This window comes from Micromonospora sp. NPDC093244 (genome assembly GCF_040683695.1).
Lineage (GTDB): Bacteria > Actinomycetota > Actinomycetes > Mycobacteriales > Micromonosporaceae > Micromonospora.
Genome location: NZ_JBFBEO010000002.1, coordinates 225,752 through 282,407, shown reverse-complemented (window position 1 = coordinate 282,407; position 56,656 = coordinate 225,752). Strand labels below are relative to the sequence as shown.

Genomic DNA, 56,656 nt, shown 5'->3' with positions numbered 1-56,656 from the left:
TGGCAACGCCGCCGGTCTCAACGAGGCCACGAGCGGTGACCAGGCGATCGGCGAGGCGGGACGTGCCAGCCTCATCGTGGACGCCGGCGACTTCGACGACCCGGCCGTGGAGAACGTCCTCATCACCTCGCGGGGCGGAGCGCTGGACGCGGCGGCGGCGAAGGCCGCGGCCGACGACGCCGCCGCCCGCCTGCGGACGGTCACCGGCGTCGCCGAGGTCGGCCAGCCCGTCCCGGCCCGGGACGGGTCGGCGCTGCTGCTGCCGATCACCATGTCCGGTGACCCGGAGACGGCGTCGGACCGGGTGCAGCCGCTGCGCGACGCCACAGCCACCGTGCAGACCGCGCATCCGCAGGTACGCGTCGAGCAGGTGGGCGGGCCGTCGATCGGTCAGGCCCTCGACGACACCCTGGGCAAGGACTTCAAGCGTGCCGAGCTGCTCAGCCTGCCGGTCACCCTCGCCATCCTGATCATCGCGTTCGGCGCGCTGATCGCGGCGAGCGTCCCGGTGCTGCTGGCGCTCTCCTCGGTAGCCGCCGCGATGGGTCTGTCCACCCTCGCCTCGCACCTGGTGCCGGCCACCGACACCACGTCGCCGGTGATCCTGCTGATCGGCATGGCCGTCGGGGTGGACTACTCGCTGTTCTACATCCGCCGCGAGCGTGAGGAACGCGCCAAAGGCCGGTCCGGTCTGGACGCCGTGGAGATCGCCGCGGAGACCTCCGGGCACGCGGTAGTGGTCTCCGGCTTCGCCGTGATCATCGCGATGGCCGGGCTGCTGCTCGCCGGCGACGTGGTCTTCTCGTCCCTCGCCGTCGGCTCGATCCTGGTGGTCGCCGTCGCGGTCACCGGTTCGCTGACCGTGCTGCCCGCCCTGCTGGCCAGGCTCGGCCGCTGGGTGGACCGGCCGCGGGTGCCGCTGCTCTGGCGGTTGACCGCGCCGCGTACCGGCCGGCACGGCACGCCCCGACCGCCGCGGCTCTGGCCGGCGCTGCTCCGGCCCGCGCTGCGCGCCCCGGTGGTGACCCTGGTGATCTCGGTCGGGCTGCTGCTCGTCCTGGCCGCGCCGGCGCTGGGCATGAAGCTGAAGTTCCCGGGCATGGAGGACCTGCCCCGCACCACCCCGGCCATGCAGGCGTACGACAGGCTCACCGTCGCCTTCCCGAGCACCGGCACCAACCACGTGGTGGCCGTGCGGGCGCCGGCCGAGCAGGCCGACCGGGTCCGCGCCGCTCTCACCGACCTGGCCACCCGTGCCGCAGGTGATCCGCTGTTCGCGCCGACCGAGGCGGACGGCCCGAAGATCCAGGTGTCGGACGACCGGCGGGTTTCGGTGCTGGACGTCGCCACCCCGTACGCCAGCCGGGACGACCGGTCGGTGCGGTCACTGGAGACGTTGCGCGAGGACCTGGTCCCGGCCGAGCTGCGGGGCATCCCCGGCATCGAGTACGCGGTGGGCGGCAGCGTGGCCGACAGCGAGGACTACGCGCAGCACGTCCGCGACAAGCTGCCGCTGGTGATGGGCTTCGTGCTGGTGCTCACCTTCCTGGTCATGGTGCTCACGTTCCGGTCGGTGGTGGTCGCGGCCAGCTCGATAGTGCTGAATTTGCTCTCCGCCGGCGCGGCGTACGGGCTGCTGGTGCTGGTCTTCCAGGGCGACTGGGCCGAGGGGCTGCTCGGGTTCACCTCGATGGGCGCGATCGTCTCCTGGCTGCCGTTGTTCCTCTTCGTGGTGCTCTTCGGGCTGTCGATGGACTACCACGTGTTCGTGGTCAGCCGGATCCGCGAGGGGATCCGGGCGGGCATGCCCAACCGCGAGGCCGTCTCGTACGGGATCACCTCCTCGGCCGGGGTGGTGACCAGCGCGGCGATCGTGATGGTGGGCGTGTTCTCGATCTTCGCCACGTTGAGCACGATCGACATGAAGCAGCTCGGCATCGGTCTCGCGGCGGCGATCCTGCTGGACGCCACGATCATCAGGGGAGTGGTGTTGCCGTCGCTGATGACCATGCTGGGCGACGCGAACTGGTGGGCTCCCCGCTTCCTGCGTCGGCGTCCGGCGCCCACCCCCGCCGACCCGCCGGCCCCCGCGCCGGAGCTGGTGCCGGTGCCCTGACCGGACGGTGGGTGGCCGGGTCGCGACAGCGGCCCGGCCAGCCCGTTTCAGGGCAGCGGGCAGGGGTCCCGCGAGGCGTCAAGCGTGCGGTCCTTGCGGATCGAGGCGAAGCCGTAGCCGACGGTCGTGACGCAGAAGTCGCCTGTCGAGCCGGTGTACTCGACGTGGAAGACGGGCTTGCCGGCGTCGGCGAACGGCAGCAGTTTGGCGCACTGGCCCAGGCGGACGCACTCCTCGTTCACCGCGAAGTCGAAGTCCGGTGCGAGCGCGGCGACCTGCGGCACGTCGTTGACCAGGCCGGGGGAGAGGCTCAGCGAGCGCGCCAGCTCGGCCAGCCGGCGGTTGAACAGCAACTGGTCGTCGAAGTCGAGCGGGAACCCGGTGCGGGACGCGTACCCGTCGGCGTCGGCGAGGGCCACCGCGCCGAAGCCCTTGCCCCGGCATAGCCGGAACCGGTCGGCCAGCACCTGTCGCAGCGCGTCCCAACTCCGGACGTCCAGCCACCGGCTGCCGGGTCGACGCCCGACCGCGCCCCGTACGACCTCCGGGAAGCGGCTGGCGTCCGGGTCGTTCGGCCGGACCGATCCGACGTGCACCTGGCAGACCAGTCGACGGTCGTGCGAGCGCAGTTCGGCGGTCTGCGCGGCGGTGGTGTCCACCGGGTCCAGCAGGAAGACGTCCGCGTCCACCGTCGTGTCCAGCGGCCCGGTGAGCTGCCACTGCCACTGCCAGTGGCGGGACTGGCCGGACGGCCAGGCGGTGGGTGCTCCGGGCGGGGTCAGCTCGGCGCGACACCCGTACGCCGGCACGACCACCACCGCCACGAGGCCGGCGGCCAGGAGTCGGCGCAGTGAACGCGTCGCGGCAGGTCGCCGCGGCCGGATCCGCATCGGCAGCTCCCGGGTCCCGGGCGGCCCGTCGCCGCCCTCGGCCGGTACGCCGGCCCCGCGCTCGGCCCGACGTACCTCACCGGGTCAAACGAGCGCGGGGGTGCGGACGACGCGCGGTCAGCGCGGCGCCGCGAAGACCTGCGTCCAGTACGGGCCGTTGCTGCTGGCGATGCCGACGCCGATCTCGGTGAACGCGCAGTTCAGGATGTTGGCCCGGTGCCCGGAGCTGTTCATCCAGGCGTCCATCACCGACGCCGGGGTCTTCTGGTTCCAGGCCACGTTCTCGCCGTAGGTGCGCCACGCGTAGCCGACGCGGTCCAGCCGTACGCCGGCGTTGCTGCCGTCGCTGCCGGTGTGCGACATGTTCTGGTGGTCGGCCTGGTCCTGGCTGTGCTTCTGCGCGGCGGTCATGAGCTTGTCGTCGATGCTCAGCGCCTTGCACCCGGCCTTGGCCCGTTCGGCGTTGACCAGGTTCACCACCTCGCGCGCCTGGCTGCTCACCGTGCCGCTGGAGCTGCCGGAACCGTTTGTGGTGATCCCTCCGGTGCTGCGCGGTGCGACGCGTCGGGAGGCGGCGGTGGTACGCGACGGCGTCGGGCTGGGCTTGACGACCTTGCTCGGTGACGGGCTCGGCGGGGCGGCGGCCGTGGGTGTGCCGCTCGGGGAGGGCGCGACGAGGGTGTCCAGGGCCGGCTGTTCGGCGGGCGCCGCCGACGCGGCGTACGTGTCGTCGACGGCCGTCGGCTCGCTGGCCGTGTCGTCGCCACCGGGGAGCGCGAGCGCCCCGACGCCGAAGCTCACCACGAGGGTGGCCGCGGCGGCGGCACCTCCGATCATGAGCGGTCGCCGCCAGCGGCGCGGGGAGCGGTGCCGCCCCTCGCCGGGCCGTGCCGAGGGGTCGGCCTCGGCGGCGCTCCAGTCGTCGGCGGACTCCGGGCCGGCGTCGGCGCGCCAACCGCCTGTGGTGTCCGCGCGACCGCGCCAGTCCGTCGGGCCGTCGTCGGCCGGCCGGTGGGTCGGCCAGGCGGCGGTGTACGCGTCGGCGGGCGCGGCGGGCTCCGGCTGCCAGCGGGCGGTGGGCTGCTCGCGCTGCCACTCGTCGCCGGGGCGGTCCGGGTCGTCGCCGAACAGGTAGGCCGAGCGGGGCTCCGGGTGGTCGCGCAGCCAGTCCGGCTCGTCTGTCTGCCGCTCGGCGCTCCGGGGTGCGCCGTTCGGGTCCATCGGGTCGGTCCAGCCGTACACGCCTTTGCCTCCACGGGGTCGGTTGTTGGCCCGGGTGACGCTACGACCCGCCTGCGAGCTGCGGCAACGTGGCTAAGGAAGAGTTAAGGGGAAGTAGGACGCCAGGGGGCGGACTTCCGGGAATCGGGGCGTACAGTAAAGGTGTCCGGACAGAGCGTGTCCGTGCCGTGAAGGCAGCCCCCCGACAAGTGGACAGGTCGACGTGGAGATGATCTACGGCCTGCGAGAACTTGACGAAGGAGGGGTTTGCGGCTCAATATATAGGTGTCGCCAGTCGCGCCCGGTCATGCCCAGATACAGCCTGGAATGACAGCCGCGTACAAATGGGCGCGCGTTGGCCGGCCTTTCCGGCAGCGCATATCAAGGAGTCAGCATGGCGAAGGCCCTCTACGGCCACGTAGGTGCAGCGCCCGACCGGCGTCTGCTCGACGAGGTCACCCGACTGCGTGCCAGGGTTCAGGCACTGGAGTTCGAGATCACGCGTCTGCGTGCCGACAATGATCGGCTCGCGGCGGCTGCGGCGGAGGCGGACGATCTGCTCCGTCTGGCCGAGCCGGCGCTGACCTGACCTTCGGGTCGAAAAACTGAATCGCACCACCGCAGAAAAGCGCGCCGACACGTCACGTGCCGGCGCGCAACGCTGTCCGGCTCCCTTTCGCGTTCGACGATTCCTGATCTTGCACTGAGCCATACCGGAAACGGGCCGACACCGCGGAAATCCTCGACGGATAAGCCGATCATGAAACGCGCTTGTCTTTACCGCGCGACCCTTGCGGACGTGCCGCGCGCGCGTCGGCGACACCGTCCGGGGCGGGTCGCGTGCCGGCCCGCTCGCGTCACCGGGTTAGTCTGCGGGTTCACCCAGGTCCGCGCAGCCGGCGACGGTACGGCGGCCACCGGACGAGGATCGAGAAGGTGTATCTCAAGAGCCTGACGGTGAAGGGCTTCAAATCCTTCGCCTCCGCCACGACGTTGAAGCTGGAGCCCGGGATCACCTGCGTGGTGGGACCGAACGGCTCCGGCAAGTCCAACGTCGTCGACGCCATCGCCTGGGTGCTCGGCGAGCAGGGCGCCAAGGCGCTGCGCGGCGGCAAGATGGAGGACGTCATCTTCGCCGGCACCGCCGGCCGCGCGCCGCTGGGCCGCGCCGAGGTCACCCTCACCATCGACAACACCGACGGCGCGCTGCCGATCGAGTACACCGAGGTCTCCATCACCCGCCGGATGTTCCGCTCCGGCGAGAGCGAGTACGAGATCAACGGCAACTCCTGCCGGCTGCTCGACATCCAGGAGCTGCTGTCGGACTCCGGCATCGGTCGGGAGATGCACATCATCGTCGGCCAAGGCCGGCTCGACGGCATGCTGCACGCCAAGCCGGAGGACCGCCGCGCGTTCATCGAGGAGGCCGCCGGCGTCCTCAAGCATCGCAAGCGCAAGGAAAAGGCGCTGCGCAAGCTCGACGCCATGCAGGTGAACCTGAACCGCCTGACCGACCTCACCGCCGAGCTGCGCCGCCAGCTCAAGCCGCTGGGCCGGCAGGCGGAGGTGGCCCGCCGCGCCGCCGCAATCCAGGCGAACCTGCGCGACGCCCGCCTGCGGCTGCTCGCGGACGACCTGGCCACCCTGCGGACCACCCTGGACCGGGAGATCGCCGACGAGACCGCGTTGCGGGAGCGCCGCGAGCAGATCGAGGGTGAGCACGCCGAGGTGCAGGGCCGGCTCGGCGAACTGGAGGCTGCCCTCGCGGAGGACGCTCCGCTGCTCGCCGCCGCCCAGGACACCTGGTACAAGCTGTCCGCCCTGCAGGAACGCTTCCGCTCGATCGAGCAACTCGCCCGGGAACGCCTGCGGCACCTCAGCGCCACCGGCGACGACGAGCGGCCCGGCCGCGACCCGGACCAGCTGGAGGCCGAGGCCGAACGCGTCCGCGAGCAGGAGGAGGAGCTGCGCGCGGCCCTCACCGACGACCAGATCCGGCTGGCCGAGGCGGTGGAGCACCGCCAGGAGCTGGAACGGCAGCTCGCCGCCGCCGAACGGGAGCTGGTCGCCGCCGCCAAGGCCATCGCCGACCGGCGCGAGGGAATGGCCCGGCTCACCGGCCAGGTCAACTCGGCCCGCGCCCGGACCACAAGCGCCGGCGAGGAGATCGAACGGCTCGCCGTCGCGCACGCCGACGCGCTTGCCCGTGCCGAACAGGCACAGGCCGACCTGGACGCGGTGGCCGCGCAGTCCACCGAGGCGGACCGGGACAACGCCGACCTGGACGCCCGGCACGCCGAGGCGGTCGCCGAGCAGGAGCGTGCGCAGGCCACCGTCCGGTCGCTCGCCGACGCGGAGCGGGCCGCCGAGAAGGACGCCGCCACCTGGAAGGCCCGCGAGGAGGCGCTCGCCCTGGGTCTGCGGCGCAAGGACGGGGCCGGCGCGCTGCTCGCCCGCGCCGACGACGTACCCGGCCTGCTCGGCAGCCTCGCCGGGCTGCTCACCGTCGCCCCCGGCAACGAGGCCGCGCTGGCCGCCGCGCTCGGTGGGCTCGCCGACGCGGTCGCCGTGAGCGGGGTCGACGAGGCAGTCGAGGCGATGCGGCTGTTGAAGATCTCCGACGCCGGCCGGGCCGGCCTGCTTATCGGCAGCCCGGCCGGACCTGGCATGACCGGCTCCGCCGACGCGCTGCGCCCGAAGCTGCCCGACGGCGCCCGCTGGGCACCCGACCTGGTGGAGTGCGGCGCCGAGCTGCGTCCGGCTGTGCACCGGGCGCTGCGGGACGTGGCGCTCGTCGACGACCTGGCCGCCGCGGCGGAGCTTGTCGCCGGCAACCCGGAGTTGCGCGCCGTCACCCCGGACGGGGACGTGGTCGGCGCGTACGCGGCGGCCGGCGGGTCGGCGAAGGCACCCAGCTACATCGAGGTGCAGGCCGCCGTCGAGGAAGCCCGTACCAACCGGCTCACCGCCGAGCAGGCCGGCGCGGAACTGCGCGACCAACTCGTCGAGGCGCGCGCCGAGGTGACCGCCGCCAAGGAGCGGGTGCAGCACGCCGCCGCCGAAAAGCGCGAGGCGGAGAGCCACCGCAACGCCGCCGCCCGCCGGCTCGCCGAGCTGGGCGCGGCTGCCCGCTCGGCGAAGGCGGAGACCGACCGGCTCGGCGACTCCCGCTCCCGCGCCGAGGCCGCCCGGCAGAGGGACCTCACCGCGCTCGCCGAGCTGGAGGAGCGGCTGCGCCTGGCCGAGGAGACCCCTGTCGACGCCGAGCCCTCCACCGAGGAACGGGACCAGCTCGCCGCCATGGTGCCGCAGGCCCGGCAGAACGAGATGGAGGTCCGGCTCGCGGTGCGTACCGCCGAGGAGCGGGTCTCCTCGATCGCCGGCCGGGCCGACTCCCTCGCGCGGCAGGCCACCGCGGAGCGCGCCGCGCGGGAACGCGCCGCTGCCCGGCGGGCCGCGCGTACCCGGGGCGCGGGCATCGCCCGGGCCGTCGCGGGCGGCGCCCGCGAGGCGCTGACCCGGCTCACCACCTCGATCGCGACAGCCGAGGAGCACCGCGACGCGGTCGCCCGGGAACGGGCCGCCCGCGAGGCGGAGCTCCAGGAGGTACGCGGGGCCGCCAAGCGGCTCGGCGCCGAGCTGGAGCGGCTGACCAGCCAGGTGCACCGGGACGAGGTGGCCCGCGCCGAGCAGCGGCTGCGCATCGAGCAGTTGGAGGCGAAGGCCGCCGAGGACTTCGGGCTGGACGTGGAGAGCCTGGTCGCCGAGTACGGCCCCAACCAGCCGGTCCCGCCCACCCAGGCCGACGTGGCGATCGCCGAACGGGACGGGCTGCCGGTGCCCGAGCCGGTCCGCTACGAGCGGCCGGTGCAGGAGAAGCGTGCCGCCAAGGCGGAACGCGAACTGGCCCTGCTCGGCAAGGTCAACCCGCTCGCGCTCGAGGAGTTCGCCGCGCTGGAGGAGCGCTTCAAGTTTCTCTCCGAGCAGTTGGAGGACCTCAAGGCCACCCGGCGGGACCTGCTCACCGTGGTCAAGGACGTCGACGAGCGGATCCTGGAGGTCTTCGCCAGCGCGTTCGAGGACACCGCCCGGGAGTTCGAGCAGGTGTTCACAGTGCTCTTCCCCGGCGGCGAGGGCCGGTTGATCCTCACCGACCCCGAGGATCTGCTCACCACGGGCGTCGAGGTGGAGGCCCGCCCGCCGGGCAAGAAGATCAAGCGGCTGTCGCTGCTCTCCGGTGGCGAGCGGTCGCTGACCGCGGTGGCCATGCTGGTGGCGATCTTCCGCGCCCGGCCCAGCCCGTTCTACATCATGGACGAGGTGGAGGCGGCCCTGGACGACGTGAACCTGGGCCGGCTGATCACGTTGCTGGCACAGTTGCGGGAGAAGAGTCAGCTGATCGTCATCACCCACCAGAAGCGGACGATGGAGATCGCCGACGCGCTCTACGGCGTGACCATGCGCAGCGGGGTCACGCAGGTGATCAGCCAACGGCTCAACCGGGCCGACGAGGACGACAAGCGGCACAGCCGCGGCGAGGAGAACGGGTAGTGGCTCGGGAACGCGCGACGGCGCTCCTGCTGGACTTCGACGGGGTACTGCGCCGGTGGGACCCGGCGGTCGCCGCCGGGGTCGAGAAGGAATACGGCCTCTCCGAGGGGGTGCTCGGCGAGATCGCCATGCAGTGGGGGCGGCTCCAGCCGGTGCTCACCGGTCAGGTCAGCCACGCCGAGTGGATGAGCAGCGTGGCGGACGCCCTCACCGAGTCGGTGGGCAACCCGGAGCGGGCGCGCGCCGCCGTCGAGCAGTGGCAGAGCTACCGGGGTGAGGTCGACCCGGAGGTGCTGGAGTTCGTCCGGGAGGTCCGCGCGGCGGGCGTCCGTGTTGGGCTGGGCACCAACGCCACCGACCTGCTCGACACCGACCTGGCCGCGCTCGGCCTGGTCGGCGAGCTGGACGTGGTGGTCAACTCCTCGGCGGTCGGCGTGCACAAGCCGACGCCGGAGTACTTCCAGGCCGCCTGCCAGGCGCTTGCCACCCCGCCGGCCCGGGTGCTCTTCGTGGACGACGAGGACTGGGCGATCCGGGGCGCCCGCGCCGCCGGGCTGTCGGCGCACCGCTGGGGCGGACACGCCGACCTGCGCTACCTGCGGGCGGCCCTGGACTACTGAGGGCGCTCAGTCGCCGGTGACGCCGTCGATGCGTTCCCGGATCAGGTCGGCGTGGCCGTTGTGCCGGGCGTACTCCTCGATCATGTGCACGTACACCCAGCGCAGGCTGAAGGTGCGGGTCCCGTCGCTGCGGATCAGCGTGAACGTCTCGTCCAGGGACCGTCCCTCGGCCGCGGTCCGTGCCGCTTCGACCTCGGCTTTGAAGGCGGCGAAGGCGGCCTCCGCGTCGGCGCCGGCCGCAGCGTGGAAGTCGGCGTCGTTGTCGGTGCTGTAGTCGAAGAGGTCGGGCAGGTCCTGGCCGGCGGAGCGCTGGCGGAACCAGGAGCGCTCGACATCGGTCATGTGCAGGACCAACCCGAGAAGGCTCAAGCCGGACGGCTCGACGCTTGCCGTGAGCAACTGCTCGGCGGTGAGGCCGGCGCACTTGTGCAGCAGGGTGTCGCGGTGGTAATCGAGCCAGCCGTCCAGCATGGTGCGCTCATCAGCGACCAGGGGCTCGTGCCTGCGGTCGATCTCCGGTGCTCTCCATGTCGTCATCGGGTCATCCTGCGGCTCGGGTACGACAGCCGCGAGCGGGTTTTCACGGCACCACGACGACGGGCCAGCGCCCGGTGCGGACCAGGCGGGTCGCGACCGAGCCGACCAGCCGGTGACCGGCCTGTTCGGAGGCGCCCACCACGACCATGTCGGCCTGGCACTCGTCGGCTGCCGCGCACAGCTCGGTGTACGCGTCGCCGCGCCGGCACAGGAACGTCACCGGGAGCCGCCACTCCTCGGCTCCGCGCCGGCACTCGCGACGCAGCTCGTCGGCCAGCTCGTCGTGGGTGCGCTGGATGGCGGCGGCGTCCACCCCGGGCACGAGTGCGCTCAGCCCGCTCGACGAGCTGACGAAGACCACCACGAGGGCGGCACCCTGGCGGCGGGCCAGGCCTGCGGCGTACGCGCCGGCCCGCTCGGAGGTGCGGGTGCCGTCCACGCCGACCAGGACGACCCGGGGACCGTCGGTGCCCCGCTCGAACGGCACCGGACGGGTCCGGGGGCCGTACTCCTCGCGGTCGGGTGCTCCCACGCTCATGCCGCTGCCTCCACTGTCGGCTTCCGCTCGATGTCGCCTGTCGTCGGTGAGCTGTTGTGCTGGCGCAGCGGCACTTCCTTGATGAAGATCACCGCGATCAGCGCGACAAGCGCGAAGGGCGCGGCGGCCAGGAAGATGTCACCGGCGCCGTGGCCGTACGCGCTCTCCACCACCGTCCGGATCGGGCCGGGCAGGGTGTGCACGTCGGGCAGGACTCCGCCGCTGCCCGAGCCGGCTGCGGAGATGCCGAGCCGTCCCAGGCCGTCCGCCGTGTAGCCGGTGACCCGGTGGGCGAGCACCGCACCGAGCACGGAGACGCCTATCGCGCCGCCCAGGCTGCGGAAGAACGCCACGGTCGAGCTGGCCACGCCGAGCTCGTGCGTGCCGACGGTGTTCTGCACGGCGAGGACCAGGTTCTGCATGGTCATGCCCAGGCCGACGCCGACCAGCGCCATGTAGACGCTGAGCAGGGTGAAGCTGGTGTCGGCCCGCAGCGTGCCCATCAGCGCGAAGCCGGCGGTGAGAAGTGCCGTACCGATCACCAGGAACCGCTTCCAGCGGCCGGTCCGGGTGATGATCCGGCCGCTCAGCGTCGAGGACACCAGCAGGCCGAGGATCATCGGGAGGGTCATCAGGCCGGACATGGTCGGGCTTTGGCCACGGCTGATCTGGAAGTACTGGCCGAGGAAGACCGAGGCGCCGAACATGCCCACGCCGACCGCGATGCTGGCGACGACAGCCAGGGCGATGGTGCGGTTGCGGAACAGCCGGGGCGGGATCATCGGCTCGGCGGCCCGGGTCTCCACCCGGATCGCCAGCGCGGCGAGCGCCAGGGCGCCGACCACCATGACGACGCTCTGCCAGGAGGCCCAGGCGAACTGGCCACCGGCGAGCGAGACCCAGATCAGCAGCACCGATACGGCCGCGGTGATCAGGGTGGCGCCCCACCAGTCGATCTGCGCCTTCCGCTTCACGACAGGCAGGTGCAGGGTCTTCTGGAGCACGACGAGCGCGGCGATGGCGAACGGCACGCCTACGTAGAAGCACCAGCGCCAGCCGAGCCACGAGGTGTCGACGATCACACCGCCGATCAGCGGGCCGCCGATGGTGCCGACGGCCATCACGGCGCCGAGGTAGCCGCTGTAGCGGCCCCGCTCGCGCGGCGCGATCATGGTCGCCATGATCACCTGGGCCAGCGCGGTGAGGCCACCGGCACCGATGCCCTGGAGCACCCGGCAGGCGATCAACTCGGTGGTGCCCTGTGCGGCGCCGGCCAGCACCGAACCCAGCACGTAGATCCCCAGGGAGATCTGGACCAGGAGCTTCTTGCTGGTCAGGTCTGCGAGTTTGCCCCAGATGGGGGTGGTCGCGGTGGTCGCGAGCAGGGCCGAGGTGACCACCCAGGTGTACGCGGACTGACCGCCGCGCAGCTCGGTGATGATCCGCGGCAGCGCGTTCGAGACGACCGTGGAGGAGAGGATCGCGACGAACATGCCGAGCAGCAGGCCGGAGAGGGCCTGCAGGATCTGCCGGTGGGTCATGTCGACGCCGGTCGCCCGGGTGGGCGCTGTCGCCTGGCTCATCGTTGCTGCCTCCGGGTGGAGTCGAGGGGTGGAAGCGGGGGGCCGCGCGGGAGCGTTGCCTGAGGCAACCATTCAGAACTAGTTGCCTGAAGCAACAACCTATGAGACCCGAGGTTCATTCCCCGCACCGCGCTGTCACTGCCAGGCGTCGTTGAACCGGCCGAGCAGACGCGCGAACTCCTCGACGTCCCGGGCCGGCCAGTCGTTCATGGTGCGCAGCAGCTCCCCCACCCGCGCGGAACGGGCGGCGTCGAACCGGCGCTGGCCCTCCTCGGTGAACGTGATCTGCGCGGCCCGCCTGTCGCTCGGGTCGGGGTCGCGGCGGACCAGGCCGAGGACCTCCAGCGCGTTGATCTGCCGGCTCAGCGTCCCCTTGCCCACACCGAGCCGCGCCGCCAACTCGGTCAACCGGATCGACCCGCTACGCCGCAGCCAGAGCAGCAGCCCGTAGGTGTTCGGTTCGAGGTTCGGGTGCACCTCCCGGGCGATCTCCCACGAAACCGCCCGGCCACGACGCAACAGAGCGGTCAACTCGTGCTCGACCGCCCGGATCGGCTCCGGCAGGTGCTCATCCACGGGCTAGAGACTACGACGCGGCCCGCTCGCCGGCTGCCGACAGTCGGCGCCGCATCACCGGCCGCAGGCGTCCGTCCTTCGTGGTGCCCTCGATCGTCACGTCCGCCCCACGCCCCTCATGGGTCAGGGTGGCCACCGCGTTGCCGAAGTAGGGCCCGGCCAGCTTGCGCCAGCGCACCCCCGGCCGGCGGACACCCGCCGAACGGGCCAGCGCCCGGGTGGCCCCCGCCGGACCCGCCGACCAGCCCAGCCGCATCAACGGGCGGATCCCGGCCGGCACCTGGTTGTGGATCGGCGAGCAGGTGAGCTGGTGTACGGGGGTGACAACTGCCGGGTCGGCGAACCGGGCCCGGGCCACGTACGAATGGTGCACATCCCCGGAGAGCACGCTTATCGACGCCGGTGGGGCGTACGCCGGGCCGGCACCCACCCGGGCACCCGACTCCCTAGGGGTGCCGGTGCCGATCCGGGCAAACGTCTCCCCGAGCGCCTCGAAGGACCGCCGGAACGCCGCCCAGTGCTCCAGGTCGAGCGCCCGGCGCAGCTTCTCGGCGCCGCGCGCCACCCACGGCCGGCGCGAGTCCGCCAGCTTCTCGTTCCACGCCTCGATGTGGTGGATGCCCTGCGGCAGCAGCCAGGGCAGCGAGGCGCCGACCACGAGATGGTCGTAGACGCCGTGCGCCTGGTCGAGGAACCAGGACCACTCGCCCGGCGGCAGCATCGCCCGGCTGCCCGGTTCCAGCACCCGGCTGCACCTGTTGTCCAGCATGACCAGCCGAGTCCGGCCCAGGTCCAGGGCGAAACTCCACTGGTACTGCACGGCCCGCCAGCGCTCCGTGTCATGCGCCAGGTCGGACTCCTGGTCGACGCGGTGCCCGAACTCGCGCAGCACGCCCGTGGCGTCCTCGGCGGCGGCGACCTTCGCGAAGACCGGGTCGGCGGCGATCTCGTCCGGGGAGAGGTTGCCGAGGTGCTGGTAGACCCAGTACGAGGCGAGCCCGCTGCCGATCCGCTCCTGCCACCACGGCTGCTCGCGCATCTCGGCACGCCACGACTTCGAGGTGTTCCAGTCGTCGATGATCTCGTGATCGTCGAAGATCATCACGCTCGGCACGGTGGACAGCAGCCAGCGGATCTCCGGATCGCGCCACGACTCCAGGTACAGCTTCGTGTACTCGTCGAAGCTCACCACCTGGTCGGCCGGCGCGCCCTTCGGCCGCCGCCGGCGCCGACGCAGCAGCCGCCGCACCGTCGGCGAGGTCACATCGGCGTACACCTGGTCGCCGAGCAGCACCAGCAGGTCCGGCAGCGCGTCGGACTCCGGGTCGGCCATCAACCGCCTGGCGTACGCGTCGAGCGCGTCCGGCGGCAGCCTGCGGGTCGTGGAGTGCTGGGTGGTCTCCCGGCACGATCCGAAGATCAGGTTGACCGGCTGGTCCCGGTCGTCGGCCGCCCGGGTGCGGATCACGCTCGGCGGGAAGCCGCTGCTGGCCACCGGCCAGACCAGCTCGTCGTCGACGAGCACCTCGTAGGTGGTCGTGCTGTCCGGAGTGAGCCCCTCCACCACGACGAGGGCGTAGTGGTGGTCGTACGCCGAGAAGGTGGGCGCGGTGCCTGTGGCGCCGCCGGCGGTGCGGACCGTGACCACGGCGGGCGCCGCCGTCTCCACCCAGATGGTCGCCCTGGTGTCGACGACTCGCCGCAGGAGTGGGCCGATGAGGAGGTGTGCGGCGGGCATGTCGCCGAGCCTACCGCCGGTTCCTGGCACCAGCCGGGTGCGGTGGCTGGGACGCCGTCGCCGCCATCTGACAGGATTCCGGCATGGCCGAATATCTCGTCCTCGCTCTGGTCCTGCTCGGTGTGCTGATCGCCGGCACAGTCGGGCTGGTCGTGCCGCGGTTGCGGCGGCGGCCCGAGCCCCCGCTGCCCCGCACCGAGGTCGACACCAGGGCCGAAGAGGATCTCGCCGGCCCGCCGGTCGAGGCACCCGAGTCCGATCTGTCCACTGGTGTCCTCGTCGAGCCGCCACCGGTCATCGAGGCGCCCCCCGTCGAGGTGCCCGAGCCGACCGCCGGGCGGCTGGTCCGGCTCCGCTCGCGGCTGTCCCGCTCGCAGAACGTCTTCGGCAAGGGTCTGCTCGGCCTGCTCGCCCGCGACCACCTCGACGAGGACGTCTGGGAGGAGATCGAGGACAGCCTGATCAGCGCCGACGTGGGCGTCGACGCCACCCGGGACATCGTCGACCGGCTCCGCGAACGGACCCGGGTGCTCGGCACCCGCTCGGCCTCCGAGCTGCGCGCGCTGCTCGCCGCCGAGCTGGTCAACGCCCTCGACCCGGGCATGGACCGCTCGCTGCGGACCGCCCCGAAGGAGGGCGTCCCGGCAGTCGTGCTCGTGGTCGGCGTCAACGGCGCCGGCAAGACCACCACCTGCGGCAAGATCGCCCGGGTGCTGGTGGCCGACGGCCGCAGCGTGCTGCTCGGCGCCGCGGACACCTTCCGGGCCGCCGCCGCCGACCAGCTGGAGACCTGGGGGTCCCGCGTCGGCGCCGAAACCGTCCGGGGGCCCGAGGCCGCCGACCCGGCGAGCGTCGCCTTCGACGCGGTCAAGCGCGGCATCGACACGGGCGTGGACACCGTGCTCATCGACACCGCCGGCCGGCTGCAGAACAAGGTCGGCCTGATGGACGAGCTGGGCAAGGTCAAGCGCGTGGTCGAGAAGCAGGGGCCGATCGACGAGACACTGCTCATCCTGGACGCCACCACCGGGCAGAACGGCCTGGAACAGGCCCGGGTCTTCACCGAGGTGGTGAACGTGACGGGCGTGGTGCTGACCAAGCTCGACGGCACCGCCAAGGGCGGCATCGTGATCGCCGTACAACGCAAGCTCGGCATCCCGGTGAAGCTCGTCGGTCTCGGCGAAGGCAAGGACGACCTGGCCCCGTTCGACCCCGCGCAGTTCGTCGACGCGCTGCTGGGGACCGAGGCCACCGGACGGGACGCGTAGTCTCTGGTGACCACCGACGATCGCGCGTACGCGGGCTGGCGCGACCCCGGCCACCCCTCGCAGCGCCTCGGGAGACCGTACGTGACTTCGCAGGAGATCCCGCTGCACGGCGGCAACGTGAGCACGGTTGTCCGGGTCGGGGACACCGTCCGTCGCAACGCCGGGCCGTGGACCCCGTCCGTGCACGCGCTGCTGCGGCACCTGGAGTACGTGGGTTTCACAGGCGCCCCCAAGGCGCTCGGCATGGACGAACGCAACCGCGAGGTCCTGTCGTACCTGGAGGGGGAGTGCGGGGAGTACCCGCTCGCCCCCCACTGGGTGACCGACGAGGCGCTTGTCACAGTCGCCACCATGCTGCGGATGTTCCACGACGCGCAGTACGGCTTCACCCCGCCGCCCGGTGCGGTCTGGCGCTCGTTCGGGCCGCCGCCGCCGGACACCGAGGTGATCTGCCACCACGACGCCGCGCCGCACAACGTGATCTGGCGACCCGACGGCACGCTTGGCCTGATCGACTTCGACCTCGCGTCGCCAGGCGCCCGGATCTACGACGTGGCGTACGCGGCCTGGACGTGGGTGCCGATCTTCGCAGACCGGGACTCGATCACCCTGGGGTGGAGGCGTCCGGACAGGCCGCGCCGGTTGCGCCTCTTCGCCGACGCGTACGGGCTGATCCCGCGGGACCGGCACCGGCTGATCCGCACCATCCGCAAGCGGATCGTGGACCACGTCGAGGGGATCCGTCGAATGGCCGCCGCCGGTGAGCCGGCGTTCGTTCGGATCGTGCACAAGGGCCACCTACGCCGGCCGATGCGCGACCTGCGGCTGCTCGACTACGAGCGGCACGCCCTGGAGAACGCCCTCCGCTGAGCTGTTCGAACGATCCACCATCGTCCATGCCGCCGACTGTGCGGACTTCGTGACACGTACGAAACAACCTGTCACGAAACGGAAACCGGCACGGGCCCCTGGGTGAAACAGCCGGCCGCGAAGCTTCCGCGCAACCGGCCTACGGGCGACGCTGCCCCGGAAAGCCGCGAAGGAGGACTTCACCTTTAGGAGGCCAGCGTGCCTGAAGCACCGACGATCGACGGCGCCAATACCACGTGGCTGCTGGTTTCGACCGCGCTCGTGCTGCTCATGACCCCCGGACTGGCGCTGTTCTACGGCGGCCTCAACCGGGCCAAGGGCGTACTCAACATGATGATGATGAGCTTCTCCGCCATCGGGCTCATCAGTGTTCTGTGGTGGTTCTACGGCTTCAGCGTCGCCTTCGGGACCGACGTGAACGGTTTCTGGGGCGACCCGGGCGCGTACCTCGGCACCAAGACCTTCCTCGCCGAGACCGACCTGTGGGGTGCCACGGCGGAGAACCCCAGCGGCATCGGGGTCCCGCTCTACGTGTTCATGGCCTTCCAGATGGTCTTCGCGGTGATCACCGTCGCGCTGATCAGCGGCGCCATCGCCGACCGGGCCAAGTTCGCCGGCTGGCTGCTGTTCGCGTTCGGCTGGGCCACCCTTGTCTACTTCCCGGTCGCCCACTGGGTGTGGGGCGGCGGCATCATCGGCGCCGACATCCACGCGCTCGACTTCGCCGGCGGTACCGCTGTGCACATCAACGCCGGTGCGGCGGCCCTGGCCGTGGCGCTGGTGCTCGGCAGGCGGCTCGGCTGGCCGCGTGAGGGCATGAAGCCGCACAACATCCCGCTCGTCGCGCTCGGCGCCGGTCTGCTGTGGTTCGGCTGGTTCGGGTTCAACGCCGGCTCGGAACTGACCGTCGACTCGGTCGCCGGTCTCGCCTTCATCAACACGCAGCTCGCCACGGCGGCGGCGGTGCTCGGCTGGATCGCTGTCGAGTGGATCAAGGACCGGAAGCCGACGATGGTGGGCGCCTCGTCCGGCGCCATCGCCGGCCTGGTCGCCATCACCCCGGCCTGTGGCTTCATCGCCCCCTGGGCGGCCGTCCTGCTCGGCGTCGTCGCCGGCGCGGTGTGCGCCGTCGCCGTCGGCCTCAAGTACAAGCTCGGCTTCGACGACTCCCTCGACGTGGTAGGTGTGCACTTCGTCGGTGGTTGGATCGGGTCGCTCTGGCTGGGCCTGTTCGCCACCAACTCGGTGAACGCCGCGATCAGCGACGTGGTGGGTGCCTCCGACGGCCTCTTCTACGGCGGCGGCGCGACCCAGCTCGGACGGCAGGCCCTGGCCGGCCTGATCGTCACCGTGTGGTCGTTCGGCATCGCCTGGGTGCTGGCCTTCGTCATCGAGAAGACGATCGGCTTCCGCGTCCGGGGCGAGGCCGAGGTCGAGGGCATCGACATCGCCGAGCACGCCGAGAGCAGCTACGACCTGTCTCCTGCGGGCGGCGGCACGGGCAGCGCGTTCGCGATGGCCGGCATCGGCACCCCCGGTGGCGGTACGAGCGGCGCCAAGCCGGAGGCGGAGCCCGCCGAGCCCGTAAGCGAAAAGGTCGCCGGTTAACGTTCCTGGGATGGAGGGGTTGGACATGAAGCTGGTGACCGCGGTCATCAAGCCGTACCAGCTGGACGCGGTGAAGGAGGCCCTGCACGCCCTCGGCGTGGCCGGGCTGACCGTCAGCGAGGTCCAGGGGTACGGGCGGCAGAAGGGGCACACCGAGGTCTACCGGGGTGCCGAGTACACGGTCGAGTTCCTGCCCAAGATCCGGGTAGAGGTGCTCACCGACGAGATCGACGTGGACAAGGTGGTGGACGCCATCGTCGGCGCCGCCCGTACCGGCAAGATCGGTGACGGCAAGGTCTGGGTCACCGGTGTCGAAGAGGTCGTCCGGGTACGCACCGGCGAGCGCGGCCTCGACGCCCTCTGACGTCGACCACCACTGACATGACCTCGTTGATCAAGGGGAACGCGTCCGGTCAGGCAGCTGACGGCGACGCGAACCTCCTGATCAACGAGGTCGTCGGCGTACGCGGGGGGATCGGGGAGGCCGCCCGGGTGGGGCGGGCGGCCGCGTACGACGCCTTCCTGCGCGGGCTGCTGCCGGCGCGGGACGGCGTGGCGCTGCTCGCCGTCGGCGGGTTGGGGCGTCGGCAGTGCGCGCCGTACGGCGACCTCGACCTGGTCCTCCTGCACGCCGGGGTGCCCGGCACCGACGAACTGGCCGCCTCGGTGTGGTACCCGATCTGGGACGCAGGCCTGCGCCTCGACCACTCGGTACGCACCGTCTCCGAAGCGCTGTCGGTGGCCCAGGACGACGTCAAGGTGGCCCTCGGGTTGCTCGACGCGCGGCTGGTGGCCGGCGACCGGGCACTGGCCGACTCGCTGATCCGTACCGCCGCCGACCACTGGCGGCGCACCGCCGTGCGGCACCTGCCCGGTCTGCGGACGGTCACCGAGGCCCGCTGGCAGGCCCACGGCGAGCTGGCCTTCCTGCTGGAGGGTGACCTCAAGGAGGCCGCCGGCGGGCTACGGGACGTGGGGCTGCTGCGGGCGATCTCCGCCGCCGGCATCACCGACGCGCTGCGCCCTGCCGTACGCGCCGCCCACAGGCGCCTGCTGGACACCCGCGACGCCCTGCACCAGCAGGTCGGCCGACGGGTCGACCGGCTGGTCGCCCAGGAACGCGACGGCGTGGCCGCGCTGCTGGGGCTGGAGAACGGCGACGCTCTCCTGCGCCGTGTCGCCGGGGACGCCCGCACGGTCAGCCACGCCCTGGACGACGCCTTCCGGGCCGCGGACCGGCTGCGGTCCGGCAGGTCCCGGGGCGGAAACGGTCGTCCCGTCCGCCGCCCGGTGGCCCGTGACGTCGTCGAACACGACGGCGAGTTGGTGCTCGCGCGGACCGCGATCGGAGCACGCCCCGACCCGAGCCTGTCCCTGCGGATCGCCGCCGCGGCGGCCGCCACCCGGCTGCCGATCGCGCGAGCCACCTGCGAGTGGCTGGCGGCGTACTGCCCCCCGCTGCCCGCGCCCTGGCCGGCCGAGGCCAGGGCCGCGCTCACCACGCTGCTGGGCGCCGGTCCCGGTCTGGTGCCGGCCTGGGAGACGTGTGACAGGTACGGGCTTGTCGACGGCTGGCTGCCCGAGTGGACCCGCCTGCGCAGCCTGCCCCAGCACAACCCGGTGCACCGCTACACCCTCGATCGGCACCTGGTGCAGACCGCACACGAGGCCAGCCGGCACACCCGCGAGGTGGAACGCCCCGACCTGCTGCTGCTCGGCGCCCTGCTGCACGACATCGGCAAGGGCCTCCCCGGTGACCACAGCACGGTCGGGGTGCCGCTCGCCGAGGCGGTGGCGACCCGGATCGGACTGCCGGCCGCCGAGGCCGAGCTGATCGGCAGGCTGGTACGTCTGCACCTGCTGCTGCCCGACGTGGCCACCCGCAGGGATTTGGCGGACCCGGTCACCATCGCCTCGGTGGCGGAGGCGGTAGGTGACACCGGCACGCTCGACCTGCTGCACGCGCTGGTCCGCGCGGACGCGGCGGCGACCGGGCCGGCGGCCTGGTCGGACTGGAAGGGCCGGCTCGTCGCCGAGCTGGTCTCCCGGGTCCGTACCGCACTGGACACCGGCGTACTGCCCGAGCCTCCGGCTCCGGACCCGGCACTGCTGGCCGGGCCGCTGCCTGTCGTCCACCTCGCCGAGGACCGGGTGGCGGTGGCCGCCGCCGACCGGCGTGGGCTGCTCGCCACGGTCGCCGGCTGCCTGGCGCTGCACCGGCTGGAAGTGATCTCGGCGGACGCCTCGGCCGTCGACGGGCGGGCCCTGGTCGAGTGCCGGGTGCAACCCCGGTACGGGCTGCCACCGGACCCGGTCCCACTCCGGGCCGACCTGCGCCGCGCCGTCGCCGGGGACGTGTCGGTCACCCAGCGCCTGCGCGGGCGTGCGCTCGCCGGTCGTGGCGCCGGCGCGGCACCCCGCGTGGTGTGGCACCGCGAGGCGGCCACCGACGCCGTGCTCCTGGAACTGCGCGCCGCCGACGCCGCCGGGCTGCTCTACCGGGTCGCCTGCGCGCTCGACGAGGCCGGCGCCCTGGTCCGCGCGGCCCGGATCTCCACCCTCGGCGGCGACGTGGTGGACGCCTTCTACCTGGTGGGCGGCTGGCCGGACGACGCCACCCGAGCCCGCCTCGAGGCCGCCGTCCTCGCCGCCGTCTGACCGGCGGTTCCCGGCCGTCGTCGAGCCGCGCGTCGCGCGACGACGGCCAGCTGCTCGTGCGAGCCGACCACCTCGTCGAGCGACATACCGCAGAGTCATGTTCATACCTGGGAGTCATATCGCTCACCGGTGTGTGCGCCGCCGCTTCCCCGGCGCGCGGGAGAGCGGCAGGCCAGACCGGCGGCGGCGGGTACGTCGGCGGACGTAGCGGCGGTGCCGCCGCCGGACGCACGACGGGTGCTCCCGGCGCGGGCAGAATGACGGCCATGTGGCGCGGCGGGTGGCAGACGAGAGCGGCGGACGCCCTGCTCGCTCTGGTGCTGCTCGGGTTCGGGCTGCTCGCCACCGGCCTGGCCGGGGACAACCAGCCCGGGTCGCGGCCGGTGGACACCGCCTGTCGGCTGCTGATCGCCGTCGCCGCGCTCGCCCTGTCCGTCCGGCGGCGCGTCCCGCTCGTCACCCTCGCCGTGGTCACCGTGGCCACGGCGACGTACCTGCTGATCGGCTACCCGTACGGCCCCGTCCTGCTCACGTTCCTGGTGGCGGTGTACAGCGTGGCGGTGCGGCTGCCGGTACGCCCGGCCGCGCTCGCCGCAGGCGCCGCGTTCGTCCTGCTGCTGGCCCACGTCTTCTTCGCCCGCGGTCCGGCGCCGGGTTGGGCGGGAGTGCTGCCCGCCTCGGCCTGGGTGGTCGTACCGTTCGCGGTGGGGGTGGTGGTGCGCGTGACCCGCGAGGCCGCCGCCCGCACCCGCGTGGAGCAGGCCCGCGACCGCGCCGAACAGGCCCGGCGGCAGGCCGACGAGGAGCGGCTGCGCATCGCGCAGGAGGTGCACGACGTGGTGGGTCACGGGCTGGCAGCGATCAGCATGCAGGCGGACATCGCCCTGCATCTGCTGCCGAAGCGGCCGGAGCAGGCCGAGGTCGCCCTGACCGCGATCAGTCGGACCAGCCGGGAGGCGCTCGACGAGCTGCGGGTCACCCTCGGTGCCGTCCGACGGGGTGCGGAGCGTGGGCCGGTACCCGGTCTGGCCCGGCTCCCGGCGTTGCGCGACCGGCTCGCCGGAGCGGGGCTGACCGTGGAGGTACGCGTGGTAGGTGATCCCCGGGAGCTGCCGGCGGCGGTGGACCTGGCCGCGTACCGGGTGGTGCAGGAGGCCCTGACCAACGTGCTGCGCCACGCGCGGGTGGCCCGCGCGGAGGTGACAGTGGGGTACCGCCCCGACGAGGTGACAGTCGAGGTCAGCGACCGGGGCGCGGGGGCCACCCGGGCCGGTCTGGATCCGGCCGACGACGTGAGCGGGCACGGCCTGGCCGGGATGCGGGAACGGGTCACCGCGCTGGGCGGGCGGCTCACCGCCGGGCCGCGCCCGGACGGCGGCTTCCGGGTGGAGGCGCGCCTGCCGGTGGAGTCGGTCCCGTGATCCGGGTGCTGATCGCCGACGACCAGGACCTGGTCCGGCTCGGTCTGCGCGCGCTCGTGGAGAGCGAGGACGACCTGGCGCTGGCCGGCGAGGCGTCCGACGGGCTGCGGGCGGTGGAACTGGCCCGCCGGGAGCGGCCCGACGTGGTGCTCATGGACATCCGGATGCCAGGCATCGACGGCATCGAGGCGACCCGCCGCATCGTCGCCGACCCCGACCTGATCGGCACGCGGGTGGTGGTGCTCACGACCTTCGAGCTGGACGAGTACGTCTTCGACGCGCTGCGCCACGGCGCGAGCGGATTCCTCACCAAGGACACCCGGCCGGCGGAGCTGCTGCGCGCGATCCGACTGGTGGCCGAGGGCGAGGCGCTGCTGTCGCCGTCGGTGACGCGTCGGGTGGTGCGGGAGTTCGCCAGCAGGCCGTCGCGGGCGCTGCGCCCGCACCCCCGGCTGGACACGCTCACCGACCGGGAGCGCCAGGTGGTCGGCCTGGTCGGCGAAGGGCTGAACAACGAGGAGATCGCCGCCCGGTTGGTGCTCAGCCCGGCGACCGCGCGGACCCACGTCAGCCGCGCGATGGGCAAGCTGGGAGCCCGAGACCGGGCGCAGCTCGTCGTCTTCGCGTACCAGTCGGGGTTGGTCTCGGGGTGAGGCCCGGGCCGCCAGCGGCCCCGCGGCGGGGCGGCTACCCTAGCGGTGGTCGGACTCCGCAGTGCCGGCCGCGTTGTGCCCGCCGGAACACTGACAAACGGGATGTTCGCGTGTTTGACACCTTGAGTGACCGCCTGTCCGGGATCTTCACCAAGCTCCGCGGCAAGGGACGGCTCACCGACGCCGACATCGACGCCACCGCGCGCGAGATCCGCCTCGCGCTGCTGGAGGCGGACGTCGCGCTGCCGGTGGTCAAGGGCTTCATCGCGGCCGTCAAGGAGCGTGCCCGCAGCGCCGAGGTCTCCCAGGCGCTGAACCCGGCCCAGCAGATCATCAAGATCGTCAACGAAGAGCTGATCAACGTGCTCGGTGGCGAGGGCCGGCGGCTCCAGTTCGCCAAGCAGCCGCCCACGGTGATCATGCTGGCCGGCCTCCAGGGCTCCGGTAAGACCACCCTGGCCGGCAAGCTGGCCCGCTGGCTCAAGGGCCAGGGGCACCAGCCGCTGCTGGTCGCCGCCGACCTCCAGCGTCCCAACGCCGTCGGGCAGCTCCAGGTGCTCGGTGGCCGGGCCGGCGTCGAGGTGTACGCCCCGGAGCCCGGCAACGGCACCGGCGACCCGGTGCAGGTGGCGCGCGCCTCGATCGAGCACGCCAAGCGGGCCGCCCGCGACATCGTCATCGTCGACACCGCCGGCCGTCTCGGCATCGACGCCGAGATGATGCAGCAGGCCGCCGACATCCGCGACACCGTCCAGCCGGACGAGGTCATCTTCGTCATCGACGCGATGGTCGGTCAGGACGCCGTGCGCACCGCCGAGGCGTTCCGCGACGGCGTCGGCATCACCGGCGTGGTGCTCTCCAAGCTCGACGGCGACGCCCGTGGTGGTGCCGCGCTGTCGGTCCGCGAGGTCACCGGGCAGCCGATCCTGTTCGCCTCCACAGGCGAGAAGCTGGAGGACTTCGACGTCTTCCACCCCGACCGGATGGCCAGCCGGATCCTCGGCATGGGCGACGTCCTCACTCTGATCGAGCAGGCCGAGCAGGCCTTCGACTCCGATCAGAAGGAGAAGATGACCGCCAAGCTGATGGGCGGCGAGCAGTTCACCCTCGACGACTTCCTCGACCAGCTCATCGCGGTCCGGCGGATGGGCCCGATCGCCAACGTGCTGGCCATGATGCCCGGCATGGGGCAGATGAAGGACCAGCTCGCCGACCTGGACGACAGCCACTTCGACCGGGTCACCGCGATCATCCGGTCGATGACCCCTGGCGAGCGCAACAACCCGAAGATCATCAACGGTTCCCGCCGGGCGCGCATCGCCAACGGCTCCGGCGTCACGGTGATGGACGTCAACCAGCTGCTCAACCGCTTCGCCGACGCGCAGAAGATGATGAAGCAGATGGGCGGCATGATGGGCCTTCCCGGCGGCGGCCGGCGCAAGGCCACCAAGTCGCCGAAGAACAAGCGCAAGGGCACCAAGGGCGGCGGCCGTCCGCGTACCGGCGCCGGGATGCCCGGAGGCTTCCCCGGTGGCATGCCGCAGCTCCCGCCGGGCATGGACCCGAACGACCTCGCCGGAGGCCAGGGCCTGCCGCCCGGCTTCAAGCTCCCGAAGATCGACTTCAACAAGCTCGGCAAGGGCGGCGACAACCGCCCCCGCTGACCGGGTGTGGGTGAGACCGACGGCTTCGCGAAGGCCCCGGTGATCGGGTAGGACTGTGCGCATGGCTCTTCACGTGCGCGGTGTGCTCCTCCCCGACGACGAGGTACGGGATCTCTGGCTGGTCGGCGACCAGGTGACCTTCACCCCGGTCCCCGGGGCGGAGACGGTCGTCGACGGCGGCTTCGTCCTGCCGGGGCTCGTCGACGCGCACTGCCACATCGGCATCGCCCGCGGCGGCGCCCCGATCACCTCCCTCGACCAGGCCCGCGAGCTGGCCCACGTCGACCGGGACGCAGGTGTGCTGGCGATCCGCGACGCCGGCTCGCCGTACCCGTACCCCGAACTCGACGACGAACCGGACCTGCCGCGACTGGCCCGCGCCGGCCGGCACGTCGCGCCGCCGAAGCGCTACCTGCGCGACATCGGGGTGGAGGTCGGCGCCGCCGAGGTGGCCGCCACGGTTGCCGCGCAGGCGCGGGCCGGCAACGGCTGGGTCAAGCTGGTCGGCGACTGGATCGACCGCGGCGTGGGCGACCTCGCGCCGGCCTGGGACGCCGACACCCTCACCGCGGCCGTCCAGGCCGCGCACGACGCCGGGGTACGCGCCGCGGTGCACACCTTCTCCGAATCGGCCGTCGAGATCATGGTGCGGGCCGGCGTGGACTCGGTCGAACACGGCACCGGACTCAGCCTCGACCTGATCGACGAGATGGCCCGGCGCGGCACCGCGCTGATCCCCACGATGATCAATATCGCCACGTTCGGCGGCATCGCCGAGCAGGCGCGGGCCAAGTTCCCCGGGTACGCCGACCACATGCTCGCCCTGCGCGACGGCTTCCCCGACGTGGTGCGCGCCGCCCACGAGGCGGGCGTACCGATCTACGTCGGCACCGACGCCGGCGGCGGCATCGACCACGGGCTCGCCGCCGAGGAGATGCTGCTCCTGCACGAACGGGCCGGAATGTCACAGCTGGACGTACTCGCCGCCGCCTCCTGGGGCGCCCGGCAGTGGCTCGGCTTCCCCGGCCTCGTCGAAGGCGGCCTCGCCGACCTGACCGTCTACCCCGAGGACCCCCGCCGCGACCTGCGCGTCGTCCGTGCCCCGTCCCGCACGATCCTGCGCGGCCGAGTCCTGAACTGACCCGCGTCTGCTCCGCTTCGCCGCACGATCTTGCGCAGGACCGAAAGAAGATCCGCGCAACATCGGGGTTATTGCTGCCTCAGGCGTTCGTGAGACAGCAACTTCAGGGAAGTTGCCCGGATCTTGAGGCAGGCGTCGGCGCGGGCACAGGCGCAGGTGCAGGCGCGGGTGTGCCGCGGTCGGCTCGCGGTGCCGGGTCAGCGGGGTGGGCGGGCGGCGGCGCTGAAGAGGCGTACGGCCAGGTCGGTGAGGGCCGTGGCGGTCTGGTCGATTGGGGAGCGGGGGAGCACGATGTGGCTCACCACCAGCCGGACGATCGTGTCGGCGGCGAAGGCCAGCGCGGCCTGGTCGGCTCCGGGTAGGTGGTCGCCGGCCCAGTCGATGAGCGCGCCGGACGCCTCGGTGAGCACCACCTCGGCCCGTGTCGTGAGGTACGGAAGCAGTTCGTCAGACCCGCCACGGGCGCTTGTCAGGATGGCCTTGACCAGCGGGTTCTCGGCTGCGGTGGTGAGGGTGCGTTCGATCGCCGCGTACGCGCCGGCGTGTACGTCCGAGCCGTGCGCGAGCAGGGCGGCGCGGACCTCGCCGACGAACCGGTCCACCTCCCGGCGGGCGAGCGCCTCGGCCAGCCCCGCCTTGCTGCCGAACTCGTTGTAGACGGTCTGCCGGCTCACCCCCGCCGTGGTGGCCACCCCGCCCATCCGGACCGCGTCCCAGCCCGCCGCGATGGTCCGTGTGCGGGCGGCGTCCACGATCGTGTCCCGCAGGCGCTGGCGGGGCGAGTCCGTCGATGTAGTCATGGTGGTCGAATTCTACGGCCGCGCCGCCGACCCGCCCAGGCCGCGCCGCCGACCCGTCGCGCGCCGCGCCGTCGACCCGTGGAGGCGCGCGCCGTCGAGCCGTTCCGGCGCGGCGACGGCCGGCGTGGGGGTGACCGCGGCGCGGCGCGGCGGCTCCCGGGCGCGGCGTCGTGCCGCCTGACGCATAGGATGTGCGGTCATGGCACGCGTGCTCACTCCCCGCGCGGAGGACTTCCCCCGCTGGTACCAGGACCTGATCGCCAAGGCGAAGCTGGCCGACAACGGCCCGGTCCGCGGCACCATGGTCATCCGTCCGGCCGGTTACGCCATCTGGGAACGGATGCAGGCCGAGATGGACGACCGGATCAAGGCGGCCGGGGCGGAGAACGCGTACTTCCCGCTGTTCATCCCGGAGAGCTACCTCAAGCGCGAGGCCGAGCACGTCGAGGGCTTCTCGCCGGAGCTGGCGGTGGTCACCCACGGCGGTGGCAAGCAGCTCGCCGAGCCGGTGGTGGTGCGCCCCACCAGCGAGACGGTGATCGGCGAGTTCATGGCCAAGTGGATCGACTCGTACCGGGACCTGCCGCTGCTGCTCAACCAGTGGGCGAACGTGGTCCGGTGGGAGCTGCGTCCGCGGATCTTCCTGCGTACCAGCGAGTTCCTCTGGCAGGAGGGGCACACCGCGCACGCCACCCGCGAGGACGCGCGGGCGTACGCGCGGCGGATCCTGCACGAGGCGTACGAGGACCTGATGGTCAACGTGCTCGGCATCCCGGTGGTGGTGGGCCTGAAGACGGCGCGTGAGCGGTTCGCCGGCGCGACTGCCACGTACACCTGCGAAGGCATGATGGGCGACGGCAAGGCGCTGCAGCTGGGCACCAGCCACGAGCTGGGGCAGAACTTCGCCAAGGCGTTCGACATCAGCTACTCGTCCAAGGAGGGGGGCCGGGAGCACGCCTGGACCACCTCCTGGGGCACGTCAACCCGGATGCTCGGTGGCCTGATCATGGCGCACGGCGACGACAACGGTCTGCGCGTACCGCCGAAGCTGGCCCCGATCCAGGCGTACATCATGATCGTCAAGGATGGCGAGGGCGTCGCGGAGGCGGCGGCCAAGCTGCGCGACGGCCTGCGCGACGCCGGTGTCCGGGTCGCGCTCGACGACCGCACCGACACCGCGTTCGGCCGCCGGGCCGTCGACGCCGAGCTGCGGGGTTATCCGGTACGCGTCGAGGTCGGCCCCCGTGACCTGGCGGTCGGCAACGCGACTGTGGTGCGTCGTACGGACGGGTCGAAGTCCCCGACGCCGGTGGCCGACGTGGTCGGCGCGGTGCTCGCCGCCCTGGAGGCCGACCAGCAGGTGCTGCACGACCAGGCGCTCGCCCACCGGCTGTCCCGCACGGTGGAGGTGGCCACCCTCGCCGAGGCGATCGAGGCGGCCGCTACCGGCTGGGCCCGGGTGCCGTGGTCGGCGGTCGGCGTGGCCGGCGAGGCCGAGGCGAACGGTCAGGGCGTCACGGTGCGCTGCCTGCTGCGGGCCGACGGCTCGGTCCCGGACTCGGAGGACGAGTCGGACCTGGTCGCCATCCTCGCCCGCGCCTACTGAGGTGCTCGTCGACCGGTTCCAGCCGGGCCGGCTGATCATGCACCGGAACGTGCGGCACGGCCGGATCGGGTGGGTCCGGCCGGGCCGGGTGGTCAGCGACGACGAGCGTGGCCTGCTGGTGTGGATCGCCCGGGACTCGCCGGTGGCCCACGAGGTGACCGAGGCGGGGCTGAACATGCGGGCGGTGCCGTTCGCCACGTGGATCTCGTCGTCGTACCGGCTGGCGCACGGCCACTGGAACGGTCCGCCGCTGCTGAAGTTCCTGCCGGCCGGGGCGGCGCACTCGGTGTGGTGGTTCCGCGACGCGCAGGGCCGGTTCGCCCACTGGTACGTCAACCTGGAGGAGCACGGCGTCCGCTGGGACGACGGCCCGGTGGCCGGCGTCGACGTGGTGGACCAGGACCTCGACGTGGTGGTACGCCCGGACCTGAGCTGGCAGTGGAAGGACGAGGACGAGTTCGTCGAGCGGCTCGCCTTCGGGGACGACTACTGGGTGACCGACGAGAAGGCGGTCCGGGCCGAGGGGGAGCGGGTGATCGCGCTCGCCGAGGCGGGTGCGTTCCCGTTCGACGGCACCTGGTGCGACTTCACGCCCCCGGCAGACTGGGACGTACCGGACGAACTTCCGCCGGGATGGGACCGTCCGCCGGTGCGCTGAGCGGTGTTCCCGGTCACCGGTGGCGTGGTGTCCGGGTCCGATGCGGGAGATCGGCAGCGGATCTGGCAGAATGGGTCGCTGGTATCCGGCGCGCGTCCGGCGCCCTCTAACCCGGGCGCGTCGCCAGTCCACCGAGTTGTCTCCGGCCCAACCCCACTGTGCCGGTCGGCGCTCACCCATGCACACCGCCCGTACCGGGCCGGTGAGATCGCAACAGGAGCGAAACAACTGTGGCCGTAAAGATCCGGCTCCTGCGGATGGGCAAGATCCGCAACCCGCAGTACCGCATCGTCATCGCCGACTCGCGCACCAAGCGTGACGGTCGTGCGATCGAGTTCGTCGGGGTGTACCAGCCGAAGGAAGACCCTTCGGTCATCGAGGTCAAGTCGGAGCGGGTCCAGTACTGGCTGTCCGTCGGCGCCCAGCCGAGCGAGGCGGTGCAGCGGCTGCTGGAGCTGACCGGTGACTGGCAGAAGTTCAAGGGCCTGCCGGCCCCGCCGCCGCTGCTGGTCGCCCCCGAGAAGGCCGACCGCAAGGCGGCGTACGAGGCTGAGTCGAAGGCCGCCGCCGGGCTGGCCCCGGAGACCCCGGCCAAGCCGGCCAAGAAGGCCGCCAAGGCCGCCGAGGCTCCGAAGGCCGACGCTCCGGCTGAGGCTCCCAAGGCCGAGGCGCCGAAGACCGAGGCTCCGGCCGAGGCCCCGGCTGCCGCTGCCGACGCCGGTGAGCAGGCCTGACATGCCTCTGCGTCCGGCGTTGGAGCACCTGGTCAAGGGCATCGTCGATCACCCGGACGACGTCCGGGTGCGGATGGTCGATTCCCGTCGGGGCAAGCGGCTCGAAGTCCGCGTGCACCCCGAGGACCTCGGCACGGTGATCGGGCGGTCCGGCCGGACCGCCAAGGCGCTGCGTCAGGTGATCGGCTCCATCGGCGGGCGCGGGGTACGCGTCGACATCGTCGACTCGTACTGATGCAGCTCGTCGTCGGAAGGATCGGCAAGCCGCACGGCGTCCGCGGTGAGGTCACCGTGGAAGTGCGGACCGACGAGCCCGAAGCGCGGTTCGCCCCCGGCACAGTGCTGCGCACTGAGCCGGGGGCGACGCCCCCGACTGCAACCCCGCGCAGCACCGTGCTGCGCACTGAGCCGGGGGCCGTCCCGTCGCCGGTGCCGGCGGACGGGCCTGGCGTGCCGTTCCGGGTGCCGGCCGAGCTGACCATCGAGGAGGCCCGCTTCCACCAGGGGCGGATGCTTGTCGCGTTCGACGGCATCCTGGACCGGGACGCCGCCGAGGCACTGCGCGGCACCCTGCTCGTGGTGGACAGCGCCGACGTGGCGCCGCCGGACGACCCGGAGGAGTTCCACGACCACCAGCTCGTCGGGCTGGCCGTGGTCACCCCGGCCGGTGAGCGTCTGGGCGAGGTTGCCCGCATCGACCACGCGCCCTCCTCGGACCTGCTGGTGCTGCGCCGCCCCGAGGGGCGTACCGCGCTGATCCCGTTCGTCAGGGCGATCGTTCCGGAGGTCGACCTGGCCGGCGGACGTGTGATCGTCGACCCGCCGGCCGGCCTGCTCGACCTTTAGGACCCACCCCCCATGCGCGTCGACGTCGTGTCGATCTTTCCGGAGTACTTCGCCCCGCTGGACCTGTCGCTTATCGGTCGGGCCCGGGCCAACGGCGTACTCCAGCTCGCCGTGCACGACCTGCGGACCTGGACCCACGACGTGCACCGAACGGTCGACGACACCCCGTACGGCGGCGGCCCGGGCATGGTGATGCGGCCCGAGCCGTGGGGTGAGGCGCTGGACGCCCTGGCGCCGGTCGACGCACCGCCGCCCCGGCTGCTGGTGCCCTCGCCGGCCGGTGTCCCGTTCACCCAGGCCATGGCGCACGAGTTGGCGGCCGAGTCGCACCTGCTCTTCGCCTGCGGCCGGTACGAGGGCATCGACCAGCGGGTGTTGACGCACGCCGCGACGCGGATGCCTGTCACCGAGGTCTCACTCGGTGACTACGTGCTGTTCGGCGGCGAGGTGGCGGTGCTGGTGATCCTGGAGGCGGTCACCCGGCTGCTGCCCGGGGTGCTGGGCAACGCCGGCTCGCTGGACGAGGAGTCGCACGCCCACGGGCTGCTGGAGGCGCCGATCTACACCAAGCCGCCGAGCTGGCGTGGGCACGACGTGCCGGAGGTGCTCCGCTCCGGCGACCACGGCAGGATCGCGCGGTGGCGGCGCGAGGAGGGGCTGCTGCGGACGGCCTCCCGACGGCCGGACCTGCTGGCCGCGCTGCCCGCCGACCGGCTCGACAAACGGGACATCGCGGCCCTGGACCGGGCCGGATTTCAGTCACCACCGGGGGATGTGGCAAAGTAGGGGGGTTGCCGCATCCGTCCGCGCCCGTGGGCGGCTGCGAGGATCCCCGACCGGGGTCGGCCCGCCGACCGCCACCCGGGGATCAGAATCACCCACCCGCGCACCGAGTGACGGTGCGCCGTGAGCCTTACGAGGACGCAGCGATGAACATCCTGGACGCCCTTGACGCCCAGTCGAAGCGGACCGACCTTCCCGACTTCCGTGCCGGTGACACCGTCAAGGTGCACGCGCGGGTCGTCGAGGGCAACCGGTCCCGTGTCCAGATCTTCCAGGGCGTCGTGATCCGTCGCCAGGGTGACGGTCTGCGCGAGACCTTCTCGGTCCGCAAGGTCAGCTTCGGTGTCGGCGTCGAGCGGACCTACCCGCTCAACGGCCCGGGCATCGACCGGATCGAGGTCGTGACCCGCGGCGCCGTGCGCCGCGCGAAGCTGTACTACCTGCGCGAGCTGCGCGGCAAGAAGGCCAAGATCAAGGAGAAGCGGGAGAAGCAGCCCAGCTGACTTCCCGCTCGCCACGCCTCCTGAGCTGCGCGTATGCCGTACCGTCCGGACCGCACTACCCTGGTCGTACGGGCGCAGCCAGGCGGCGGCCCCGCCCTCGTGGCGGGCAGCCGTCCACAACCGCCCGTGGAGCCTCGACGAGGCTCCCGGGCGGTGGTGTTTCTGCGGACCGGGGAGTGGCGTGGTGCAGACGCTTGACGAGGACGGCACCGTCGATCCGTGGCGCCGACGGGCCCGCCGTGGCCGCCGCCAGATGCCCCTCTGGCAGGAGTTGCCGCTGCTGCTGATCGTCGCGTTCTGCCTCGCGGTGCTGATCCGCACGTTCCTGCTCCAGGCGTTCTTCATCCCGTCCGGCTCGATGGAGGACACCCTCCTGATCGGCGACCGGGTGCTGGTCAACAAGGTCGTCTACGACGTCCGTGATCCGGTACGCGGCGAGGTGGTGGTGTTCCGGGGCACCGACCGCTGGGCGCCGCAGGTCGACGAGCAGCCGGAGCCGGGCTTCGCCGGCAAGCTCGGCCGTACGGTCGGCGACCTGGTCGGGGTGAGCCGCCCCGGCGAGAAGGACTTCATCAAGCGGGTGATCGGGGTTCCCGGCGACCGGGTGAAGTGCTGCGACACCCAGGGCCGGGTCACCGTCAACGGCACCCCGCTCACCGAGACGTACGTGCTGCGGGACTCCCCGCTGGACCTGCCGCCCAACCCGCAGGAGTGCCGCTCCCGGCGCTTCGACGAGGTGGTCGTGCCGCCCGGGCAGATCTTCGTGATGGGCGACCACCGGGAGGTCTCGCAGGACGCCCGCTGCCAGGGACCGGTGCCGATCGACAACGTGGTGGGCCGCGCCTTCATGGTGGTCTGGCCGTCGTCGCGGTGGACCGCGCTGTCGGTGCCGCCGACGTTCGCGGACGTGGCCGGCCCCGTCACGGCCTCCTCGGGCCCGCCCCCGGTCCGACCCACCCCGCAGGGTGGCGCGCTGCTGATTCTTCCCGTGGCGGTGGCGCTGCGGGGTTCCCGCGCGTTCCGGACGGTGACGTCCGGCCCGGCAACGTAGGCTCCTTGGCGTGATTGACGAGCAGACCGACAAACCGCGTAGCTCCTTCTGGAAGGAGCTGCCGATCCTGCTGGGTGTGGCGATCCTGGTCGCGGTGCTGGTCCGCGCCTTCGTGCTGCAGACCTTCTTCATCCCGTCCCCGTCCATGGAGAACACTCTCAAGATCGATGACCGGGTGCTGGTCAACAAACTGGTCTACGACTTCCGGTCACCGCACCGCGGCGAGGTGATCGTCTTCAAGGCGCCGACCGAGTGGAGCGGCAACCCCGACGGTGAGGACTTCATCAAGCGGGTGATCGGTGTGGGCGGCGACCACGTGGTCTGCTGTGACCCGCAGGAGCGGCTGATCATCAACGGCAGGTCGCTCGACGAGCCGTACATCTTCTCGATGGACGGTGTTCGCGACAAGCCGGCCGACCAGGAGTTCGACATCACCGTGCCGAAGGGCCGGCTGTGGGTGATGGGTGACCACCGTTCGGCCTCGGGTGACTCGTTGGAGCACTGGCAGCAGTCCGGGCAGAACATCACCGAGGCCACCATCCCCGAGGGGGAGGTCGTCGGGCGGGCGTTCACCGTCTTCTGGCCGGTCAGCCGGGCCACCTGGCTGACAGTCCCCGAGCAGTTCGAGGGCATCCCCAAGCCGTAGGACCGACAGGGGGCGTGGGCGAACCGCCTCGCGTCTGGCAGGCTGGGGCGGTGACCGTCTACACCCCTCGACGCGCCGCCCGCGTGCTGCTCGTCGACGCGGCCGGTCGGGTGCTCCTCTTCCACGGCTTCGACCCGGCCCGCCCCGGGCACCGCTACTGGTTCACCCCGGGTGGCGGGCTCGGCGCGCAGGAGTCACCGGCTGCGGGCGCCGCCCGGGAGTTGGCCGAGGAGACCGGGTTGCGGATCGACAGCGCCGAGCTGGGCGAGCCCGTCTGGTCCGACACGACCGAGTTCCCGTTCGACGGCACCTGGTACCGGCAGGAGCAGGACTTCTTCCTCCTTCGGGTGCCGCGGTGGCAGGTCGACACCGTCGGTTTCGACGACGTCGAGCGGCGCAGCATCGCCGGCCACCGCTGGTGGCCGCCCGCCGAGCTGTCCGCCAGCGGCGAGCGGTACTACCCGCCGGAGCTGCCCGAGCTGCTGGCCCGACTCCTGCCACCGACCGCCGAGGCCCGTCCCGAGGAGGCGCCGTGCTGACCCCGCCGCGCACAGTCGTACGCCGCGAGGCCGGGCTGTACGCGCTGGAGCGGGCGCTGCAACGGCGTGGCTTCCGGCATGTGGCCGGTGCCGACGAGGCCGGTCGGGGCGCGTGCGCCGGCCCGCTGGTCGCCGCCGCCGCCGTGCTGCCGGAGGGGCGACGCGGCGAGATCGAGGGCCTGGCGGATTCCAAGCTGCTCACCCCCGCCAGCCGGGAACGGGTGTACGCGGAGGTCGTGGACCGTGCCCTGGCGTACGCCGTGGTGGTCATCCCGGCCGAGGAGGTCGACGCCCGGGGGTTGCACGTGTGCAACCTCGCGGCGATGCGTCGGGCGCTCGCCTCGCTCACCACCCGACCGGAGTACGTGCTGACCGACGGCTTCGGCGTGGACGGCCTGGGCGTGCCGGGGCTGGCGGTGTGGAAGGGCGACCGGGTCGCCGCGTGCGTGGCGGCGGCGAGCGTGCTGGCCAAGGTCACCAGGGACCGGATCATGGTGGAACTGGACGGGGTGTTCCCGGCGTACGGGTTCGCCGAGCACAAGGGCTACATCACGCCGGAGCACAGCGCCGCCCTGCGGGAGCACGGGCCGTGCCGGGAGCACCGTTTCTCGTACGTCAATGTCGCGGTGGTCTCCGGCCGCGACGGCCGGCCGCCGCGCTCCCGCCGGCCCGCCGGCGCGGGCGCGGACGAGCCGATGGAGCGCTCGTGGGCGTCAGGGGGTACCGTCGGCGTGGCGTTGGGCGAGCAGGCTCGACCTCCGGCGCCGGTGGGGGAAGATGTGGTCATGGAAGGCGGAGTGCGATGAGCGCGGAAGATCTCGAGAAGTACGAGACCGAGATGGAGCTTCAGCTCTACCGGGAGTACCGCGACATCGTCCGCCAGTTCTCGTACGTGGTGGAGACGGAGCGTCGGTTCTATCTGGCCAACCAGGTCGACCTGCACGTGCGCAACTCCGACGGCGAGGTCTACTTCGAGGTCGAGATGCACGACGCCTGGGTGTGGGACATGTACCGTCCTGCCCGCTTCGTGAAGAACGTCCGGGTGATGACCTTCAAGGACGTCAACGTCGAGGAGCTGGAGAAGCCCGACATCTCGCTGCCCGCCGACTCCGGCTTCGGCGGCTGACCGCACCACCGGGCCACGCCGCGGGCCCCCCACCCGTGGCCTGACCCGCCTGTCACTCGGCCGGCACCACTACCTCGACCCGCTGTACCAGGTTGTTGGCGAAACCACCCCGGTTCCACGGCTGTTCCACCGGCTGGGTCCGCCCGGACGCGTCGGTCGCCCGCGCGCCGAGCACGTACCGGCCCGGCGTGGCGGTCCACTCGTACCGCCACCGCCGCCAGGCGAAGTCACCACCGCCCGACGGGTCCAGCTCGGCCGACGCCCAACTCCTGCCGCCGTCCGTGGTCACCTCCACGGCGACCACAGGCGCGTGCCCCGACCAGGCCCGACCATCCACAGTGCACGGCCCGGGCCGCACCACCCGGCGGCGCGACATGAAGTCGGGAAAGCCGGGCGGGCGGACCAACGCGCGGGGCTCGATCCGGGTCACCGGCACGCCCGGGTCGTCGGCGTCGCGGCGCAGCCGGTACGCCACCGCGTTCTGGTAGCCCTCGAACGGCTCGGTCCGGACCTCCACCGAGTGCAGCCACTTCACGTGCGCCATGCCGTACCAGCCGGGCACGATCAGCCGCAGCGGGGCGCCGTGCTGCGGCAGCAGGGGAGCGCCGTTCATCTCGTACGCCAGCAGCACCTCGTCGCGCAGCGCGTCGGCGACCGGCAGCGCCCGCTGGTAGTCCTGCTCGATTCCGCGCTCGACGCCGTGATCGGCGCCGGTGAAGACCACGTCGACCGCGTCCGGCGCGAGGCCCGCGTCGCGCAGCAGCGGAGCGAGGGGCGTACCCGTCCACTCGGCGTTGCCGACGGCCTCCACGAGCCACGGCTGGCTGACCGGCCGCGGGTGCAGCAGCGCACGGCCGTTGCCTGCGCACTCAAGCGTGACCTGGTGGGTGACCCGGGGGCGTTCGCGCAGCTCGGCCAGGCTGACTGTCAACGGCCGGTCGACGGCACCGCCGACGGTCAGCGCGTGCGTGGCCGCGTCCACCTCCGGGATGTCGTAGTGGATCAGAAGGTAGTGCAGGCCGGCCGGGGTGACGTCGTACCGCAGCGCCTCCAGGGGGATGCCGTGGTTGCGGGCGGCCAGCTGCAACTCGTCCGCGCTGATCGCCTCGTCCGGCCCGGCGAGCCTCGACGGGCCGCTCACCTCGTCCAGGGTCGGCATCCGGTCATCGACACTTGTCATGTGGGGGGCCTCCCTGGTCCGGACGGCTGCGCGCGCCGCACCGGCCCAGCCTAGGCCCTCGCCGTCGACGCGGGCACGGCCCGGCGTTCGACCGCGACGGCGGCCGGCGGCCGTCCGGCCGGCGGGGTTCAGTCGGTCAGGAAGCGGAACATCGTCACGCCCCGCGGCAGTGGCCGGGGCTCGCCGACGAGCCGGTGTACGCCGACGCCCACCCGGTGCGCCGGGGTGCTGACCGCCACCTGCGCGAAACCCTCCTCGGCGAACCAGTCACAGATGGTGGGCACCAGATCGGGCTCGCCCCGGTGCCTCGTCCAGATCACCGTGCCGCCGCTCGCGCAGAGCGCGGCGCAGTGCCCGACGGTCGCCCGGATGTCGAGGTCCGATACGTTCCCGAACACCCCGCAGAACAGCACCAGGTCGGCAGGTGTCAGATCGGCGTACGCGTCGGTCGCCGCCGCGTCGCCCGCCACCACCCGGACGCCCGTCAGCCCGGCCGCGTGGACGGCGTCCTTCGCCAGCGCGACGTTGCGCGGGTCGAGTTCGACGAGGCGGGCGGTCACATCGTCCCGGCGGGGGTGCGCGGCGAGCACCGGGATCAGGTCCCGCCCCTGACCGGCGCAGGCGCTGATCACCCGCAGCGGCCCGGCCGGCGCCCGATCGAGAGCCGCCCGGACCTGTTTGCGCACCTCGGCGAGGCGGGCGGCCAACGCCGAACCCGGCCTGTCGTAGTCGTCGTGCCAGGAGAGCCAGTCCTTCGTCATCGGCCCAGCCTAGGCAGCGTCCGCGAGCGGCGGGACATAGCAGATCATCGACGGGTCCGGGTGCTCGTCCACAGCACCTCCGGTTGTCCACAGCGTCGCGGTGCGGGATGGCGGACGATCAGGCAGTGGCCGGAGGCTGCCGTCATGCCACAGTCATCCGCCCGCCGTGCCTGCTCGGTCGGCCGCACCGTCCTGCTCCGCGCCGCGTTCGCTCTCGTGCTGGCCGTGCACCTCTGCGGGCTGACCGTGCTCGTGGCGGCAGCGCCGGGCCACCCACCGCCGCGGGCGGTGCCGGTGTCCTCTGCGGTAGACGTCGGCCCGGGGCGGTTCCGTTTGCCGCTCGACGGCCCGCCGACCCCGGTACGCCGATTCGACCCACCGCCCCGGCCATGGCTGGCCGGGCACCGGGGCGTCGACCTGGCCGCCCCGGCGGGCGCGGTGATCCGCAGCGCCGGGCCGGGCACTGTGCTCTTCGCGGGCCTGGTGGCCGGCCGCCCCGTGGTCACCGTGGGGCACGCCGGTGGGCTGCGGACCACCCACGAGCCGGTACGGCCGGCCGTGCGCCACGGCCAGCCGGTCACCGCCGGCGGGCCGCTGGGCGAGCTGCTGCCGGGGCATCCGGGCTGCCCGACCGAAGCGTGCCTGCACTGGGGTCTGCGCCGGGGCGACGAATACCTGGACCCGCTGGCACTGCTCGGCCTCGGTCCGGTGCGACTGTTCGCGGTCGCCGGCACCGGCGCGCCGACCGGCCCCGCCGACAGGCGCAGCCGGTCAGCCACGCCGCTCGTCGGCGATCAGTGCCGAGCTGACTGCCACCACGACGCGTTGGCCGCCGCGTGGGCCACCGGTTCGATGACCTCCCACACCTCGGCGATGAGCCCGTCGGTGAGACGCAGGACGTCCACGACCACGATCTCCGGCCCCGGGTCGGGCAGTCGGCGCCGCGAGTGCACCACGACGTGGTCACCCTCGGTCAGCAGGTGCAGGATCTCGACACGCATCCCGGCGGTCGGGCCTGACGCCGCTCGGACAGCGGCGAGCCACTCGGCCCTCGTCGAGGTTGTCGAATCCGGTCGATGGTGAACGAAGTCCTCGCTCAGGAACGAGGCGAGCGTGTCGACGTCACCCGTCTCGACCAGCCCCGCTAGTGCACTGTGGACGATGGCCTTGTTCTCGGTCGTCATGGGCGCAAGTGTTTGCCCGGCCCGTCCGGTTGTCGATGACATCGCATGTCATGGCGTCCGGCACGACGATGAGTACGCTCCTGACCGTGCACACCGTCGGGCAACTTCTGCGGCAGTGGCGGCAGCGCCGAGGGCTCAGCCAACTCGACCTGGCGATCGCCGCGGATGTCTCCGCCCGGCACGTCAGCCTCGTCGAGACCGGCAGGTCCAGGCCCAGTCCGAACATGATCCTCCGGCTCGCCGACCAGCTCCACGTGCCGCTGCGTGACCGCAACCGGTTGTTGCTCGCCGCCGGTTTCGCGCCCCGGTACGCGGAACGCCCCCTCGACGACACCGCCCTGTCGGCCGCCCTCGATGCGGTCCGGCGGGTCCTTCAGGCGCACGAGCCGTTCCCGGCGCTGGTCTTCGACCGCCGGTGGAACATCGTGCTGACCAACCGCGCGGTCGACCCGTTCTTCGCGCATGTCGCCCCCGACCTGCTGCGGCCACCGGTCAACCTGATCCGGCTGGGCCTGGACCCGCGCGGGCTCGCGCCCCTGGTCGTCAACCTGGCCGACGTGCGCGCCGTGTTCCGCAGTCGGGTCTCCCGCCAGCTCGCCGCCGCCCCCGACGAAGAACTCACCGCGCTCTACGAGGAACTGCTCAACCCCCTGCCCGAGGACCCGGTCGACAAACGGGTCGACGCCGACGTGGTGATTCCGATGATCCTCCGGATCGGCGGGCGGGAGCTGCGGCTCTTCTCGACGATCACCACGTTCGGCACCCCCACCGACATCACGGTCGACGAGATCGCTATCGAGTCCTACTACCCGGCGGACGCGCAGAGCGCGGCCTACTTCACCGGCTAGCGGACCGTCAGCGCTGGGCGAGCAGGGCCGGCAACCGCACGGCCAGCCGTTCGTACTCGCCGGCGCTGTTGTACACCTGACCGGCGAGCCGCAGCCATCCCCTGCCGTTCCAGCCGATCACGGCGACCTCGGCGGCGAGCCGCTCGCTGATCCGTGTCTGCAGGGCCCGGGCCGCCTCGATGGTGGTGGCGATGCCGGCGGGCAGCGGAATGAGACGCATGGACACCCCCGGTCCGCCGGGGTCGGGCAGTTGCGCGGGGGGCACCCCCAGCGCGTCCCCCACGACCCGCTGGCCGTACGCGGCGAGCGCGGAGTTGTGCGCCCGTACCCTGTCGACGCCGAGACTGCGCAGCGTGAACAGGCCGGTGGGGGCGGCCAACCAGGACGTGTAGTCCAGGGTGCCCTGCCATTCGACCCGAGCCGGGTAACCGGCGTCCTGCTCCCAGGAGACCACCAACGGCTCGATCCGGTCCCGCCACCCCGGTGCCACCGCCAGCAGCGCCGTCCCTCGTGGTGCGAACCCCCATTTGTGCAGGTTGCCCGCCCAGAAGTCGGCGCCGATGCTGCTCACCGTCGCGGCGAGCATGCCCGGGGCGTGCGCGGCGTCCACCAGGACCGGCACACCGTGTTCGTGGGCCACGGCGACGATGGCGGCGGTCGGGAAGAGTCGGGCGGTGACCGAGGTCAGCTGGTCGATGACGAGCAGCCGTGTCCGTCCCGGACGCAGGCCGGCCCGGATGGCCTGGACGATCTGCTCGTCGGTGTCGGCCAGGGGGATCGGCAGGACCCGGTTGACCGCCCCCGACCGCCGGCACTCCCGCTGGATGGCAAGGGTCACCGCCCCGTACCCGTGGTCGGTGGTGAGCACCTCGTCGCCCGGTTTCAGGCCCACCGACTGGAGCACCACGGCGACGCCTGTGGTGGTGTTGCCGACCAGGGCACTGCCCTCGGGGTCGGCGCCCAGGAACCCGGCGAGGTGCCGGCGGGTGTGCGCGATGCGGTCGACGAGGCCCTGGGTGAAGAAGCGCAGCGGGTTGGCCTCCATCTCGTCGCGCAGCCGCTGCTGGGCCCGCTGCACCGCGATCGGCGCCGCACCGAACGCGCCGTGGTTGAGATAGCTGACCGCCGGGTCCAGGGAGAAGAGCAGGCGGGCGCCCGGGATCGGCTCGGGAGGCTGCGGGACGCTCACCCGATGATCGTAACCGCCTGGCGTTCCGCCCTCGGGGCCGTTGATCAGGCGCGCGGGTGCGCCTGGCGGTAGGCGGCACGCAGCCGTTCCACCGAGACGTGCGTGTATATCTGCGTGCTGGCCAGCGACGAGTGGCCGAGCAGTTCCTGCACGGCGCGCAGGTCCGCGCCGCCCTCCAGCAGATGGGTGGCCGCGGAGTGGCGCAGCCCGTGCGGGCTCGTCCGCGGTAGACCCGCGGCCTCGGCGTACCCACCGACGACCGTGCGCGCGGTCGTCGGGTTGAGCCGACCACCCCGGGCGCCGAGCAGCAGAGCACTGCCCGAGTGGGCGCCGACCAGCACCGGCCGGCCGCGGAGCAGCCACTCGTCCAGGGCCCGCTGCGCCGGCACCCCGTACGGCACCGAGCGTTCTCGCCCGCCCTTGCCGAACACCCGGACGACCCGCCGGCCGTGATCGACGTCCCCGATGTCCAGCCCGCAGGCCTCGCTGACCCGTACCCCTGTGGCGTAGAGCAGCTCCAACAGCAGCCGATCGCGCAGCAGCACCGCCTCGGCCACCGGCCCGCCCGCCGTGTCAGCGGTCTTCACGCCAGCGCCGTCAGCGGTCTTCGCGCCAGCGCCGTCGGCTGTCGCCTCCACCACGGTGGCTCGCTCGGCGTCCATCCCGCCTGCGGTCACCGCCGCCGTGGTCGTGTCGTCGGTGGTGGTGTCGTTGGTGGCCGTGTCGGTGGTGCTCGTCGGCCGCCGGGAGGGTGCCTCGACGAGGGCGGCGGCCTGGTCGGCGCGCAGGACGCTGGGCAGCTCCCGGTGCGCACGCGGGCTGGCCAGCGCCGCACCCACATCGGCGGGGAACAGGCCGGCGCGGTGCGCCCAGGCGCTGAACGCCCGCGCAGACGCGGCCCGCCGGGCCAGCGACGTACGGGCGGCGCCCGTGGTCCGCTGCCGGGCCAGCCAGCTGCGCAGCACCGACAGGTCCAGCTCGCCCAGCTCGACGCAGCCCATCCGGACGGCGTGGTCGAGCAGCGACACGACATCGGTGACGTACGCGCGGACGGTGTGCGCCGACCGGTTACGGACCCGGGAGAGGTGGTCGGCGAAGTCGTCCACCGTATCGCGCAGCGCCGGCGGGAGCTCCTGGTGGGTGGCCCGGGTGCCCCGGGCGGACCGGCTCATCGCCGACGCGCCGGTCGTGGCCGCGTGGACGCCCGCCGCACGGCACGGGCACCCCCACTGACAGCTGGCACGGCACCAGCGTACGGCCGGGTGTCCCGCACCGCCGGCACGCCGATGTCAGCTCTGCCTAACGGCGGTTCGACCGCCTGACGAGGAACAGGACCAGACCGCCGATGAGGACGGCGGACGTGACAAGACAGCACAGCGTGGCGATGTGCCACGGCCTGATCGCACCCATGACCGTGGACCGTACCGGTCCGTCCGCGCACCCGTCGCCCCGCTCAGGTGCCCTGCTTGGCCTTGGCCTTGGCCGTGGCGGGCGGGGCGAGGGCGTAGCCGTCCTCGCGTCGGACCACCATGGACAGCTGCTCCAGCAGCGACAGCTTGCGCAGCGCGGTCCGCACGTCGACGCCGGCGCGGCCGGCGAGCCTGTCCACGTCCATCGCCCCCCGGCGGGGGAGCGCCTCCAGCAGCGACCGGGTGTCGTCGTCAAGCGCGTCGGTCGGACGCTGAGGGCCTCGGGCCGGCGGAGCCAGGTCCGCGCCGATACGACCCACCTCCTCCAGCACGTGTGCCACACCGGTGACCAGTCGTGCCTTGGGCTGGTCGCGGAGCAGTTCGTGCGCGCCGACCGACATGGCCGAGGTCACCGGCCCGGGCACCACCATCGCCACCCGGCCGGTGTGGATGGCCCGCCGCGCGGTCTGCGTCGCGCCGCTGCGTGCCGACGCCTCCACCACGACTGTGCCCAGCGTGCCCCCGGCGATCACCCGGTTGCGGATCAGGAACCGGGGCCGCAGCGGCTCGGCACCCGGTGGCCACTCGCTGACCAGCAGGCCGGTGTCGGCGATCCGGTCGAAGAGCGCTGTGTTGCCCATCGGGTACGGCCGGTCCACCCCGCAGGCCAGCACCGCGACTGTCAACCCGCCGGCGTTCAGGGCACCCCGGTGGGCGGCCGCGTCGATGCCGAAGGCGCCGCCGGACACCACTGTCCAGTCCCGCTCGGCCAACCCGTACCCCATCTCGGTGGCGACGTGCTGGCCGTAGCCGGTGGCGGCCCGCGCGCCGACCACCGCCACCGAACGCTCCAGCGCCTCGCCGAGCGACCAGCCCCCGCGTACCCAGAAGCAGAGCGGCGGCGCGGTCTCGCCGTCCACCCGGCGGGTCACGTCGGGAAGTCGCAGCTCGGCGAGCCCACCGACCCGGGTCGGCCACTCCTCGTCGTCGGGGGTGACCAGCCGCGCCCCAAGCCGTTGCGCCCGCTCCAGCGCCTCGGCGGCGACCGCCCGGGCGTCGCCGGTGGCCGACCGCGCCGCCACGGTGGCGTGCAGCCAGCCGTCCGGGCTGCCGCCGTCGAGCAGCAGATCCAGTGTCGCCACCGGCCCGAACCGCTCGACCAGCCGGTGCACCACCCTGGTGCCAGGCTCGGCCAGCCAGGTCAGCGCCACCCGGGCCAGCCGGCTCTCCTCGTCGGCGCTCACGTCGCCTCCCCCGTCCGTAGTTGGGTCGCCTCACGGACGTCGTCCAGATCCGGCCGGTCCCGACCGTCCAGATCCGCGATCGTCCACGCCATCCGGATCACCCGGTCGAAGCCGCGCGCCGACAGCGAGCCGGAGTCGAGCCGGCCACGCAACTCGGCGGTGACCCGGGCGGGCAGCCGCCACGGCGGCCGGCGCAGGTGCGGGCCGTCCACCTCGGCGTTGAGCCTCCGGCCCAGGCCGGCCCAACGGGTGACCGCCGCCCGGCGGGCCGCCGCCACCCGCGCGGCCACCGTGGCCGACGACTCGGCGTCGGCGCCGGACGCCATCAGCTCCGCTGCCCGGACCGGCATCAGCCGCACCTGCACGTCGATCCGGTCGAGCAGCGGGCCGGAGAGCCGGCCGAGGTAGCGGCGGCGTACCAGTGGCGTGCACTCGCAGTGCGCGTCGCCGGACGGCTTCGCGCACGGACACGGGTTGGCTGCCAGCACCAGCTGGGTCCGGGCCGGGTATTCGGTGCCACCGCCGCTGCGGCTCAGCTGGATCCGGCCGTTCTCCAGTGGCTGGCGCAGCGCCTCCAGCGCGGCCTTGCTGAACTCGGGGGCCTCGTCGAGGAAGAGCACCCCGCGATGGGCCAGCGACACCGCCCCGGGCCGGGCCAGCCCCGAGCCACCTCCAACGAGCGACGGAACACTGGCCGTGTGGTGCGGCGCCTGGAACGGCGGACGGCGCAGCAGGTGGCCGCCCGGCGGCAGCAGCCCGGCTACCGAGTGCAGCGCCGTCACCTCCAGCGCCGCGTCGTCGTCCAGCTCCGGCAGGATCGACGGCAGCCGCTCGGCCAGCATCGTCTTGCCCGCCCCGGGCGGGCCGAGCAGCGCCACGTGGTGCCCGCCGGCGGCGGCGACCTCCAACGCGCGCCGCCCCAACTGCTGCCCGGCGACCTCGGCGAGGTCCGGGCCGCCGGCGTCGGGTGTCGGAGTCGTCTCCGGTGGCTCGATCAGCGGGGTGCCGTCGCGGACGAAGGCGACAAGTCGGTGCAGGGTGTCGACCGCGCGCACGCGTACGCCGGGGATGACCGCGGCCTCGGCGGCGTTGCCGGCCGGCACGATCACCCGCCCGACGCCGGCGCGGGCCGCGGCGGCGACCATCGGGAGCACGCCCCGCACCGGCCGAACCGTCCCGTCCAGTCCCAGTTCGCCGAGGATGACCACCCCCTCCAGCGGGAGCAGCGGCAGCTCACCAGAGCCGCCCAGGAGCGCGGCGGCGATCGCCAGGTCGAAGGCCGAACCGAACTTCGGCAGTGTGGCGGGCAGCAGGTTGAGGGTGATCCGGCGGTTCGGCCAGCGCTGGCCGGAGTTGACCACGGCGGCGCGGACCCGGTCCCGCGCCTCGTGCAGGGCGGTGTCCGGTAGCCCGGAGATCACCACGGCCGGTAGCCCGGCGGCCAGGTCGGCCTCGACCTCGACCAGGTGGCCGGTGACCCCGACCAGCCCCACGCACAGCACCTTCGCGTAGCTCACGGCGCGTCACCGACCCGGTCGGTGCGCATCTCAGAACGCGCCCTTGAGGTGGTCGACCTGAGCCGGACCGCTGTCGGGCAGCCGTACCGAGAGCACGTCGAACCGCACCTCGTCGGCGTTCGTGCCGGTCTCGGCGAGCCACCGCGCGGCGAGACCGCGCAACCGACGTGCCTTGGCCGGTACGACAGCCTCGGCCGGTGTGCCGAAGTCGTCGCCCCGGCGGGTCTTCACCTCACAGAAGGCGAGCACCGGCCCGTCCCAGGCGATGATGTCGATCTCCCCGGCCGGGCAGCGCCAGTTCCGGGCGACCGGGCGCAGCCCCGCCTCGGTGAGGTGCCGGGTGGCGCACCGTTCGCCGTACGCCCCGACGGCCTGGTTCCGCTTCGTCATGCCCGGCACGCTGCCCGCCGGGCGGGGGGCGGCGCGACCCGTGGTCCCCGCACCTGTGGACAAGGGGCGACCTGTGGACGACCGGACGATCAAGCCCGCGCCGTGCTATGCCGCGGGTCGAGGGGCCGACCCGCGCCGCTGGTGGCGGGGCGGGGCGGGCCGAAATGGCGCGGCCGTGGCTGGTCGCATACGGTGCCGGACGTGGACGGACGACGGAGCTTTCCCGAAGATCAAGAGTCGCGCTGGTATCCCGACGAACGGGGTCGCGGCTACGGCGAGACGGAGTGGCGTGCAGCGGGTGAACCGCGATACGGGGACAGTGAGGTTCCCGAGCAGCGTGGCGCGGACGGCAGCCGGTACGACGAGGACACCGGCGCCGGTCGCCGCCGGGAGCCCGACTCGGGCCGCTTCGGGGCGGTGGACGCGGGTCGTTTCGGTACGCCGGAGTCGGACTCCGGGCGCTTCGGTGCTGTCGACGTCCCGCCGCCCCGCTTCGGTACGCCCGAGTCCGACTCGGGACGGTTCGGCGCGGTCGACCCGCTTGGTGACGCGCGGCCGGAGGGGGAGGGTTATCGGGCAACCCGCTCGCGCAGGGCGGATCGGGATCCCTCGGAGACCTCGGGTGAGCTGCCCGGTCGACGGGCGGCCCGGGAGCAGGCGCCGACCCCGCTGACCGCCGCAGCGCCGGAGGTCGTCGCGGACACCCCACCCGCCGCAGTGCTCGCCGACCAGACCCGGCCCGCCCCGCTCGGCGGGTACCCGATCATCGAACCGACCCGGGGCGCCGGCGAGACGCCGCACCCGCTGGAGATGCCGACCGGCCCGATGCCCGGTATCGGTCCCCGTGTCGACCCGCCCGTGGTCGAGTCGCCGGCGTACCCCCCGGTCGCCGACGGCGTGTACCGGAGCCGCCGGCCGGTGCTGGCGGTGCTCTTCGCCCTGCTGGTGTTGATCTTCGAGGTGCCGGCGCTGCGGGTGCTGCTGGCCGGCGTGACAGGCGACCCGGTGTCCGCCGGGAACGTGGTGGCGGGCATCGCCCTGGTCGCCGGCCTGCCGATCCTCGCGACCGGGCTGTACGGGCTGCGGACCGGCGGCCTCGCGCTCTCCGACTCCGGCCGTGGCTGGCTGCGCCCGCCGGCGGCCTACCTGACCGCCGGCCTGGTGCTCTTCGTGGCCGCCGCGCTCGCCGCCGGCTGACCCGGTCCGGACCTCCCGGTCTGAGTGATCCACGGCCGCCCGGTGCGGCTGATGATCCACCCAACAGCACGGAAATAGTGGCCTCCACCGGCAAGGAGGCCACTATTTCCATGAAGTAGCGCGATCAAGCCGCGGCCAGGCGGCAAGGCCCGCGATCAAGCCCGGCCAGGCAAGGACGAGCCGGGAGAGCGCGGTCGCGCGGCACCCCGGGCAGCACCCCGGGGCGGCTGGGCGGGGGAGGCGCGTACACTTGTCGACTGGCGACCGCCTTGCGCGGTCGACCTCGCGTGCCCTCTTCACGAAATCGTCGTGGAGCGACGGCCTCCCTGGTCCCGATCCTGATCGGGCCCACCATGGGCCGGCGACCAGGCACCAGGACGCCCGGCCACCGGCCGGGCGTGACAACCAGGGATCTTGAGGAGTAACCCAACCATGGCCGTCGTGACCATGCGTCAGCTGCTGGAGAGCGGTGTCCACTTCGGGCACCAGACCCGCCGCTGGAACCCGAAGATGAAGCGCTTCATCATGACCGAGCGCAACGGCATCTACATCATCGACCTGCGCCAGACTCTCGACTACATCGAGAAGGCGTACGAGTTCGTGCGTGGGACCGTCGCCGAGGGCGGCAGCATCCTGTTCGTCGGCACCAAGAAGCAGGCCCAGGAGGCCATCGCCGAGCAGGCGACCCGGGTCGGCCAGCCGTACGTCAACCACCGCTGGCTCGGTGGCATGCTCACCAACTTCCAGACCGTGTACAAGCGGCTCCAGCGGATGAAGGAGCTGGAGGGCCTGGGTGACCTCAGCGGCACCGCCGCCGGTTACACCAAGAAGGAGACGCTCCAGCTCTCCCGCGAGAAGATCAAGCTGACCCGCACCCTCGGTGGTCTGCGGGACATGCAGAAGCTCCCCGCCGCGGTCTGGATCGTCGACACCAAGAAGGAGCACATCGCCGTCGACGAGGCCCGCAAGCTGGGCATCCCGGTGATCGCGGTGCTGGACACCAACTGCGACCCGGACGAGGTCGACTTCCCGATCCCGGGTAACGACGACGCGATCCGCTCGGCCGAGCTGCTGACCAAGGTCGTCGCCGCCGCCGTCGCGGACGGTCTGATCGCGCGTTCCGGCCGTCGCCGGGGCGGGGACGAGAAGCCCGAGGGTGTCGCGAGCGACGAGCCGCTGGCCGAGTGGGAGCGCGAGCTGCTGGAGCCGAAGAAGGCCGACGAGTCGGCCGCCCCGGCCGAGCAGCCGGCCGCTGCCGCTGCCGAGCAGCCCGCCGCTGCCGCTGCCGAGCAGCCGGCGCAGGCCGCCACCGAGCAGCCGGCGGCCGCCACCGCGGAGTGACCGCGCCGTCGCTGCCCCGCCGTCCGTTTTCGCGGACGGCGGGCAGCGGCGGTACGTCGGGCACGATCCGCCCGGATCCGGGTAACCGGCACCTCTGACCATCCACACGCCGTCTCAACACCGAAGAGAGAGCCATGTCCCAAATCACCGCCGCGGACGTCAAGAAGCTCCGCGACCTCACCGGCGCCGGCATGATGGACAGCAAGAAGGCGCTGACCGAGGCCGAGGGCGACTTCGACAAGGCCGTCGAGATCCTGCGCGTCAAGGGCGCCAAGGACGTCGGCAAGCGGGCCGGTCGTACGGCCGCCAACGGTCTGGTCGCCCACTCCGGCAAGGCGCTGCTCGAGCTGAACTGCGAGACGGACTTCGTCGCCAAGACCGAGTCGTTCATCGCGCTGGCCCAGCAGCTCGTCGAGCACGGTGAGCGCTCCGGCGTGAACACCGCCGAGGAGCTGCTCGCCAGCGAGCTCGACGGCAAGGTCGTCGCCGACCTGATCCAGGAGCAGTCCGCCAAGATCGGCGAGAAGCTGGTCCTCAACCGGTTCGCCAAGGTCGAGGGCACCACCGCGGTCTACCTGCACCGCAAGGCTCAGGACCTGCCGCCGGCCGTTGGCGTGCTGGTGTCGTACACCGGCAAGTCCGACGAGGCGGGCGACGCCGACGCCCGTGGTGTGGCCATGCAGATCGCCGCGATGCGGCCGAAGTACCTCACCCGGGACGAGGTTCCGGCCGAGGTCGTCGAGTCCGAGCGGCGCATCGCCGAGCAGACCGCCCGCGAGGAGAACAAGCCCGAGGCGGCCCTGCCGAAGATCGTCGAGGGTCGGGTGAACGCCTTCTTCAAGGACTACGTCCTCGTCGAGCAGGCGTCGGTGGCCGACAACAAGAAGTCGGTGAAGCAGGTGCTGGCCGAGGCCGGCATCGAGGTCACCCGCTTCGTGCGGTTCGAGGTCGGCCAGGCCTGAGCCGCCGCCGGGCGCCGCGCGCGCCCGTGGGCGCAAGACGTCGATGAGGAGGCCGCCGGTGTACGTGACAGGCACCGCGGCCTCCTCGTCACATAGGGTCGGCAGCGGCAGGTTCGCGGTACGCGCCGCACGGGGCGTGCGCGTGGGGAAGGGCGGGGCGGATGACGCAGGTTGTGAGTGACCGGACGCTGGCGGTGGACGATCCGACGGCACCGCCGCCGGGACGTGCCCGCCGGGTGGTGCTGAAGCTCTCCGGTGAGGTGTTCGGTGGCGGCGCGATCGGCGTCGACCCGGACGTCGTCCAGGCCATCGCCCGGCAGATCGCGACGGTGGTCCGTCGCGGCGTGCAGGTCTCCGTGGTCGTCGGCGGCGGCAACTTCTTCCGTGGCTCCGAGTTGCAGAAGCGGGGGATGGACCGGGCCCGCGCCGACTACATGGGCATGCTCGGCACCGTGATGAACTGCCTCGCGTTGCAGGACTTCCTGGAGAAGGAAGGCATCGAGACCCGGGTGCAGAGCGCCATCACGATGGCCCAGGTCGCCGAACCGTACATTCCGTTGCGGGCGATCCGGCACCTGGAGAAGGGCCGCGTGGTCATCTTCGGCGCCGGCGCGGGCATGCCGTACTTCTCCACCGACACGGTGGCCGCCCAGCGGGCGCTGGAGATCCGGGCCGACGTGGTGCTGATGAGCAAGAACGGCGTGGACGGCGTCTACACCGCCGACCCGCGGATCGACCCCACCGCCAGCAAGCTCGATTCGATCACCTTCTCCGAGGTGCTGCGCCGCAACCTGCGGGTGGCCGACGCGGCGGCGTTCAGCCTCTGTATGGAGAACGGCCTGCCGATGCTGGTCTTCGGCGCGCAGGGTGACGACACCATCATCCGCGCGGTGGGTGGCGACAAGATCGGCACCCTGATCACCGCCTGACGACTTTCAGCAGAGCCCACGACGAGCACAGAAGGAGGCGAGGAGACCGGTGATCGACGACACCCTCCTCGAGGCCGAGGAGAAGATGGAGCGTGCGGTCGAGCACGCCAAGGAGGAGTTCGGCGCCATCCGCACCGGCCGCGCCAACCCCGCCATGTTCTCCAAGATCATCATCGACTACTACGGCACGCCCACGCCGCTTACCCAGATGGCGTCCGTCGCGATCCCTGAGCCGCGGATGGCAATCATCAAGCCGTACGACAACTCGCAGATCAACGCGATGGAGAAGGCGATCCGCGACTCGGACCTCGGGGTGAACCCGAACAACGAGGGCAACCAGCTGCGCATCCTGCTCCCGCAGATGACCGAGGAACGCCGCCGCGACATGATCAAGGTGGCTCGGCACAAGGGCGAGGAGGCCAAGGTGGCGATCCGCAACGTCCGCCGCCGTGGCAAGGAGGAGCTGGACCGGATCGTCAAGGACGGCGAGGCCGGCGAGGACGACGGTCGTCGTGCCGAGAAGGAGCTGGACGACCTGACCCAGCGGTACGTCGCCAGCATCGACGACCTCGTCAAGCACAAGGAGACCGAGCTTCTCGAGGTGTGACCCCGGCATCCGTACGCTGCGACGAGGCCCGACCCGACTCCCGGGGCGGGCCTCGCCCGCGTCCGGCACACGCCGGGGGAGTGCTCCGGGGGCCGCCCTCGTCCGCCTCGCCCGGACGGCGGGTGCAGTAGGCTCGGCAGGATTCCCGACCACCGGGCGGTGAACACCGGGAATCGACCGACCGTCGGGGCGGTCAATCGGAGGAACATCGCGCGTGTAGGGGATGGTTGTGGTCTTGCGTCATGTGGTCGTTCTCGAGCCACGTCGCGGTGCGTGATGTCCCACCCCGACCCCTACGTGGGAGAGCCGCGCGGCTGGGACCGGCCGGAGCGTCCGGTGGCGCTGCCCTGGCCGGAGCCCGAGATCGAGGCGGGCCAGTGGAGTGGCCGCCCGCCCGGCCCTGAGCTGTACGCGGAGCCACGCACCCGCCCGTACGCCGAGCCGGTGCCGGCGGACCCGTACGACGAGCGCGGCCGGACGGCCCGCCCGGACGACCGCTTCGACGAGCGCGACCGGAACCAACCCGACCGGTACGACGACCGCCGTGGTGGTCGGTTCGCTGACCGGCCGCCCGCCGGCCGCGACGCTTCGACCCGTCACGACGGCCCGCAGCGGTACGACGAGCCCGGCCGGTACGACGGCCCGGAGCCCTTCGGCGGGCCGGGCCGCCTCGACGACGACACCGACTATCCGACCGCTCAGATCGCCCCCATCGGGGCCGAGCTCGGGCCGGACCTGGATCCGGTGACCGAGCCCGATCCCGTGCCGCCGGCCGGCCGGCGGCCGAAGGGCCGACGTCGGGCCAGCGTCGACCGGCCGGCCACCCAGCAGTTGGGCACCGGGCGGGCGGGCCGCAACCTGCCCGCGGCGATCGGTGTGGGGCTGGGCCTCGGTGCGCTGATCGTGGTGCCGCTCGTCTTCTACCCGTTGGCGTTCCTGCCGGTGGTCGCCGGTGCGGTGGCCATCGGCATGTGGGAGATGGCCCGCGCGGTCCGCCGTAGCGGGGCGCACCCGCCGTTGGTGCCGTTGATCGCCGGTGGCGTGCTGACTGTGGGTCTGGCCTGGTTCGCCGGCCCGGACGCGCTCAGTCTGGGGCTGCTGGTCACCGTGCTGGGCACCATGATCTGGCGGTTGGGCGACGGCCCGGCGGGCTTCCAGCGGGATCTGACGGCGGCCACCCTGATCGCGGTCTACGTGCCGTTCCTGGGGGGTTTCGCGGCGCTGCTGGCGGCGGCCCCCGACGACGGCCCGCTGCGCATTCTGGCCACACTTGTCGCGGTGGTCCTCTCCGACACCGGCGGGTACGCGGCAGGTGTCTCGTTCGGCAAGCACCCGATGGCCCCGTCGATCAGCCCGAAGAAGTCCTGGGAGGGCTTCGCCGGTTCGGTGAGCGCGGCGGCGCTGGGCAGCGCGCTGCTGCTGTGGCTCATGTTGGACGTGGCGCCCTGGTGGGGCGCGCTGTTCGGGGTGGCCGTCTCGTGCGCGGCGGTCCTCGGTGACCTCGCCGAGTCGATGATCAAGCGGGACCTCGGGGTCAAGGACATGAGCAACCTGCTGCCCGGGCACGGCGGGCTGATGGACCGCCTGGACTCGATCCTGTTCGCGGTGCCGACCGCCTACCTGTTGCTGGCGATCTTCGTGCCGGTGGTGGGGTGAGGCATGGATCACCGCGTCCCGGTCTTCCCGATCCGGCGGTCGGGACCGGTTCGGCACCTCCGGACGGGTCTGTGCCGCCCCAGGCGTGACACACTGGACCAGCCATGACGAGCCTGCCCCTGATCCCCGCCATCTCGGACGCCCCCGCCGCGCGCCGGGCCTCCATGCCCCCTCAGCACCTCGCTGACCTGGACCTGGCGGGCCGCCAGGCGTTGGTCGCCGAGTTGGGTGAGCCGGCGTTCCGCGCCAAGCAGGTCTCCAACCACTACTTCGGGCGGCTCGTCCGCGACCCGCAGGCGATGACCGACCTGCCCGCGGCGACCCGGGAGCGGCTCGCCGACCAACTGCTGCCCAAGCTGCTGACCCCGGTCCGGGAGCTGGCCTGTGACGACGGCGCCACCCGCAAGGCGCTGTGGAAGTTGCACGACGGCGCGCTCGTGGAGAGCGTGCTGATGGGTTACCCGGACCGGGTGACCGTCTGCATCTCCAGCCAGGCGGGCTGCGGCATGGCCTGCCCGTTCTGCGCGACCGGCCAGGCCGGGCTGACCCGCAACCTGTCCACCGCCGAGATCGTCGACCAGGCGGTCTACCTGGCCGGGGTGGCGGCGTCCGGCGCGGTCGCCGGCTCACCGCCCCGGCTGTCGCACGTCGTCTTCATGGGCATGGGCGAGCCGCTTGCCAACTACAACCGGGTGATCGCGGCGATCCGTCGCCTGGTCAGCCCCGCTCCGGAGGGCCTCGGCCTGTCCCAGCGGCACATCACCGTTTCCACGGTGGGCCTGGTTCCGGCCATCCGCCGACTGGCCAGCGAAGACCTCTCTGTGACCCTTGCGTTGTCGTTGCACGCCCCCGATGATGATCTGCGCGACGAACTCGTGCCGGTGAACCAGCGCTGGAAGGTAGCCGAGGTGCTGGACGCAGCGTGGGACTACGCAGCCCGGACGGGCCGTCGCGTGTCGATCGAGTACGCGATGATCAAGGACGTGAACGACCAGCCGTGGCGAGCTGATCTGCTCGGGCGGCTGCTGGCCGGCAAGTTGGCGCACGTGAACCTCATCCCGCTCAATCCGACGCCGGGCAGCCGCTGGGACGCGAGCCCGAAGCCGGTGGAGCGGGAGTTCGTCCGGCGTTTGCGCGACGCCGGGGTGTCCACCACCGTACGGGACACCCGGGGTCGTGAGATCGACGGCGCGTGTGGCCAACTCGCCGCCGCCGAGGACACCGACACCAACACCGACCGCGCCGGAGATGCACCGGCGTGACCGGGCGTGGCGAACGAGACCAGGAGACATAGTGGCGAGTCAGGGTCAGCGTTTCCGGCGCAAGGCGCTCCGCCGGGGATACAAGGTCGACGAGGTGGATGCCTTCCTCGACCGGGTCGAGGCGACGCTCGACGGCCGGCAGGTCGGGGCGCCGGTGGCCTCCCAGGAGGTCCACGACGTCGTCTTCCGGGTCCGGTTCAACGGTTACGACGAGTGGCAGGTCGACCTGCACCTGGACCGCGTCGAGCGGCAGCTGGCCGAGTTGGAGGAGCGCACCGGCGCCGGGCGCGGCGGTGACCCCCGGATGGGCCCTCCGGACCGGATGGGTCCGCCGATGCGTGACGACCGTGGTGGCATGGTCCCGCAGCCGATGCCACCCCGGCCGATGCCGGCGCAGCCCGGCCCGCCCGACAGGTACGGCCGCTACGACGAGCCCACGGGCGCCTTCGCCGGTGGGTACGACGCCCCGCGTGGCGGCTACGACGCGCCGCGCGGCCCGGCCGGCCCCGGCCCGATGGGCCCCGGCGGCCCGATGGGTGGGCACGGTGTGCCCCCGCGTGGCCTGCCCGCCGGCCCCGGCGGTTACGGCCCGCCCGACGACCAGCGGATGCCCGGTGGCTACGGCCCTCCGGACGACCAGCGGATGCCCGGCGGCTACGGCCCGCCCGACGACCCGCGTTCGTCCGGCGGCTACCCGCCGGAGGAGCCGCGCTTCGACGGTTTCGAGGCCGGCCGGCACGGTCGCGCCGACATGACCGCCGAGATCCGGATGCCGGAACGGGACCTGCGTGACATGCGACGTGGTCCGGCCGGCCCGCCGCCGATGCCGCAGCCCGGCATCGGTGGTCCGCCGATGGCCGGTCCGCCCGCCGTCGCCGGCCCCCCGATGGCCGGTCCGCCGGTGGGTGGCCCCCCGATGGCCGGTCCGCCCGGCAGCGACCTGTACCGGGTCGACCAGATCCGGCGCAGCTTCCAGGTGCGCCGGTTCGGCAGCGGATACGACCCGGACCAGGTGGACCGGTTCTTCGAGACCCTGCTCGGCGGCATGCAGCGCCGCAACCCGATGCCTGTCGACCCGAAGGACCTGGACACGCTCCGGTTCGGCCTGGTGCCCGGCGGCTACTTCGAGGCCGAGGTCGACGCCGCGCTCAAGGACGTACAGGACATCCTGTTCGGGCGCTGAGCCCGACGCGTACGCGACAAGGGCCCGTCCCCCGGGTGGGGGCGGGCCCTCGTCGTACGCCGGTTGGGTCGTCCGGCGGGGTCAGGAACGCAGACCGTTGCGCCGCAGCACGGCGTCGCCGATCACGATGATCAGCAGCAGCGCGGCCAGGCCGACCAGCCAGATGTCCTCGACCCTGCCCTCGTGGTTGCCGCAGATCATCGCCAGCAGCGCCAGCGCGGACAGCACCGCGCCGATGCGCCCGGCCTTCCGGTGCCCAGGCTTGTGCTGGTCTGGCGACGTTACCGGCTCGCTTCCTGCCACTGTCGGTCCTTCCCTCGCGATCGGATCTTTGGTTAGTCTGGCACGCCTCGTGCCGGGCCCGGCGCAGGGTCCGACCAGATGGAGGGGACGACGTGACCCGCGAGGAGGATCGGGAGCTGCTGAAGGCAGCCTACGAGGCGTGGGAGTCCGAGGACTGGCCGCAGGCGGGCGAACTTCTGGAGCGGTTGGCGCGGCGACACCCCGACCACCCGAGGGCAGGGGTCTGGTGGTACGACGCGGCGCTGGCGTACAAGTTCCTGCGTAACTGGGCGAAGGCGTATGAGCTGGGCCGCGAGGCGGCCGCCCGAGCGGACCGTGACGCGCAGGATCCGGCCTTCTGGAACCTCGGCATCGCGGCGACGATCATGGAGGACTGGGCGACCGCCCGGTACGCCTGGCGAGGCTTCGGACTGACCGTGCCGGACGGCGACGGCGAGATCGTCGCGGACTTCGGAGTCACTCCGATCCGACTCGGTCCGGCCGGCACCAACGAGGTGGTCTGGGCGCAGCGACTCTGCCCCACCCGAGCCCGGGTGCTGAACGTGCCGACCCCGGAGTCGGGCCGTCGGTTCGGTGAGGTCGTGGTGCACGACGGCGCGCCGAACGGGGAGCGTGTGGTGGACGGGCGGACGTACTCCGTCTTCGACGAGCTGCTGCTGTTCCGGGCGTCCGCACTGCCGACAGCCACCGTCCACGTCACGGCCGCGACGCCGGAGGACGTCCGTGCTCTGGCGGCGCTGTTCGACGAGCACGGCTACGCGGCGGAGCCGGCCAGCGGAGTGCGGTTCATCTGCTCCTGCTGCAGCGAGGGGAACGTGTCGCAGGACGCGGACCACCAGGTCGGTGGCGCGCAGCAGGTGAACGTGGCGGCCCCGGCCGACGAGATCCCCCGCCTGATGGACGCCTGGCGTGGGGCCGACCCGTCCCGTCGCAGCTGGACGTCTCCGGCCGCGAACTGACCGGCGGCGGGGCGGGCCTTTTGACCCCTTGAGGGCGGGCGGAACGACACTACCGGCGTCGCGGGGCGGCGGTCAGACTCCCTCCGGTAGCGTTTGGCGTACACCTGATTGTCTGTTTGAGGGGGACTGTGCGGTGCGAGTGACCGGAACCGGGCACGCCAGTATGCGGATCGACACGGCCGCGGGCAGCATCCTGTGCGACCCGTGGGTCAACCCGGCGTACTTCGCCTCGTGGTTTCCCTTCCCCGACAACTCCCTGCTCGACTGGGAGACCCTGGGGCAGGTCGACTACCTGTACGTCTCCCACCTGCACCGGGACCACTTCGACGCGAAGCACCTGCGGGACTTCGTCTCGAAGGACGCCACGGTCCTGCTGCCCGAGTTCCCGACCTCGGAGATGGAGGACGAGTTCCGGGCGCTGGGCTTCACGAAGTTCCTCAAGGCGCCCAACGAGCAGGTGGTGGAGCTGCCCGGCGGCCTGAAGGTCATGATCCAGGCGTTGACCAGCCCGACCGACGGCCCGATCGGCGACTCGTCGCTGTGGGTGGAGTACGACGGGGTGCGGCTGCTCAACCAGAACGACGCCCGCCCCACCGACCTGAGCGTGTTCGCCGAGCTGGGGCACGTGCACGCGCACCTGCTCCAGTTCTCCGGCGCGATCTGGTATCCGATGGTCTACGAGCTGCCGCAGGCCGCGAAGACGGCGTTCGGCAAGCAGAAGCGCGACAGGCAGTTCGACCGGACGTGGCGCTACATCGACGACCTGAAGGCCGACCACGTCTTCCCGATCGCCGGCCCGCCGTGCTTCCTCGACGACGCGCTGTGGCAGTTCAACGACATCCACGGCGACGAGGGCAACATCTTCCCCGACCAGTCGGTGTTCCTGTCGGAGTACGCGAAGGTCGGCGGCACCAACGGGATCGTGCTGCTGCCGGGCAGCGTCGCCGAGGTCACCACCGAGGGCGCGAGCACCACCCACCCGGTGCCGGTCGAGGAGTTCTTCGCGAACAAGGTCGCCCACCTGGAGGAGATGCGGGAGCGCAAGCGCCCGATCATCGAGGCGGAGAAGGCGTCCTGGCGGCACCCCGAGGTGGACGTGCTCGGTGAGATGAAGCGCCGCATCGAGCCGCTGCTCGACGAGTCGATCTACCTGGCCAAGGGGGTCGGCGGCCCGGTCCGCTTCGACCTGGTCGGCACTGACGACTCGGGCGGCGAGACCATTGAGTCAATTGTGGTGGACTTCCCGGGCAAGGAGGTCCGGCCGTACGCGGACGAGAAGGTCCGCTACCGGTTCCGGACCGAGCGGGCGTTGATCGAGCACCTGCTGTTCATCGACGAGGTGGACTGGGTCAACTCGCTCTTCCTGTCCTGCCGGTTCTCGGCGGCCCGGATCGGCCAGTACAACGAGTTCGTCTACGCGTTCTTCAAGTGCCTGTCGGAGGAGCGGCTCCAGTACGCCGAGGGCTGGTACGACGAGCACGAGCGCACCACCGACGCCGAGGACATCACCCTGGGCGACTGGGTGGTGCAGCGGCGCTGCCCGCACCTGAAGGCCGACCTGACCCGTTTCGGCATCGTCGAGGGTGACCA

52 protein-coding genes and 2 pseudogenes (2 of these 54 cut by a window edge) are annotated in these 56,656 nt (G+C 72.5%); 37 read left to right on the top strand and 17 right to left on the bottom strand.

What is annotated here, in order from left to right; translation table 11 throughout:
• On the top strand, positions 1 to 2,116 hold the 3' portion of the coding sequence (locus tag AB0N27_RS11285) for an MMPL family transporter (protein WP_364366899.1). It extends 104 nt beyond the left edge of the window; the window shows 2,116 of its 2,220 coding nt (coding positions 105-2,220); its start codon lies off the left edge, out of view; it ends in the stop codon at positions 2,114 to 2,116.
• A gap of 47 nt (positions 2,117 to 2,163) precedes the next feature.
• Here AB0N27_RS11285 and AB0N27_RS11280 read toward each other — a convergent pair whose 3' ends face one another.
• Entirely contained in the window at positions 2,164 to 3,006 is an 843-nt protein-coding gene (locus AB0N27_RS11280; protein WP_364366896.1) for an endo alpha-1,4 polygalactosaminidase, read from the bottom strand.
• Positions 3,007 to 3,123: 117 nt separating this feature from the next.
• Positions 3,124 to 4,248, bottom strand: a complete 1,125-nt coding sequence (locus tag AB0N27_RS11275) for a CAP domain-containing protein (RefSeq protein ID WP_364366893.1) — start codon at positions 4,246 to 4,248, stop codon at positions 3,124 to 3,126.
• A gap of 373 nt (positions 4,249 to 4,621) precedes the next feature.
• On the opposite strand from AB0N27_RS11275, the gene AB0N27_RS11270 reads away from it, so the two are divergent.
• The 3 genes from AB0N27_RS11270 to AB0N27_RS11260 all read left to right on the top strand — a co-directional run bounded on the left by AB0N27_RS11270 (position 4,622) and on the right by AB0N27_RS11260 (position 9,398).
• Positions 4,622 to 4,816, top strand: a complete 195-nt coding sequence (locus tag AB0N27_RS11270) for a hypothetical protein (RefSeq protein ID WP_007456482.1) — start codon at positions 4,622 to 4,624, stop codon at positions 4,814 to 4,816.
• Between the two features lie 347 nt (positions 4,817 to 5,163).
• The gene (smc, locus tag AB0N27_RS11265) at positions 5,164 to 8,778 is read left to right on the top strand and encodes a chromosome segregation protein SMC (RefSeq protein ID WP_364366889.1); all 3,615 of its coding nucleotides are present in this window, start codon (positions 5,164 to 5,166) and stop codon (positions 8,776 to 8,778) included.
• Positions 8,778 to 9,398, top strand: a complete 621-nt coding sequence (locus tag AB0N27_RS11260) for an HAD-IA family hydrolase (protein ID WP_364366886.1) — start codon at positions 8,778 to 8,780, stop codon at positions 9,396 to 9,398. The genes smc and AB0N27_RS11260 overlap by 1 nt, the downstream gene beginning before the upstream one ends.
• 6 nt (positions 9,399 to 9,404) lie before the next feature.
• On the opposite strand, the gene AB0N27_RS11255 is transcribed toward AB0N27_RS11260, so the two are convergent.
• From AB0N27_RS11255 to AB0N27_RS11235, 5 genes are all read right to left on the bottom strand, one after another.
• Positions 9,405 to 9,935: a DinB family protein gene (locus tag AB0N27_RS11255; RefSeq protein WP_364366883.1), complete on the bottom strand. Its 531-nt coding sequence runs from the start codon at positions 9,933 to 9,935 to the stop codon at positions 9,405 to 9,407.
• Between the two features lie 43 nt (positions 9,936 to 9,978).
• Positions 9,979 to 10,473 (bottom strand): universal stress protein, encoded by a 495-nt coding sequence (locus AB0N27_RS11250; protein WP_364366880.1) that lies wholly within the window; start codon positions 10,471 to 10,473, stop codon positions 9,979 to 9,981.
• On the bottom strand, positions 10,470 to 12,056 hold the full coding sequence (locus tag AB0N27_RS11245) for an MDR family MFS transporter (RefSeq protein ID WP_364366877.1): 1,587 nt from the start codon (positions 12,054 to 12,056) through the stop codon (positions 10,470 to 10,472). Before AB0N27_RS11245 ends, AB0N27_RS11250 begins: the two co-directional genes overlap by 4 nt.
• A gap of 135 nt (positions 12,057 to 12,191) precedes the next feature.
• Entirely contained in the window at positions 12,192 to 12,632 is a 441-nt protein-coding gene (locus AB0N27_RS11240; RefSeq protein ID WP_364366874.1) for a MarR family transcriptional regulator, read from the bottom strand.
• Between the two features lie 10 nt (positions 12,633 to 12,642).
• Positions 12,643 to 14,370, bottom strand: a complete 1,728-nt coding sequence (locus AB0N27_RS11235) for an alkaline phosphatase D family protein (protein ID WP_364366872.1) — start codon at positions 14,368 to 14,370, stop codon at positions 12,643 to 12,645.
• Between the two features lie 83 nt (positions 14,371 to 14,453).
• Here AB0N27_RS11235 and ftsY point away from each other — a divergent pair, with 83 nt between their 5' ends.
• From ftsY to AB0N27_RS11190, 9 genes are all read left to right on the top strand, one after another.
• On the top strand, positions 14,454 to 15,638 hold the full coding sequence (gene ftsY, locus AB0N27_RS11230) for a signal recognition particle-docking protein FtsY (protein ID WP_364366869.1): 1,185 nt from the start codon (positions 14,454 to 14,456) through the stop codon (positions 15,636 to 15,638).
• Between the two features lie 6 nt (positions 15,639 to 15,644).
• Positions 15,645 to 16,508 carry an aminoglycoside phosphotransferase family protein gene (locus AB0N27_RS11225; RefSeq protein WP_364366866.1) on the top strand — a complete coding sequence of 288 codons (864 nt, stop codon included), beginning with the start codon at positions 15,645 to 15,647 and terminating at the stop codon, positions 16,506 to 16,508.
• Positions 16,509 to 16,706: 198 nt separating this feature from the next.
• Positions 16,707 to 18,116: an ammonium transporter gene (locus tag AB0N27_RS11220; RefSeq protein WP_364366863.1), complete on the top strand. Its 1,410-nt coding sequence runs from the start codon at positions 16,707 to 16,709 to the stop codon at positions 18,114 to 18,116.
• A 25-nt stretch (positions 18,117 to 18,141) separates the two neighbouring features.
• Complete coding sequence (locus tag AB0N27_RS11215; RefSeq protein ID WP_172862163.1) at positions 18,142 to 18,480, top strand: P-II family nitrogen regulator; 339 nt, start codon at positions 18,142 to 18,144, stop codon at positions 18,478 to 18,480.
• 17 nt (positions 18,481 to 18,497) lie between these two features.
• Positions 18,498 to 20,774, top strand: coding sequence for a [protein-PII] uridylyltransferase (locus AB0N27_RS11210; RefSeq protein ID WP_364366860.1), 2,277 nt, complete (start codon positions 18,498 to 18,500; stop codon positions 20,772 to 20,774).
• A gap of 266 nt (positions 20,775 to 21,040) precedes the next feature.
• Positions 21,041 to 22,195 (top strand): sensor histidine kinase, encoded by a 1,155-nt coding sequence (locus AB0N27_RS11205; RefSeq protein ID WP_364366857.1) that lies wholly within the window; start codon positions 21,041 to 21,043, stop codon positions 22,193 to 22,195.
• Entirely contained in the window at positions 22,192 to 22,848 is a 657-nt protein-coding gene (locus tag AB0N27_RS11200; RefSeq protein ID WP_364366854.1) for a response regulator transcription factor, read from the top strand. Before AB0N27_RS11205 ends, AB0N27_RS11200 begins: the two co-directional genes overlap by 4 nt.
• Before the next feature lie 110 nt (positions 22,849 to 22,958).
• Positions 22,959 to 24,512, top strand: coding sequence for a signal recognition particle protein (ffh, locus tag AB0N27_RS11195; protein WP_364366851.1), 1,554 nt, complete (start codon positions 22,959 to 22,961; stop codon positions 24,510 to 24,512).
• Positions 24,513 to 24,573: 61 nt separating this feature from the next.
• Positions 24,574 to 25,653: an amidohydrolase family protein gene (locus AB0N27_RS11190; RefSeq protein ID WP_364366848.1), complete on the top strand. Its 1,080-nt coding sequence runs from the start codon at positions 24,574 to 24,576 to the stop codon at positions 25,651 to 25,653.
• Positions 25,654 to 25,850: 197 nt separating this feature from the next.
• Here the strand turns inward: AB0N27_RS11190 and AB0N27_RS11185 are convergent, their stop codons facing one another.
• The gene (locus AB0N27_RS11185) at positions 25,851 to 26,453 is read right to left on the bottom strand and encodes a TetR family transcriptional regulator (protein WP_364366845.1); all 603 of its coding nucleotides are present in this window, start codon (positions 26,451 to 26,453) and stop codon (positions 25,851 to 25,853) included.
• Between the two features lie 199 nt (positions 26,454 to 26,652).
• On the opposite strand from AB0N27_RS11185, the gene proS reads away from it, so the two are divergent.
• The 12 genes from proS (at position 26,653) to AB0N27_RS11125 (ending at position 34,945) form a co-directional block, all read left to right on the top strand.
• Positions 26,653 to 28,059, top strand: coding sequence for a proline--tRNA ligase (gene proS / locus AB0N27_RS11180; RefSeq protein WP_364366842.1), 1,407 nt, complete (start codon positions 26,653 to 26,655; stop codon positions 28,057 to 28,059).
• 37 nt (positions 28,060 to 28,096) lie between these two features.
• A complete protein-coding gene (locus tag AB0N27_RS11175) occupies positions 28,097 to 28,717 on the top strand; it encodes a DUF402 domain-containing protein (protein ID WP_364370624.1) in 621 nt (206 codons plus the stop codon).
• 230 nt (positions 28,718 to 28,947) lie between these two features.
• Positions 28,948 to 29,451, top strand: a complete 504-nt coding sequence (gene rpsP, locus AB0N27_RS11170; protein ID WP_364366838.1) for a 30S ribosomal protein S16 — start codon at positions 28,948 to 28,950, stop codon at positions 29,449 to 29,451.
• Positions 29,426 to 29,686: an RNA-binding protein gene (locus AB0N27_RS11165; RefSeq protein ID WP_172862164.1), complete on the top strand. Its 261-nt coding sequence runs from the start codon at positions 29,426 to 29,428 to the stop codon at positions 29,684 to 29,686. Before rpsP ends, AB0N27_RS11165 begins: the two co-directional genes overlap by 26 nt.
• The gene (rimM, locus tag AB0N27_RS11160) at positions 29,686 to 30,297 is read left to right on the top strand and encodes a ribosome maturation factor RimM (protein ID WP_364366835.1); all 612 of its coding nucleotides are present in this window, start codon (positions 29,686 to 29,688) and stop codon (positions 30,295 to 30,297) included. Before AB0N27_RS11165 ends, rimM begins: the two co-directional genes overlap by 1 nt.
• 12 nt (positions 30,298 to 30,309) lie before the next feature.
• Complete coding sequence (gene trmD, locus AB0N27_RS11155) at positions 30,310 to 31,083, top strand: tRNA (guanosine(37)-N1)-methyltransferase TrmD (protein ID WP_357990903.1); 774 nt, start codon at positions 30,310 to 30,312, stop codon at positions 31,081 to 31,083.
• A gap of 143 nt (positions 31,084 to 31,226) precedes the next feature.
• Positions 31,227 to 31,583 (top strand): 50S ribosomal protein L19, encoded by a 357-nt coding sequence (gene rplS / locus AB0N27_RS11150; protein ID WP_088991045.1) that lies wholly within the window; start codon positions 31,227 to 31,229, stop codon positions 31,581 to 31,583.
• 181 nt (positions 31,584 to 31,764) lie between these two features.
• Entirely contained in the window at positions 31,765 to 32,634 is an 870-nt protein-coding gene (gene lepB / locus AB0N27_RS11145) for a signal peptidase I (RefSeq protein WP_364366830.1), read from the top strand.
• A gap of 10 nt (positions 32,635 to 32,644) precedes the next feature.
• Complete coding sequence (gene lepB / locus AB0N27_RS11140) at positions 32,645 to 33,280, top strand: signal peptidase I (RefSeq protein ID WP_203177896.1); 636 nt, start codon at positions 32,645 to 32,647, stop codon at positions 33,278 to 33,280.
• A gap of 50 nt (positions 33,281 to 33,330) precedes the next feature.
• A complete protein-coding gene (locus AB0N27_RS11135) occupies positions 33,331 to 33,819 on the top strand; it encodes an NUDIX domain-containing protein (RefSeq protein WP_364366826.1) in 489 nt (162 codons plus the stop codon).
• Positions 33,813 to 34,625 (top strand): ribonuclease HII, encoded by an 813-nt coding sequence (locus AB0N27_RS11130; protein WP_364366823.1) that lies wholly within the window; start codon positions 33,813 to 33,815, stop codon positions 34,623 to 34,625. The genes AB0N27_RS11135 and AB0N27_RS11130 overlap by 7 nt, the downstream gene beginning before the upstream one ends.
• On the top strand, positions 34,622 to 34,945 hold the full coding sequence (locus AB0N27_RS11125) for a DUF2469 domain-containing protein (RefSeq protein ID WP_007075222.1): 324 nt from the start codon (positions 34,622 to 34,624) through the stop codon (positions 34,943 to 34,945). Before AB0N27_RS11130 ends, AB0N27_RS11125 begins: the two co-directional genes overlap by 4 nt.
• Positions 34,946 to 34,997: 52 nt before the next feature.
• Here AB0N27_RS11125 and AB0N27_RS11120 read toward each other — a convergent pair whose 3' ends face one another.
• Together AB0N27_RS11120 and AB0N27_RS11115 are read right to left on the bottom strand one after the other, a co-directional pair.
• A complete protein-coding gene (locus AB0N27_RS11120; protein ID WP_364366818.1) occupies positions 34,998 to 36,125 on the bottom strand; it encodes a sulfite oxidase in 1,128 nt (375 codons plus the stop codon).
• A 128-nt stretch (positions 36,126 to 36,253) separates the two neighbouring features.
• Entirely contained in the window at positions 36,254 to 36,886 is a 633-nt protein-coding gene (locus AB0N27_RS11115) for a class I SAM-dependent methyltransferase family protein (protein WP_364366815.1), read from the bottom strand.
• Positions 36,887 to 37,030: 144 nt separating this feature from the next.
• Here AB0N27_RS11115 and AB0N27_RS11110 point away from each other — a divergent pair.
• Positions 37,031 to 37,603, top strand: a pseudogene (locus AB0N27_RS11110) (M23 family metallopeptidase); the annotation flags it as partial.
• A 77-nt stretch (positions 37,604 to 37,680) separates the two neighbouring features.
• Here the strand turns inward: AB0N27_RS11110 and AB0N27_RS11105 are convergent.
• Positions 37,681 to 38,070, bottom strand: coding sequence for a nuclear transport factor 2 family protein (locus AB0N27_RS11105; protein WP_364366812.1), 390 nt, complete (start codon positions 38,068 to 38,070; stop codon positions 37,681 to 37,683).
• 68 nt (positions 38,071 to 38,138) lie between these two features.
• Here AB0N27_RS11105 and AB0N27_RS11100 point away from each other — a divergent pair, with 68 nt between their 5' ends.
• Positions 38,139 to 38,918 (top strand): helix-turn-helix transcriptional regulator, encoded by a 780-nt coding sequence (locus tag AB0N27_RS11100; RefSeq protein ID WP_364366809.1) that lies wholly within the window; start codon positions 38,139 to 38,141, stop codon positions 38,916 to 38,918.
• Between the two features lie 7 nt (positions 38,919 to 38,925).
• On the opposite strand, the gene AB0N27_RS11095 is transcribed toward AB0N27_RS11100, so the two are convergent.
• From AB0N27_RS11095 to AB0N27_RS11075, 5 genes are all read right to left on the bottom strand, one after another.
• On the bottom strand, positions 38,926 to 40,107 hold the full coding sequence (locus tag AB0N27_RS11095) for an aminotransferase class V-fold PLP-dependent enzyme (RefSeq protein ID WP_364366806.1): 1,182 nt from the start codon (positions 40,105 to 40,107) through the stop codon (positions 38,926 to 38,928).
• A gap of 44 nt (positions 40,108 to 40,151) precedes the next feature.
• On the bottom strand, positions 40,152 to 41,279 hold the full coding sequence (locus tag AB0N27_RS11090) for a tyrosine-type recombinase/integrase (protein WP_364366803.1): 1,128 nt from the start codon (positions 41,277 to 41,279) through the stop codon (positions 40,152 to 40,154).
• 281 nt (positions 41,280 to 41,560) lie between these two features.
• Complete coding sequence (gene dprA, locus AB0N27_RS11085) at positions 41,561 to 42,760, bottom strand: DNA-processing protein DprA (protein ID WP_364366800.1); 1,200 nt, start codon at positions 42,758 to 42,760, stop codon at positions 41,561 to 41,563.
• Positions 42,757 to 44,277: a YifB family Mg chelatase-like AAA ATPase gene (locus AB0N27_RS11080; RefSeq protein ID WP_364366796.1), complete on the bottom strand. Its 1,521-nt coding sequence runs from the start codon at positions 44,275 to 44,277 to the stop codon at positions 42,757 to 42,759. Before AB0N27_RS11080 ends, dprA begins: the two co-directional genes overlap by 4 nt.
• Before the next feature lie 30 nt (positions 44,278 to 44,307).
• Positions 44,308 to 44,667 carry a YraN family protein gene (locus tag AB0N27_RS11075; RefSeq protein WP_364366793.1) on the bottom strand — a complete coding sequence of 120 codons (360 nt, stop codon included), beginning with the start codon at positions 44,665 to 44,667 and terminating at the stop codon, positions 44,308 to 44,310.
• A 164-nt stretch (positions 44,668 to 44,831) separates the two neighbouring features.
• On the opposite strand from AB0N27_RS11075, the pseudogene AB0N27_RS11070 reads away from it, so the two are divergent.
• The 8 genes and pseudogenes from AB0N27_RS11070 to AB0N27_RS11035 all read left to right on the top strand — a co-directional run bounded on the left by AB0N27_RS11070 (position 44,832) and on the right by AB0N27_RS11035 (position 53,804).
• Positions 44,832 to 45,864 (top strand): annotated as a pseudogene (locus tag AB0N27_RS11070) (hypothetical protein).
• A 432-nt stretch (positions 45,865 to 46,296) separates the two neighbouring features.
• Complete coding sequence (gene rpsB, locus AB0N27_RS11065) at positions 46,297 to 47,205, top strand: 30S ribosomal protein S2 (RefSeq protein WP_364366790.1); 909 nt, start codon at positions 46,297 to 46,299, stop codon at positions 47,203 to 47,205.
• Between the two features lie 134 nt (positions 47,206 to 47,339).
• Positions 47,340 to 48,167 carry a translation elongation factor Ts gene (gene tsf, locus AB0N27_RS11060; RefSeq protein WP_139586974.1) on the top strand — a complete coding sequence of 276 codons (828 nt, stop codon included), beginning with the start codon at positions 47,340 to 47,342 and terminating at the stop codon, positions 48,165 to 48,167.
• A 161-nt stretch (positions 48,168 to 48,328) separates the two neighbouring features.
• The gene (gene pyrH / locus AB0N27_RS11055) at positions 48,329 to 49,096 is read left to right on the top strand and encodes a UMP kinase (RefSeq protein ID WP_364366786.1); all 768 of its coding nucleotides are present in this window, start codon (positions 48,329 to 48,331) and stop codon (positions 49,094 to 49,096) included.
• A 49-nt stretch (positions 49,097 to 49,145) separates the two neighbouring features.
• Positions 49,146 to 49,703 carry a ribosome recycling factor gene (gene frr / locus AB0N27_RS11050; RefSeq protein WP_121655235.1) on the top strand — a complete coding sequence of 186 codons (558 nt, stop codon included), beginning with the start codon at positions 49,146 to 49,148 and terminating at the stop codon, positions 49,701 to 49,703.
• A 276-nt stretch (positions 49,704 to 49,979) separates the two neighbouring features.
• A complete protein-coding gene (locus AB0N27_RS11045; RefSeq protein WP_364366782.1) occupies positions 49,980 to 51,359 on the top strand; it encodes a phosphatidate cytidylyltransferase in 1,380 nt (459 codons plus the stop codon).
• 104 nt (positions 51,360 to 51,463) lie between these two features.
• Positions 51,464 to 52,621 (top strand): 23S rRNA (adenine(2503)-C(2))-methyltransferase RlmN, encoded by a 1,158-nt coding sequence (gene rlmN, locus AB0N27_RS11040; protein WP_364366780.1) that lies wholly within the window; start codon positions 51,464 to 51,466, stop codon positions 52,619 to 52,621.
• Positions 52,622 to 52,652: 31 nt separating this feature from the next.
• Complete coding sequence (locus AB0N27_RS11035) at positions 52,653 to 53,804, top strand: DivIVA domain-containing protein (protein ID WP_364366777.1); 1,152 nt, start codon at positions 52,653 to 52,655, stop codon at positions 53,802 to 53,804.
• A gap of 81 nt (positions 53,805 to 53,885) precedes the next feature.
• On the opposite strand, the gene AB0N27_RS11030 is transcribed toward AB0N27_RS11035, so the two are convergent.
• On the bottom strand, positions 53,886 to 54,107 hold the full coding sequence (locus AB0N27_RS11030; protein WP_151490290.1) for a DUF2631 domain-containing protein: 222 nt from the start codon (positions 54,105 to 54,107) through the stop codon (positions 53,886 to 53,888).
• Between the two features lie 92 nt (positions 54,108 to 54,199).
• Here AB0N27_RS11030 and AB0N27_RS11025 point away from each other — a divergent pair, with 92 nt between their 5' ends.
• A complete protein-coding gene (locus tag AB0N27_RS11025) occupies positions 54,200 to 55,066 on the top strand; it encodes a tetratricopeptide repeat protein (RefSeq protein WP_364366772.1) in 867 nt (288 codons plus the stop codon).
• Between the two features lie 133 nt (positions 55,067 to 55,199).
• Positions 55,200 to 56,656: the 5' portion of a Rieske 2Fe-2S domain-containing protein gene (locus tag AB0N27_RS11020; protein WP_364366769.1), read on the top strand. The gene runs 133 nt beyond the window's last position; 1,457 of the gene's 1,590 nt are visible here — the first part of the coding sequence; it begins with the start codon at positions 55,200 to 55,202; its stop codon lies off the right edge, out of view.

Coding starts and splice junctions, on each gene's coding strand:
- AB0N27_RS11280 (WP_364366896.1), bottom strand. CDS start 3,006: ATGCGGATCCGGCCGCGGCGACCTGCCGCGACGCGTTCACTGCGCCGA.
- AB0N27_RS11270 (WP_007456482.1), top strand. CDS start 4,622: ATGGCGAAGGCCCTCTACGGCCACGTAGGTGCAGCGCCCGACCGGCGT.
- AB0N27_RS11255 (WP_364366883.1), bottom strand. CDS start 9,935: ATGACGACATGGAGAGCACCGGAGATCGACCGCAGGCACGAGCCCCTG.
- AB0N27_RS11250 (WP_364366880.1), bottom strand. CDS start 10,473: ATGAGCGTGGGAGCACCCGACCGCGAGGAGTACGGCCCCCGGACCCGT.
- AB0N27_RS11245 (WP_364366877.1), bottom strand. CDS start 12,056: ATGAGCCAGGCGACAGCGCCCACCCGGGCGACCGGCGTCGACATGACC.
- AB0N27_RS11235 (WP_364366872.1), bottom strand. CDS start 14,370: ATGCCCGCCGCACACCTCCTCATCGGCCCACTCCTGCGGCGAGTCGTC.
- ftsY (WP_364366869.1), top strand. CDS start 14,454: ATGGCCGAATATCTCGTCCTCGCTCTGGTCCTGCTCGGTGTGCTGATC.
- AB0N27_RS11215 (WP_172862163.1), top strand. CDS start 18,142: ATGAAGCTGGTGACCGCGGTCATCAAGCCGTACCAGCTGGACGCGGTG.
- AB0N27_RS11210 (WP_364366860.1), top strand. CDS start 18,498: ATGACCTCGTTGATCAAGGGGAACGCGTCCGGTCAGGCAGCTGACGGC.
- AB0N27_RS11205 (WP_364366857.1), top strand. CDS start 21,041: ATGTGGCGCGGCGGGTGGCAGACGAGAGCGGCGGACGCCCTGCTCGCT.
- AB0N27_RS11190 (WP_364366848.1), top strand. CDS start 24,574: ATGGCTCTTCACGTGCGCGGTGTGCTCCTCCCCGACGACGAGGTACGG.
- AB0N27_RS11185 (WP_364366845.1), bottom strand. CDS start 26,453: ATGACTACATCGACGGACTCGCCCCGCCAGCGCCTGCGGGACACGATC.
- proS (WP_364366842.1), top strand. CDS start 26,653: ATGGCACGCGTGCTCACTCCCCGCGCGGAGGACTTCCCCCGCTGGTAC.
- AB0N27_RS11175 (WP_364370624.1), top strand. CDS start 28,097: ATGCACCGGAACGTGCGGCACGGCCGGATCGGGTGGGTCCGGCCGGGC.
- rimM (WP_364366835.1), top strand. CDS start 29,686: ATGCAGCTCGTCGTCGGAAGGATCGGCAAGCCGCACGGCGTCCGCGGT.
- trmD (WP_357990903.1), top strand. CDS start 30,310: ATGCGCGTCGACGTCGTGTCGATCTTTCCGGAGTACTTCGCCCCGCTG.
- rplS (WP_088991045.1), top strand. CDS start 31,227: ATGAACATCCTGGACGCCCTTGACGCCCAGTCGAAGCGGACCGACCTT.
- AB0N27_RS11125 (WP_007075222.1), top strand. CDS start 34,622: ATGAGCGCGGAAGATCTCGAGAAGTACGAGACCGAGATGGAGCTTCAG.
- AB0N27_RS11120 (WP_364366818.1), bottom strand. CDS start 36,125: ATGACAAGTGTCGATGACCGGATGCCGACCCTGGACGAGGTGAGCGGC.
- AB0N27_RS11115 (WP_364366815.1), bottom strand. CDS start 36,886: ATGACGAAGGACTGGCTCTCCTGGCACGACGACTACGACAGGCCGGGT.
- AB0N27_RS11105 (WP_364366812.1), bottom strand. CDS start 38,070: ATGACGACCGAGAACAAGGCCATCGTCCACAGTGCACTAGCGGGGCTG.
- AB0N27_RS11100 (WP_364366809.1), top strand. CDS start 38,139: ATGAGTACGCTCCTGACCGTGCACACCGTCGGGCAACTTCTGCGGCAG.
- AB0N27_RS11090 (WP_364366803.1), bottom strand. CDS start 41,279: ATGAGCCGGTCCGCCCGGGGCACCCGGGCCACCCACCAGGAGCTCCCG.
- AB0N27_RS11075 (WP_364366793.1), bottom strand. CDS start 44,667: ATGACGAAGCGGAACCAGGCCGTCGGGGCGTACGGCGAACGGTGCGCC.
- rpsB (WP_364366790.1), top strand. CDS start 46,297: ATGGCCGTCGTGACCATGCGTCAGCTGCTGGAGAGCGGTGTCCACTTC.
- tsf (WP_139586974.1), top strand. CDS start 47,340: ATGTCCCAAATCACCGCCGCGGACGTCAAGAAGCTCCGCGACCTCACC.
- pyrH (WP_364366786.1), top strand. CDS start 48,329: ATGACGCAGGTTGTGAGTGACCGGACGCTGGCGGTGGACGATCCGACG.
- AB0N27_RS11045 (WP_364366782.1), top strand. CDS start 49,980: ATGTCCCACCCCGACCCCTACGTGGGAGAGCCGCGCGGCTGGGACCGG.
- rlmN (WP_364366780.1), top strand. CDS start 51,464: ATGACGAGCCTGCCCCTGATCCCCGCCATCTCGGACGCCCCCGCCGCG.